General features: G+C 67.6%; 53 protein-coding genes and 1 pseudogene (2 of these 54 only partly in view). 27 read left to right on the top strand and 27 right to left on the bottom strand.

Annotated elements, in window-relative coordinates; translation table 11 throughout:
• Positions 1-105, bottom strand: the beginning of a protein-coding gene (locus CXY81_RS14900; RefSeq protein ID WP_158252079.1) for a DUF4913 domain-containing protein. It extends 231 nt beyond the left edge of the window; only the first 105 of its 336 coding nucleotides appear in the window; the start codon lies at positions 103-105; the stop codon falls past the left edge of the window.
• A 205-nt stretch (positions 106-310) separates the two neighbouring features.
• Between CXY81_RS14900 and CXY81_RS14895 the strand changes: the two genes are divergently transcribed.
• Entirely contained in the window at positions 311-526 is a 216-nt protein-coding gene (locus tag CXY81_RS14895; protein WP_104195317.1) for a twin-arginine translocase TatA/TatE family subunit, read from the top strand.
• 76 nt (positions 527-602) lie between these two features.
• Here the strand turns inward: CXY81_RS14895 and nrfD are convergent, their stop codons facing one another.
• The 8 genes and pseudogenes from nrfD to CXY81_RS17100 form a co-directional block, all read right to left on the bottom strand.
• A complete protein-coding gene (gene nrfD / locus CXY81_RS14890; RefSeq protein WP_104195316.1) occupies positions 603-2,549 on the bottom strand; it encodes an NrfD/PsrC family molybdoenzyme membrane anchor subunit in 1,947 nt (648 codons plus the stop codon).
• Positions 2,546-3,409, bottom strand: coding sequence for a 4Fe-4S dicluster domain-containing protein (locus CXY81_RS14885; RefSeq protein WP_104100449.1), 864 nt, complete (start codon positions 3,407-3,409; stop codon positions 2,546-2,548). Before CXY81_RS14885 ends, nrfD begins: the two co-directional genes overlap by 4 nt.
• A gap of 56 nt (positions 3,410-3,465) precedes the next feature.
• On the bottom strand, positions 3,466-4,047 hold the full coding sequence (locus CXY81_RS14880; protein ID WP_146067712.1) for a hypothetical protein: 582 nt from the start codon (positions 4,045-4,047) through the stop codon (positions 3,466-3,468).
• Positions 4,048-4,091: 44 nt separating this feature from the next.
• The gene (locus CXY81_RS14875) at positions 4,092-4,436 is read right to left on the bottom strand and encodes a cupredoxin domain-containing protein (RefSeq protein ID WP_233194219.1); all 345 of its coding nucleotides are present in this window, start codon (positions 4,434-4,436) and stop codon (positions 4,092-4,094) included.
• Positions 4,437-4,486: 50 nt separating this feature from the next.
• Positions 4,487-6,487 (bottom strand): Sec-dependent nitrous-oxide reductase, encoded by a 2,001-nt coding sequence (nosZ, locus tag CXY81_RS14870; RefSeq protein ID WP_104195315.1) that lies wholly within the window; start codon positions 6,485-6,487, stop codon positions 4,487-4,489.
• A 588-nt stretch (positions 6,488-7,075) separates the two neighbouring features.
• Positions 7,076-7,483 carry a DUF4913 domain-containing protein gene (locus tag CXY81_RS14865; protein ID WP_104169520.1) on the bottom strand — a complete coding sequence of 136 codons (408 nt, stop codon included), beginning with the start codon at positions 7,481-7,483 and terminating at the stop codon, positions 7,076-7,078.
• On the bottom strand, positions 7,476-7,829 hold the full coding sequence (locus tag CXY81_RS17105; protein WP_233194229.1) for a hypothetical protein: 354 nt from the start codon (positions 7,827-7,829) through the stop codon (positions 7,476-7,478). The genes CXY81_RS14865 and CXY81_RS17105 overlap by 8 nt, the downstream gene beginning before the upstream one ends.
• Positions 7,830-7,857: 28 nt before the next feature.
• A pseudogene (locus tag CXY81_RS17100) lies at positions 7,858-8,103 on the bottom strand (TraM recognition domain-containing protein); the annotation flags it as partial.
• 102 nt (positions 8,104-8,205) lie between these two features.
• Between CXY81_RS17100 and CXY81_RS14855 the strand changes: the two are divergent.
• The 5 genes from CXY81_RS14855 (at position 8,206) to CXY81_RS14835 (ending at position 12,495) form a co-directional block, all read left to right on the top strand.
• Entirely contained in the window at positions 8,206-9,333 is a 1,128-nt protein-coding gene (locus CXY81_RS14855; protein WP_104195314.1) for an AI-2E family transporter, read from the top strand.
• 141 nt (positions 9,334-9,474) lie between these two features.
• Positions 9,475-10,281: an HAD-IA family hydrolase gene (locus tag CXY81_RS14850; protein ID WP_104195313.1), complete on the top strand. Its 807-nt coding sequence runs from the start codon at positions 9,475-9,477 to the stop codon at positions 10,279-10,281.
• Positions 10,278-10,697, top strand: a complete 420-nt coding sequence (locus CXY81_RS14845; RefSeq protein WP_104195312.1) for a dihydroxyacetone kinase subunit L — start codon at positions 10,278-10,280, stop codon at positions 10,695-10,697. The genes CXY81_RS14850 and CXY81_RS14845 overlap by 4 nt, the downstream gene beginning before the upstream one ends.
• 314 nt (positions 10,698-11,011) lie before the next feature.
• The gene (gene rpsO / locus CXY81_RS14840) at positions 11,012-11,281 is read left to right on the top strand and encodes a 30S ribosomal protein S15 (RefSeq protein ID WP_104101100.1); all 270 of its coding nucleotides are present in this window, start codon (positions 11,012-11,014) and stop codon (positions 11,279-11,281) included.
• 125 nt (positions 11,282-11,406) lie between these two features.
• On the top strand, positions 11,407-12,495 hold the full coding sequence (locus CXY81_RS14835; protein ID WP_104169525.1) for an LLM class flavin-dependent oxidoreductase: 1,089 nt from the start codon (positions 11,407-11,409) through the stop codon (positions 12,493-12,495).
• Positions 12,496-12,785: 290 nt separating this feature from the next.
• Here CXY81_RS14835 and CXY81_RS14830 read toward each other — a convergent pair whose 3' ends face one another.
• From CXY81_RS14830 to CXY81_RS14820, 3 genes are all read right to left on the bottom strand, one after another.
• Complete coding sequence (locus CXY81_RS14830; RefSeq protein ID WP_104101102.1) at positions 12,786-12,974, bottom strand: DUF1508 domain-containing protein; 189 nt, start codon at positions 12,972-12,974, stop codon at positions 12,786-12,788.
• 88 nt (positions 12,975-13,062) lie between these two features.
• Positions 13,063-13,374, bottom strand: a complete 312-nt coding sequence (locus tag CXY81_RS14825; RefSeq protein ID WP_104195311.1) for an AzlD domain-containing protein — start codon at positions 13,372-13,374, stop codon at positions 13,063-13,065.
• On the bottom strand, positions 13,371-14,132 hold the full coding sequence (locus CXY81_RS14820; RefSeq protein ID WP_104195310.1) for an AzlC family ABC transporter permease: 762 nt from the start codon (positions 14,130-14,132) through the stop codon (positions 13,371-13,373). Before CXY81_RS14820 ends, CXY81_RS14825 begins: the two co-directional genes overlap by 4 nt.
• A 108-nt stretch (positions 14,133-14,240) precedes the next feature.
• Between CXY81_RS14820 and CXY81_RS14815 the strand changes: the two genes are divergently transcribed.
• Together CXY81_RS14815 and CXY81_RS14810 are read left to right on the top strand one after the other, a co-directional pair.
• The gene (locus CXY81_RS14815; protein ID WP_104195309.1) at positions 14,241-15,776 is read left to right on the top strand and encodes an amino acid permease; all 1,536 of its coding nucleotides are present in this window, start codon (positions 14,241-14,243) and stop codon (positions 15,774-15,776) included.
• A gap of 65 nt (positions 15,777-15,841) precedes the next feature.
• Positions 15,842-16,303 (top strand): VanZ family protein, encoded by a 462-nt coding sequence (locus CXY81_RS14810; RefSeq protein WP_104101106.1) that lies wholly within the window; start codon positions 15,842-15,844, stop codon positions 16,301-16,303.
• On the opposite strand, the gene CXY81_RS14805 is transcribed toward CXY81_RS14810, so the two are convergent.
• The 4 genes from CXY81_RS14805 to CXY81_RS14790 are packed head-to-tail and all read right to left on the bottom strand — an operon-like array spanning position 16,291 to position 20,802.
• Entirely contained in the window at positions 16,291-18,012 is a 1,722-nt protein-coding gene (locus tag CXY81_RS14805; protein WP_369828401.1) for an alpha-glucosidase, read from the bottom strand. The two genes, CXY81_RS14810 and CXY81_RS14805, sit on opposite strands and share 13 nt — an antisense overlap.
• Positions 18,009-18,917, bottom strand: coding sequence for a carbohydrate ABC transporter permease (locus CXY81_RS14800; protein WP_104195307.1), 909 nt, complete (start codon positions 18,915-18,917; stop codon positions 18,009-18,011). The genes CXY81_RS14805 and CXY81_RS14800 overlap by 4 nt, the downstream gene beginning before the upstream one ends.
• A gap of 58 nt (positions 18,918-18,975) precedes the next feature.
• Positions 18,976-19,539 (bottom strand): carbohydrate ABC transporter permease, encoded by a 564-nt coding sequence (locus tag CXY81_RS14795; protein WP_174843660.1) that lies wholly within the window; start codon positions 19,537-19,539, stop codon positions 18,976-18,978.
• Positions 19,540-19,542: 3 nt separating this feature from the next.
• A complete protein-coding gene (locus CXY81_RS14790) occupies positions 19,543-20,802 on the bottom strand; it encodes an ABC transporter substrate-binding protein (protein ID WP_233194202.1) in 1,260 nt (419 codons plus the stop codon).
• A 207-nt stretch (positions 20,803-21,009) separates the two neighbouring features.
• Between CXY81_RS14790 and CXY81_RS14785 the strand changes: the two genes are divergently transcribed.
• From CXY81_RS14785 to CXY81_RS14760, 6 genes are all read left to right on the top strand, one after another.
• Positions 21,010-22,182, top strand: a complete 1,173-nt coding sequence (locus tag CXY81_RS14785; RefSeq protein WP_233194201.1) for an ROK family transcriptional regulator — start codon at positions 21,010-21,012, stop codon at positions 22,180-22,182.
• A gap of 44 nt (positions 22,183-22,226) precedes the next feature.
• Positions 22,227-23,333: an LLM class flavin-dependent oxidoreductase gene (locus tag CXY81_RS14780; protein ID WP_104195304.1), complete on the top strand. Its 1,107-nt coding sequence runs from the start codon at positions 22,227-22,229 to the stop codon at positions 23,331-23,333.
• Positions 23,334-23,356: 23 nt separating this feature from the next.
• The gene (locus CXY81_RS14775; protein WP_104195303.1) at positions 23,357-24,331 is read left to right on the top strand and encodes a dihydroorotate dehydrogenase; all 975 of its coding nucleotides are present in this window, start codon (positions 23,357-23,359) and stop codon (positions 24,329-24,331) included.
• Positions 24,331-25,308, top strand: a complete 978-nt coding sequence (locus CXY81_RS14770; RefSeq protein ID WP_199183073.1) for a dihydroorotate oxidase electron transfer subunit — start codon at positions 24,331-24,333, stop codon at positions 25,306-25,308. Before CXY81_RS14775 ends, CXY81_RS14770 begins: the two co-directional genes overlap by 1 nt.
• A 257-nt stretch (positions 25,309-25,565) precedes the next feature.
• Complete coding sequence (locus tag CXY81_RS14765) at positions 25,566-27,839, top strand: polyribonucleotide nucleotidyltransferase (RefSeq protein WP_104195302.1); 2,274 nt, start codon at positions 25,566-25,568, stop codon at positions 27,837-27,839.
• A 217-nt stretch (positions 27,840-28,056) separates the two neighbouring features.
• Positions 28,057-28,392, top strand: a complete 336-nt coding sequence (locus tag CXY81_RS14760) for a metalloregulator ArsR/SmtB family transcription factor (RefSeq protein ID WP_104195301.1) — start codon at positions 28,057-28,059, stop codon at positions 28,390-28,392.
• Between the two features lie 67 nt (positions 28,393-28,459).
• Here CXY81_RS14760 and CXY81_RS14755 read toward each other — a convergent pair whose 3' ends face one another.
• From CXY81_RS14755 to CXY81_RS14720, 8 genes are all read right to left on the bottom strand, one after another.
• Entirely contained in the window at positions 28,460-29,995 is a 1,536-nt protein-coding gene (locus CXY81_RS14755) for an NADH-quinone oxidoreductase subunit C (RefSeq protein WP_104195300.1), read from the bottom strand.
• Entirely contained in the window at positions 29,992-31,566 is a 1,575-nt protein-coding gene (locus CXY81_RS14750; RefSeq protein WP_104195299.1) for a proton-conducting transporter membrane subunit, read from the bottom strand. Before CXY81_RS14750 ends, CXY81_RS14755 begins: the two co-directional genes overlap by 4 nt.
• Positions 31,566-32,222, bottom strand: a complete 657-nt coding sequence (locus tag CXY81_RS14745) for a hypothetical protein (RefSeq protein ID WP_104101117.1) — start codon at positions 32,220-32,222, stop codon at positions 31,566-31,568. The genes CXY81_RS14750 and CXY81_RS14745 overlap by 1 nt, the downstream gene beginning before the upstream one ends.
• 8 nt (positions 32,223-32,230) lie before the next feature.
• Positions 32,231-33,181, bottom strand: a complete 951-nt coding sequence (locus CXY81_RS14740) for a respiratory chain complex I subunit 1 family protein (protein WP_104169537.1) — start codon at positions 33,179-33,181, stop codon at positions 32,231-32,233.
• Positions 33,178-35,196, bottom strand: a complete 2,019-nt coding sequence (locus CXY81_RS14735; protein ID WP_104195298.1) for a proton-conducting transporter membrane subunit — start codon at positions 35,194-35,196, stop codon at positions 33,178-33,180. Before CXY81_RS14735 ends, CXY81_RS14740 begins: the two co-directional genes overlap by 4 nt.
• Positions 35,193-35,678 carry an NADH-quinone oxidoreductase subunit B family protein gene (locus CXY81_RS14730; protein WP_104195297.1) on the bottom strand — a complete coding sequence of 162 codons (486 nt, stop codon included), beginning with the start codon at positions 35,676-35,678 and terminating at the stop codon, positions 35,193-35,195. The genes CXY81_RS14735 and CXY81_RS14730 overlap by 4 nt, the downstream gene beginning before the upstream one ends.
• 75 nt (positions 35,679-35,753) lie before the next feature.
• A complete protein-coding gene (locus CXY81_RS14725) occupies positions 35,754-36,386 on the bottom strand; it encodes an LON peptidase substrate-binding domain-containing protein (RefSeq protein WP_233191416.1) in 633 nt (210 codons plus the stop codon).
• A complete protein-coding gene (locus CXY81_RS14720; protein WP_104169540.1) occupies positions 36,383-36,850 on the bottom strand; it encodes an Lrp/AsnC family transcriptional regulator in 468 nt (155 codons plus the stop codon). Before CXY81_RS14720 ends, CXY81_RS14725 begins: the two co-directional genes overlap by 4 nt.
• Positions 36,851-36,983: 133 nt before the next feature.
• On the opposite strand from CXY81_RS14720, the gene pdhA reads away from it, so the two are divergent.
• The 4 genes from pdhA to CXY81_RS14700 all read left to right on the top strand — a co-directional run bounded on the left by pdhA (position 36,984) and on the right by CXY81_RS14700 (position 41,483).
• Positions 36,984-38,093, top strand: a complete 1,110-nt coding sequence (pdhA, locus tag CXY81_RS14715; RefSeq protein WP_104169541.1) for a pyruvate dehydrogenase (acetyl-transferring) E1 component subunit alpha — start codon at positions 36,984-36,986, stop codon at positions 38,091-38,093.
• Positions 38,093-39,184, top strand: coding sequence for an alpha-ketoacid dehydrogenase subunit beta (locus CXY81_RS14710; RefSeq protein WP_104195296.1), 1,092 nt, complete (start codon positions 38,093-38,095; stop codon positions 39,182-39,184). Before pdhA ends, CXY81_RS14710 begins: the two co-directional genes overlap by 1 nt.
• Positions 39,181-40,635 (top strand): dihydrolipoamide acetyltransferase family protein, encoded by a 1,455-nt coding sequence (locus CXY81_RS14705; protein ID WP_104195295.1) that lies wholly within the window; start codon positions 39,181-39,183, stop codon positions 40,633-40,635. Before CXY81_RS14710 ends, CXY81_RS14705 begins: the two co-directional genes overlap by 4 nt.
• Before the next feature lie 185 nt (positions 40,636-40,820).
• The gene (locus tag CXY81_RS14700; protein WP_158252076.1) at positions 40,821-41,483 is read left to right on the top strand and encodes a VOC family protein; all 663 of its coding nucleotides are present in this window, start codon (positions 40,821-40,823) and stop codon (positions 41,481-41,483) included.
• 176 nt (positions 41,484-41,659) lie between these two features.
• On the opposite strand, the gene CXY81_RS14695 is transcribed toward CXY81_RS14700, so the two are convergent.
• Complete coding sequence (locus CXY81_RS14695; protein ID WP_104195293.1) at positions 41,660-42,301, bottom strand: TetR/AcrR family transcriptional regulator; 642 nt, start codon at positions 42,299-42,301, stop codon at positions 41,660-41,662.
• A 121-nt stretch (positions 42,302-42,422) separates the two neighbouring features.
• On the opposite strand from CXY81_RS14695, the gene CXY81_RS14690 reads away from it, so the two are divergent.
• The 5 genes from CXY81_RS14690 to CXY81_RS14670 are packed head-to-tail and all read left to right on the top strand — an operon-like array spanning position 42,423 to position 48,763.
• Positions 42,423-44,030, top strand: coding sequence for a carboxyl transferase domain-containing protein (locus CXY81_RS14690; RefSeq protein ID WP_104169546.1), 1,608 nt, complete (start codon positions 42,423-42,425; stop codon positions 44,028-44,030).
• A gap of 8 nt (positions 44,031-44,038) precedes the next feature.
• Positions 44,039-46,243 (top strand): biotin carboxylase N-terminal domain-containing protein, encoded by a 2,205-nt coding sequence (locus CXY81_RS14685; RefSeq protein WP_104195292.1) that lies wholly within the window; start codon positions 44,039-44,041, stop codon positions 46,241-46,243.
• Positions 46,240-47,406 (top strand): acyl-CoA dehydrogenase family protein, encoded by a 1,167-nt coding sequence (locus tag CXY81_RS14680; protein ID WP_104195291.1) that lies wholly within the window; start codon positions 46,240-46,242, stop codon positions 47,404-47,406. Before CXY81_RS14685 ends, CXY81_RS14680 begins: the two co-directional genes overlap by 4 nt.
• A gap of 11 nt (positions 47,407-47,417) precedes the next feature.
• Complete coding sequence (locus CXY81_RS14675) at positions 47,418-47,903, top strand: MaoC family dehydratase (RefSeq protein ID WP_104195290.1); 486 nt, start codon at positions 47,418-47,420, stop codon at positions 47,901-47,903.
• Positions 47,900-48,763: a CoA ester lyase gene (locus CXY81_RS14670; protein WP_104195289.1), complete on the top strand. Its 864-nt coding sequence runs from the start codon at positions 47,900-47,902 to the stop codon at positions 48,761-48,763. Before CXY81_RS14675 ends, CXY81_RS14670 begins: the two co-directional genes overlap by 4 nt.
• A gap of 354 nt (positions 48,764-49,117) precedes the next feature.
• Here the strand turns inward: CXY81_RS14670 and CXY81_RS14665 are convergent, their stop codons facing one another.
• Positions 49,118-49,621 (bottom strand): glutathione peroxidase, encoded by a 504-nt coding sequence (locus CXY81_RS14665; protein ID WP_104195288.1) that lies wholly within the window; start codon positions 49,619-49,621, stop codon positions 49,118-49,120.
• Positions 49,622-49,953: 332 nt separating this feature from the next.
• On the opposite strand from CXY81_RS14665, the gene CXY81_RS14660 reads away from it, so the two are divergent.
• Both CXY81_RS14660 and CXY81_RS14655 read left to right on the top strand, forming a co-directional pair.
• Positions 49,954-51,642: a ribonuclease J gene (locus CXY81_RS14660; RefSeq protein ID WP_233191417.1), complete on the top strand. Its 1,689-nt coding sequence runs from the start codon at positions 49,954-49,956 to the stop codon at positions 51,640-51,642.
• A gap of 135 nt (positions 51,643-51,777) precedes the next feature.
• Positions 51,778-53,820, top strand: coding sequence for a transglycosylase domain-containing protein (locus CXY81_RS14655; RefSeq protein WP_158252075.1), 2,043 nt, complete (start codon positions 51,778-51,780; stop codon positions 53,818-53,820).
• 183 nt (positions 53,821-54,003) lie between these two features.
• On the opposite strand, the gene CXY81_RS14645 is transcribed toward CXY81_RS14655, so the two are convergent.
• Entirely contained in the window at positions 54,004-55,623 is a 1,620-nt protein-coding gene (locus CXY81_RS14645; protein ID WP_104170126.1) for a peptide chain release factor 3, read from the bottom strand.
• Between the two features lie 271 nt (positions 55,624-55,894).
• On the opposite strand from CXY81_RS14645, the gene CXY81_RS14640 reads away from it, so the two are divergent.
• Together CXY81_RS14640 and CXY81_RS14635 are read left to right on the top strand one after the other, a co-directional pair.
• Positions 55,895-56,962, top strand: coding sequence for an aldo/keto reductase (locus tag CXY81_RS14640; RefSeq protein WP_104170134.1), 1,068 nt, complete (start codon positions 55,895-55,897; stop codon positions 56,960-56,962).
• Between the two features lie 90 nt (positions 56,963-57,052).
• Positions 57,053-57,249, top strand: partial view of a pitrilysin family protein gene (locus CXY81_RS14635; protein WP_104170125.1) — the beginning only. Its footprint extends 1,159 nt past the window's final position; only the first 197 of its 1,356 coding nucleotides appear in the window; it begins with the start codon at positions 57,053-57,055; its stop codon lies off the right edge, out of view.

Genomic DNA, 57,249 nt, shown 5'->3' with positions numbered 1-57,249 from the left:
TTTGAATCGGGCGACGACTTCGGGATGGAGCCACCATTGGTTGCACCACGGCGAACTGCTGGGTTGTGGCCATGTGCCGGCGACTCCAATGACATCATTGCTCACCCGAATATCGACCTCGTCGTTGTCCTCACTCCTGGTCCGCGACGCAGAGTGCTAACCTACTTAGTAGGTCATCGCTAGTTCGGAGGCGTTCAGCGACGTTTAGCGTCACGATTGAGCGGCCGCGGAGATTTCGGATTGACGTTGTCCTCCTCCCCCTGGACGGGGGCGGTATTGACACCTCTACCGAATTACAGATCGGATCCGCATGTTCAGCAACCTAACCGGATGGCATTCCCTGATCATCCTTGCAATCGTCGTGCTTCTCTTCGGCTCGTCCAAACTTCCCGCCCTTGCTCGCAGCCTTGGGCAGTCGACAAAGATTTTGAAGACCGAAATGCAGAGCACGACCCCCGCCGAATCAGGCCTCGATGCCCCGGTGGCCGCTACACCCGAGTCACCGGAGCCTGCCCCCCGTCTCTGAGACGGGTGCCAAAGGGCATACAAGGAACGCCTGCGATATTGTCGCGGACGTTCCTTTTTTCGTAGCTGGTCCGGGGTCAGCCGGAGGTGATCTTCCCGCCCTCGCTGCCCTGCGTGTCCCGGTTGAGCTGGGTGTCGGTACAGACCCGTCGGACCTTTACAACCTGCACGGTCAACGTCAACCAAATGGCGGCGACGATGGTGAAGATCGATATGACCGTGACCTTTCCCATCGTGACAAAGGGTTTGGGTTCGGCCGGATGGTATGCCGACTGGCCCACCGTGACATTCACGGTTACCGAGTCTGTGATCGGTTGCTCGCCCATAGACGGTGTGTAGTGGGCGAAGAACTCCTGCGGCCCGGCCTCTGACGGCCGGTAGAGGTGATCAGAGTCTCCGCCCAGGGTCAGGACGGCGACGCCCGTGGTATCGGTGGCGATTGTGCCCAGGGGAAGGAGCCGTTCCCCCAGTGCGCTCGTCGTCGTGAGGAATTCGACATCCCCCTGGGACATGGGTCGACCGTCCGGATCGGTGAGGGTCGCGGTGAGCCGCACTAGGCCGGTCGCTTCCACCCCGGTCAGGGCGATGGATGCCGTGTCTGACGTCGTGTCCGCCTGAGCGGGAGCCGCAGCCCCGACTGCCGCCCCACCCATCAGCCCCACGAGCAGGACGACGATACCCACGGATCGGGCCATCCGCCCGTTACCATCGACCTTTTGGCCGGATTCTGCTTTCCGGACAGTCCCATTCGCGGCGTCGATCTCCTCGATCTCGTCGATGGACAACAGGGGCACCACCCGGAAGAGCAGCATGAGCAGCAGCGGAACGGCGGCCGCTGCGGCGAGGGTCATGGCCACTCCGACCCATGTGATTCGAAAGTCGCCGAAGGTTCCGGTCATGTTGTCGAATGTGGCCGGAGCAACGACCATGAGCATCCGTTTCAGCCACATTGCCGGAACGACGAGGGCCGCCGCTGTGACGATGCCCCACACATTCCTGGTCCAGGGCAACGCCATGATCACGATCGGCAGTACGCCCCCGACGATAACGAATAGCCAAAACCAGACGGCCAGGCGGCCGAGCAGGAGCTCGTGAAACACTGCGAGGGTGTCTGGTTCACCGATGTACGCGCCAGGCAGGAGATCCGCAAAGGTCATATAGAGGTAGGTCGCGGAGAAAGTGACCAGCAGCATCCCGAGACGGACGAAGTGTCTTGGGGTGATAAACGCCTCCAGGTGGTAGCCACGACGGAATGACGCGACGACAAGAATGACCAGCGCTACGCCCGAGTAGAGTGCTGCGACGACGAAGTACGGCGCCCAGATGCTTTCATTCCACCAGGGGCGGTTGGTTAGTGTGAAGGCCCATGACAGCACGGAATGCACCGACACCGCCAAGGGAATGATCATGATCGACACCAGTCCAAGTGACCGGTTCAGCACCCTCCGTTGTACAGGGTTACCCACCCAGCCGCGCGATAGGACTCTGTACAAGCCGGCTCTGAACCGGCCGAGCCGGTGCGGGCCCTCACCATGCAGGATGGCCATGTCCGGCACGAGTGGCAACAGGAAGAACACCAGGGATGCGGCGGTATAGGTCATCACGGCGATAAAGTCCCAGAACACTGGGGCCGCGAAGTTTGGTTGGGTCAACAGCTCCCAGACTCGCTCCGGGCGTCCCAGGTGCGGGATGATGAGTGCCGTGCCCACAAGCACAGTTACTACTGCGGTGCCCTCGGCAAGCCGGGTGAGCGGTGCACGCCAGTCGGCGCCGGTGAGGCGCAGGATCGCGGAAACCACCGCTCCGCCGTAACTGACCCCAATGAATGTGATCACGTCGGCGATGTAGATGCCCCAGAACGCCTGATCGTTGTAGCCGGCGACGCCCATCCCAAACACAAGCTGTACGATCCAGGCGACGACACCGGCCAGGACCACAATGCCGAGGGCGGTGATCGCGTACCAGTAGCGGCGGCTGGGGGTCCCGAATGGGCGAAGCGCTGCGGCCCGGACCGGGTTGCTCACGAGAGGTCCTGTCCGTGGCCGCGAATGTAGTAAACCCGCGGGTTGGTCCCGAGTTCCTCCTTGAATCGCACGGCGTCGTTCTCTTTGAGAAATTCGGAGAGTACCTTGACGTCACCGAGGCCATTCACGGCGACGTCGGTGATCAGGTCGCCGACATACATGACACCCATTGGGCAGCCGGTCACGCACGCGGGTAGTTCACCGTACGGCAGTCGGTCTGCGCATAGAACGCACTTGCCGACTGTTCCCTTCTGTTGGGGCACCGGCATTTGCGGCGTCGGAGGGAATGGCATCATGGTGACTGGTTTTGGTTCGTTCCAGTTGAAGTAGCGCGCCTCGTAGGGGCAGGCCGCCATGCAGGCCCGGGAGCCGACGCAGGTGTTCGGGTCGACGAGGACGAGCCCTTCATCAGTGCGGAAGGTGGCGCTCACCGGGCAGACCGACAGGCACGGCGGGTTCTCACACATCATGCACGGCCGTGGCATCGGATAGGTGCCCCCTGTGCTGTCCTCCATCGAATACACCTTTATCCAGGTCTGCTCCTCCGGTAGCTTGTGCCGCTGTTGACAGGCAATTGTGCACGCTTTGCAGCCGTCGCAGCTTCGGAGGTCGATGACCATGCACCACGCGTGCTCCGGTCCTTTTCCCTTCTTTCCATTCGTTCCTCCCTGCCCGGTTGTCGCCTCCGCGTCGTCGTTGAGGAACCCGAGGGCTATGGCACTTCCGCCGGCTGCCGCGATCCCGAGGGTGGCGAGGAGGTTGCGACGGCTGAGAGTGTGCGACTTACCTTCCGTGCCGACGCCGGTTTTTCTCACCCGGTTGTCGCCTGCCTCGACTGGCTCGTCTGCTTTATTAGACATTCGAATGTCCTGCCAAACTGCTTGGTGTTCGTGAGTGGAACGGGTGAGCGCTGCGTTCAGCGCTCGGAGACTCGCCGTGGGATGCGTCGTGGGATTGCCGGGGCGAACGTCACCAGTGCGGCGGCGGCCGCGATCAGCGCGAGAGCCGATCCGGGAATGCCCCACATTGTGAAGTTCATAACCACGGTCGGGCCCACGACCAGTGGGGTGAAAGAGTCGATGGTCATCGGTGCGGAACCATCCAGGTTGTGTCCCATCTGCCAGAGGCGGAACTGCACATCGGCCAGCGCCCCGACAGGTATAAGCCACAATCCGGTGCAGGCGAGACGTCGCCACCAGGCTCTGTCCGCCGCTGTCGCAATGATTACTCCCAGCACAGCGAGCAGGATCACAAACGGCCAGAGCGTCATCTCGGGCATCCCTGTAGCGTCGAAGCGCGGCATCCCGATGTAATGCGAGAGCACCGTGATCTCACTCAGGTCGCCACTGACGCTGTTGCCGTACGCTTTGATGTCGAGGCCGGCTGGGTATTGGGGGGCGAGGAACCTCATTTGCCAGATCGGCAATGTGGCAGCGACGAGTACCAAAGCGATCCCGGTGACACCGGCAACGATCCGCGCGATTCCGATTCGCGTCACCGAACCTCGCCGGAAAAAGCGGGCCAAACCTTCGGTTCCTGCCGTCATGAGACCGTCAGCGTTCCTTCCATTCCGCCTGACCGATGCCCGGGTATCGAGCAGTACACCGCGTATGTGCCCGGTGCTAGGGTGACGTCTGCCTCGACGGTTTTACCGGCATCAGCCATGAGATGCACATGCAACTCATCGATCAAGAGGTCATGCCCTGTCGTTCCCTTGTTCGTGAAGCGGATCGTCGTTTCGCCCGCGACCGCCGTGAGGGCGGCCGGCGTAAAGGAGAACTCCTTGCCGACCACGGCAAGCACCGCGGTGGACGAGCTGGGCGAGGATGTCGCCGACCGGTCAGGCTGGGCCACGCCGGTGCTGCATGCCGTCGCCAGCAGGGCCACGGTCAAGGACAACGATGCAAGGCCCGCGCGTCGCGAGGATGCCGGCCTCATCAGGCGCCCGTCGGTGCTACAAGCAGCCACCCGTACATTTCCATGTGCATGGCAGAGCAGAACTGAGCGCAGTAGAAGGCGAACGATCCCACCCGGTCGGCGGTGAACTCCACGCTCACGGTCTCCCCCGGGTCGAGCGTGGCCTGAAGGTTGTGATTGGGCACTGCGAATGTGTGTGTGGCGTTTTCCGCTGTCTCGATGTTGGTCAGGTGGATGCGCAGCTTCTCACCGACAGTGACCGGGATCTGCTCAGGAGTGAAGTGGCTGCGCATGACAGTCGCGTAGACATCGACGAAGCCGTCCGCGCGCACGATTCGCTCCTGCCCGGAGGCGGTCGCGAACTCCGATTTGGCCATGGTCTCCGGGTTGGTACCCGGAGGGTAGACCGTGAGCGGGTTGAGCCGGTCGACGCTGATAATCTGCGCGTAATGGGGCTCGGATCCGCCGAGGGGCAAACTGCTCAGCACGCGTGGCGGCGTGTGATTAATGTCGAAAAGCTCCAAGTTCACCGGATGCTGCGGACCAAGTTTCTGCACCTGATCGAGCGACCACTTGTTGAGGGCGACCATGTACGTCCCGACCGGCGCTACGGTGTCTCCGCCGGGGATCGCGAGGTGGCCAATGTTGTAGTGCACGGGGATTTTCTCAAGAACGGTAAACGGCTTTTCAGTCACACCGGCATCGGGACCCAGGGTCCACTTGATGATCGCACTGTCAATGAAGAGGCTCGTGTACGCGTTGCCTTTGCCGTCGTACTGCGTATGGAGCGGCCCGGCACCGAGTTCGACATGCGCCGCAGTGACGGCCGTGATCGGGATGATCGGAACGCCGTAGCGGTCCGTGCCCTCGAAGTTTTTGTCCTCGATGGCCTTCTTGATCATCGTGATCGAGTACACCGTCACGGCCGGGTCGAGCTTGCCCGCGATCACGATGTAGTTTCCGTCGGGAGAGACCTCAACTCCATGCGGATTCTTCGGCTCAGGAATGAAGTGCAGGATGCCCTCGCTGATGGCGACCTCCAGCGGGATCACGCGGATGCCGTTCCGCATAATGATCTTGCCTGCCGCGACGACCTTTTCGGCTTTCTTCCAATCAATGACGTGGAGGTAGTCGTATTTGTTCTTGGCCGCCCCGATTTCAATCGGCGGGTTCTTGTGAGACATGCCGACCGAGAGCTCGGCGTTGAATGAATTCAGGAACCCGTAGCCGGCGCTGGCCAGCTTGCCCATGTCCGCGAGATCCTGGTTATAGGGTGGGAGCTCGATCTGAAAGCTTTTTTCGGGCACCAGGTGGCCCGTTGTCTGGTCGATCGCACACCAGCTCGAGAAGCCTCGATAAAGGTCCGCGTAGCTTTCGAGCGGCGCATATCCGTTATCGGTAATCGGCCGGGGAGTGATGGACGACACATGGGCGTACTCGGAATCGGGCGTGACGAACACTCCGCCGTGAGCGCTGCCGATGTTGGGGATGTCGTAGATCTGCTTCGTCTTGTAGTCGGCGAGGTCAACCATACCGATCCGCCCGTTGGCACGGTCGTTGACGTACAGCCAGCGGCCGTCATACCGGCCTTCGGTTTCCGAGAGGGCGGGATGGTGGGTGTCGCCCCAGCTCAGCAGATTGCTCTTGGTCGGATCGGACCCCCGCGGGATGACGCCGTCAACGTCCGTACCAAAGCCATATCCAGAGAATGAATCGCGCGTGAACACGGGAATGATCTTTAGCAGCCGCATCGAAGGGATGCCGATGATCGAGATCTGACCGGAGTGCCCGCCGGACGCGAACATGAAGTACGGATCATACTTGCCGGGTGGCACCACCGACGTCAGAGCCGCACGGGCCTCGGCACCGGTCAGTCCCCGGCTTGAGGCCACAGCCGCGAGTTCCCCGCCGGCTCCTAGATTGTTGCCAAGGTTCGTGCCGGTGATGCCAACGGCCGCGCCAGCGACCACACCACCGCCAACCTTGAGAAAATCTCTTCGTTTCATGGCGGGAATCTTCATGGCATGTTCCTCCTACTTGTCGCAGGTTCACACGGCTCTTCGGCGCGCAAAACAGGCACTAATGGCAGGTCATGCTCGCCCAGCTGAGGATCCCGAACAGGAGGCGGGCCACTACGGGCAGTGGGTCGCGTCAAAATACGCTTGACGCACGTCGTCACGTTTGCCGCGGCGGCTCCCACGATGCGACCGGCGAGACTTGGCCGGGGGCATGGGGTGGACGCACTCCACTTGGAATGCGTTCTAGCCTACCAATTGGATGATGCTCATCGCAGCATACCGGGTCTCGCCCCCGGTTCCGGAATGAAGGCGGCAGTTCTCATACTGTCGCCGTCGGCACAACTGTGGATTTCGTGGGTGAACGGATCGACACCAGTTGGAGCCATAGCGTCCCCTTCTCGGCGCATTGGACTGACGCAAACGATAAAAGGAGGAGCAACACCACGTTTCTGCGCGTCGAGGCTCCGTACTAAGCGTCGCTGACCTGGGGACCGCCGTCGGCACAGCGTCGGTCGAAGCCTCCTGAATCTGACTAGATCCGAAAGCAGAATCGATCGTTTCCGCGCTCAGTTACTTGATCTGCGGATCCCACTACACCTCCACGTCATCGGGCGGCATTGACGCCGGCACGACCGCGGCAGATCTATCTTTGCGGCGGTAGAGGTGTCCTTGATCGGGGTCACAGTCGCGGAACGGCCCGTGTCCTTTGTCGAAGATCACCGTGGCGTGGCGGTCCCAGTGGTTGATCCACCAGGACGACACAGCGCCGGCGTCACCGTCCATGACACTGGCGTCAGCCTGCATGCTGGCCTGCCAGAGGGCCTTGAACCTGGCGACAACCTCCGGGTGCAACCACCATCGGGTGCACCACGGCGTGGGTTTGGTTCCGACGACCTCGACGGTCGCAAGGTGGTCGGTCAACCATTCAAGGCACATCTGGCGGACATCGACCGCGTCTTCCTCTGCGTCGCTCGAGTCGTAGTCATCGTGCTCAGCCATGTGCTGCCACTTCTGCAGTGTTGTCGTCGGGCACCAGTGGCGGTACCGGGTCCATTGCCGTGGGCGGGGTGGTGCGGTTGATGGTGGTGGTGAGTGTTTTGTCGCGGAACCAGGGGACGGTGTTGACCATGACGGGTCGGCATTTGGAGCTGAAGACGATGGCGCGCCATTCGGGGAGGGAGCCGAGGGCGGCGATGTCGAGGGTGTTGACCTTGCGGGTGTTGGTGGAGGTGAATTGGTGGCCGTCTTTGCCGGTGGAGCTGCCGTAGGTGATTTCGTCGTGTTCGCCGATGAGGGCGGCCAGGGAGCGGAGGAAGGGTCTGCCACCCGTCTTTCCCGAACGCATCGATCGCTTGGGCGCGGGATTGGAAGTAGGAGTTGAGGATGATGCCCATCGACCCGTAGAACGAATACACCGAGGGCAGTTCGGGCCAGCGGACGATGTTCGCGCACTCGTCGAGCTCCACCACCAGCGGGACCGGGAACCGGCCGCCGTTTCGCTGCGCGGCGGTTTCGGCGGTTTTGCAGATGGCGCGGATGAGGGCGACGAATTCGACGGAAATTCTGCCCGAAACGCCCCGAAAACCCGGGAAAGAGCGCTCTCCCGGCAGAATCTCCATCGAATTCGTTCGACGCCGGGCCGGGGTTCCGCCCGAATCGGTTAGGAGGCACTCGGCCGGGCAGCCGTTTACCGATGCTGCACAGGTGCCTATGGTGTCAGCATGCGCGTCGACGACCCCTCATCCCCGTCCCTGCAGACCCTACTGACCAGCCGGCTCGGCCGGTGGGCCATCCGCTCCACCCAGATCATCGTCGTGGTCGTGCTGACCGCCGGCGCCGTCTACGCTCTGGTGCAGGTGCAACTCGTGGTGATCCCCGTTCTCGTGGCGCTCATCCTGGCATCGGCGCTGGCACCGCTGGTCGGCTGGCTGCGCACGCGCGGCCTCCCGGTCATTCTCGCGACCTGGATCACCCTGTTGGCAGGGGCACTCATCCTCGGCGGCATCGTCACGCTCATCGTCTTCGCGGTGCGCAACCAGTGGGGTGCGCTGGTGGTGGCGGCCGGCGACGGGCTCGACGAACTACAAGGGCTGCTGGTCGACGGCCCGATCGCGCTCGACTCGGAGCAGTTCAACGCGGTGCGTGATGCGATCGTGGGCTTCGTCACGAGCGCACAGTTCGGCACGGGGGCGCTCGCCGGGGTGTCCGCCGCGGTGGAGCTGGTCACCGGAGCCCTGCTCGTGCTGGTGATCCTGTTCTTTTTCCTCCAGGACGGCGGCCAGATCTGGAACTTCTTCCTACGTTTCCTGCACGGCGAGAGCCTCGAGCGCGCCCACCGGATCGGCGACGTCACCCCGACGGTTCTCGGCCAGTACGTGCGGGGAACGGCGATCATCGCCCTCTTCGACGCCGTTCTGATCGGCGTCGGGCTGGCCATCCTGCAAGTTCCGCTGGCCCTGCCGCTGGCTGTGATCGTGTTCCTCACGGCGTTCATCCCACTGATCGGGGCGACCATCGCGGGCATCCTGGCTGCCCTCGTGGCGTTGGTGGCCAATGGGCCGCTCGTGGCGCTGATCGTTGTGGCCATCGTGATCCTGGTCAACCAGATCGAGGGTGACCTTCTCAACCCGGTGGTGATGGCGGGGGCGTTGAAACTGCATCCGCTGGTGATCCTCGTCGCTTTGACCGTGGGCACCATCCTCGGCGGTATCGCCGGGGCCGTTCTGGCGGTCCCGCTCGTCGCCGTGGGCTGGGCGATGATCAAGGTTTGGGACAGGCCGGATCAGTCGATCACCCAGCGGGCGAAGTTCTCCATCCGGCACCGGCCTCAGCCGGCGAAGCCCGCCTAGGCCGCCCCATTGTCGGCTCGGGGTGGCGAGCCTACGATGGGCGGCATCTGACCGGGGAGGCACAGGTGGCGATTTCACCGCTGAAAGCAGCCGTCGACCGAGCCTTCGCCGCCATCGGCAACGCGAGGAAGGCCTGAGGCGATGCCCGCTCTCATCTTCGACTGCGACGGCGTGCTGGCCGACACCGAACGCGACGGCCACCTGCCGGCCTTTAACCAGACCTTCGAGGAATTCTCGGTGCCCGTGCAGTGGAGCGACTCCGATTACGTCCAGAAGGTGACGATCGGGGGAGGAAAAGAACGGATGCGCAGCATCCTCACCCCGGAGGTGGCCGGAGTGCTCGGTCTGCCGGCGGACGACCCCGCGGCCCTCGACTCGGCCGTCGCCGGCTGGCACCGGCGCAAGAGCGCGATCTACACCGAGCGGGTGGCGAGCGGCGCGTTGACGGCCCGCCCGGGCATCCGTCGACTCGTCGCACAAGCCGCGGGCGCCGGCTGGATCCTCGCCGTGGCCTCCACCTCGGCCGAGGAATCCGTGCGCGCCGTGCTCACGCAAACACTCGGGCCCGAGCTGGCCGCGCAGTTCCGGGTCTTCGCCGGCGACATCGTGAACCGGAAGAAGCCGGCCCCGGACATCTACCTGCATGCCCTACGGGAACTCGGGATCGACGCCGCCGACGCCGTGGTCGTCGAGGACAGTGCGAACGGCCTCCGGTCGGCGCTCGCCGCGGGCCTCCGCACCGTGATCACGATCAGCGGTTACACCGCGGACGAAGATTTCACCGGGGCGGCCCTGGTGGTGTCGTCGCTCGGGGACCCCGGCGGCCCCACCACCGTGACGCTGCGCGACCCGCTGGGTCTGGAGCCGGAATTCTTCGTCGACCTGGCCGATTTCGCCACCATCCTCAGCGCCCCCGACCGCTCGGCCCCCGATCTGGAGAGCCGATGACCCGCTCAGCCCTGTTCGACACCGAATTCGTGGCGATGCTTTGGGCCGCCACCGAGGGGATCAAGGCCCGCGGCAAGTCCGACCTGGGAGACAAGACCCTGCTCGACGCCCTCATGCCGGCCACGGATACGCTCGAAGCCGAGGTGGCCGCCGGCCGTGACCCGGAAACCCTCCTCGCCCGGATGTCCCTGGTTGCGCGGGCGAGCGCGGACGCCACGAGCACGCTGCAGGCCCGTCGCGGCCGGGCCAGCTACACCGGAGAACGTAGCATCGGTTCGCCCGATCCCGGAGCCCGAAGCAGTTCGTGCCGGACATGCACCAGGGGATCGCCGCCGCGAACCTCGACACGCGTGGATGGGCGTGGGCATCCATGGCGAACCGGGACGACGCCGCGCGAAGCTGACCACCGCGAATGAGATGACCGACGAGATGCGCGACGCGGTCGTCGGGGACCGGCCGGACGTGTCGGGGACCGGGTGGCCCTGATGATCAACGGCCTCGGCGGCACCCGATCAGTGAGCTCTACATCCGGTTCGGGAGGGCGCACGAGCAGCTGGTCAGCGCCCCGGCCGAGATCGCAGCCCGCATCTTCTGGCCGTTGCTCCTGCTGCTCCAGCCGACCTCTCGGACTCTGCTAAACTCGGACGGTTGCCGTTTGACGGCCGCGGATCAAGAGAGCCCAGGCATTCGGCCCCGGGCACCGCGCAGTGAGAGAAAGGGGATCCCATCTATGGCACTCGAAGCTAATGCAAAGAAGGCGATCATCGAAAAGTACGCTACCCACCCAGGCGACACCGGGTCCCCCGAAGTTCAGATTGCAATGCTCACGCAGCGCATCCTGGACCTCACGGAGCACCTGAAAGAGCACAAGCACGACCACCACTCGCGTCGTGGTCTGCTCCTCATGGTTGGTCAGCGCCGTCGTCTGCTCGGTTACCTGTCGGATGTCGACATCACTCGGTACCGCACGCTGATCGGCAGCCTCGGACTGCGCCGCTAAGGCACTTTTCGAAGACACCGCGATCTTCTTACAAGCGGGCCGTCACCTTCCGGGTGGCGGCCCGTTAGCGTGTCCGGGGCGGGGAACCGGGAATATCTCCGGGCCCGGCGCGGTTTCCCCCACCGATGTCTACCTCCGCGCTGAGCCTCTCCGTGCTCGATCTGATCCCCGTCCGCACCTCGCAAAGCTCCGCTGAGGCGATCGCGGCAGCCGTGCACCTCGCCCAGAGCGCGGACCGGCTCGGCTACACCCGATACTGGGTCGCGGAGCACCACAACATGCAGGCGGTCGCGTCGACGAACCCGCCCGTGCTGATCGGTATCCTCGCGGCGCAGACCGAACGCATCCGGGTCGGCTCCGGGGGCGTCATGCTGCCCAACCACTCTCCGCTCGTGATCGCCGAGCAGTTCGGCATCCTCGAGGCGGCCTTCCCCGGGCGCATTGACCTCGGGCTGGGCCGTGCGCCCGGCAGCGACCCGATGATCACCGCACTGCTGCGCTCGAGCGGAGCAGTGAGCGAGGTCGACGCGTTTCCGCGCAACATCGCCGACATCGCGGCGCTGCTGCACCCCGACGGGGCCTCGCTCAGCCTCACCTCCGGTCAGGACTACACCCTGCACGCGACTCCCGCCGCCACCGGGATGCCCGAAATCTGGCTGCTTGGCTCCAGCGACTACTCGGCCCGGCTCGCCGCCCGGCAGGGCATGCCCTACGTGTTCGCCAACCACTTCGCCGGCGACGGCACCACAGCGGCCCTCGAGCTGTACCGACGCGGGTTCACCCCCAGCGAGACCCTCGACGCCCCCCGCACCATCCTCACCCTGAACGTGTCGGTCGCCGAGACCCGGGTCGAGGCCCTCGCCCTCGCCCTGCCGCAGATGCAGCAGATGGCGCGCCTGAGATCGGGCCTGCCGCTCGGCCCGCTCGCGACGGTCGAAGAGGCCGCCGCCGCACCGATGGCGCCGGCGCTGCTCCAGATGATCGAACGGATGGCCGCGGCCTGGATCATCGACGAGCCCGGCGCCGCGGCCGCGCGCATCCGTGCCCTCGCGGCGAAGTTCGGGGTCGACGAGGTCATGCTGCAGCCGATCGCCTCCGCTCACACGGGCGCCGACGCGGCGACCTCACCCGGGCGTGCGCGCACGCTGGAACTGCTCGCCGCCGAGCTTTTCACCGGAGAGCAACTCGCGGCCGAGGAACTCGCGGCGGTCTAGACGAGTGAACCCCCACAGCCGTGGGCGGGATGGCGTCGAGGGCTGGGGGTTCGGGGGCGGTTGCCGCGGTGCAGTGACTCCGTCCAGAACGAATTCGACGGAGATTGTGGCCGTATCGGCCCCGAATACTCCGATAAAGCCGTTTTACGGCAGAATCTCCGTCGAATTGGTTCGACGCCGCACACGGTGCTCCGCCGGATGACCAGCGTCCACACGGTGCAGTCAGCTTCGACTCTCCGGGAGCCACAGGACCAATCGACGGTGACTCACTCGGCAGAACCGAGATCCGTTCAGGCGTCCGGCTCCGTCATGTCGACCACGTGCGACTTGACGTGGGCCTTCAGTGCCTCGATGCCCTTGAGGGCCTCCGCCTTGGAGTGATAGCTTTCGGAGGTCGCGATCACTTCGCCGTTGTTGGCCTTCAGCCGAAACTGGTATCCGCCGGATCGTTCCGCGTAGAGCTCATATTTCCCGGACATCACACACTCTTTTCTTCATCATCGAAAAACGTCGACGGACGCATTGCCGTTGGAAAAACCCTACCGCCCCCGTTGGCGCGCGAGACCCTCAACCGAGACCGAGCAGCCGGAGCCCGGCGGCCGCTGCCGCGCCCGCGATGACCACCGCCAGGAACGGGGCCTTGAACCAGAGCGCAATCGCCGCTACGACGAGCGCCCCGAGCCGGGCGTCGACGACGAGGTCCTGGCCGGTGGCCACGGTGTTCGCGACCGTCAGGGAAGTCAGCAGGCCGATCGTGAGGACGCCGGCGACGCGGGCGATGCGCGCGTTGGTGACCCACTTCTGCGGCACGAGATAGCCGAGCAGCTTCGTGATGAACGCCGCCGCGCAGGCCACGAGGATCCAGAACCAGACGCTCATCGGGGAGCCTGCGCATCCGTCGAACCGGGTGCATCGGGTGGACCGGGATAGGGGTCGACGTCGGGCTCGAGACCCTCGCCCGCCGGCCCGTGCCGAAAACCGAACCAGCCGATGGCACCGGCGACGACAGCCGCCACGAGGATGGGCACGCCCGGCGAAACGAGCGGCACGGTCAGTACGGTGGCCAGCGCGCAGACCGCGGCGATCGCCCCGGCCTCCTTCGACCGCAGCCGCGGCCAGAGCAGCCCGAGGAACGCCGCGACCGCCGCGCCGTCGAGGCCCCACTGTTTCGGGTCGCCCACGGCGTCGCCCGCGAGCGCCCCGATCAGGGTGAATACGTTCCACAACACGAAGATGCCGAGACCAGCGACCCAGAACCCCCGCTTCTGCTCGACGAGCACGGTCTGCCCGGTGCTCGTGGCAAGCGATTCGTCGATGGTGACCTGGGCGGCGGCGAAGCGGCGCCAGCCACGAGGGTGCAGCAGGGCGTTCAACTGCATCCCGTAGACCGCGTTACGGATGCCGAGGAGCGCCGCCGCGCCGGCGGCTGCCGCACCGCTGCCGCCGCCGGCGATCACCCCGATGAACGCGAACTGGGAGCCCCCGGAGAACAGGAGCAGACTCAGCGCCGAGGTCTGCCAGATGTCGAGCCCCGACGACACCGACAGGGCGCCGAACGAGATGCCGTAGAGGCCGGTGGCCACCGCGATCGACAGGCCGACCCTGGCCCCGGGGGAGTGGCAGAGGGTGGTGGGCACCGCTCAATGCTAGGGGGTGCGGCCCCCGGGTCTGCGGGGTCCGGGGTCGGGGAAGCCCGGCGGGGGCCTAGCATTGACCAATACCCAACGGAACGGAAGCACCCAGTTATGAGCGTCTGGCGCACCAAGAGCATTGAGGCCTCCATGGCCGACTCCCTCGAGAAGGGGCACAGCCTCAAGCGCACGCTGGGCACCTGGGACCTCATGATCATGGGCGTCGCGGTTGCCGTCGGTGCCGGGATCTTCTCGGTCGGTGCGAAGGCGGCCGGCAGCTACGCCGGGCCATCCGTCACCCTGGCGTTCCTCCTCGCCGCGGTCACCTGCGCGCTCGCCATCATGTGTTACGCGGAGTTCGCCTCGGCGGTTCCCGTGGCCGGCTCGGCGTACACCTTCACCTATGCGACCCTCGGCGAGCTGCTCGCCTGGATCATCGGCTGGGACCTGATCCTCGAGATGCTGACCGCCGCGGCCGTGATCGCCAAATATTGGGGCATCTACCTGAGTGAGGTCTTCGAACTCTGGAACTGGGATGTCCCGGCCACGATCGCGGTCTTCGGACTGCAGGTCAGCTGGGGCGCGTTCGTGATCGTCGCAATCTTCACCACCCTCCTGGTGCTGGGCACCAAGCTGTCTGCTCGCGTCGCCAGCATCTTCACCATCCTCAAGGTGGCGATCGTGGTGTTCGTGATCGTCGTGGGTGCCTTCTTCATCAATCCGAAGAACTACACGCCGTTCATCCCCGAGGCCGTGCCCTCCGCGGGCGGCGACGGCGACGTCTGGATGCAATCCCTTTTCTCGTTCATGACCGGTGCCCAGCCGGCCCAGTACGGACTGTTCGGTCTGCTCGCCGGCGCCTCGTTGGTCTTCTTCGCGTTCATCGGCTTCGACGTGGTCGCCACCAGCGCCGAAGAGGTCAAGAACCCGCAAACGACCCTGCCGCGCGGCATCTTCGCCGGTCTGGCCATCGTCACGGTGCTGTACCTCGGCGTCAGCCTCGTGCTCACCGGCATGGTGCCGTACACCGTTCTCGCCGACGACCCCAATGCCTCACTCGCGACGGCGTTCATCTCGGTCGGCGCCGGCTGGGCTGCCCAGGTCATCTCGGTCGGCATTCTGGTGGGGCTCACCACCGTGATCATGGTGCTGCTCCTCGGCCTCTCCCGCGTGCTCTTCGCCATGAGCCGCGACGGCCTGCTGCCGCGCGGCCTGAGTGTCACCTCGTCCAAGCGCGGCACCCCCGCCCGGGTGCAGATCATCTCCGGCGCCGCGGTCGCCCTGATCGCCGGGTTCACCGACGTGGGCGTGCTCGAGGAAATGATCAACATCGGCACGCTATCGGCCTTCGTGCTGGTCAGCATCGCCGTGGTCGTTCTGCGCAAGAAGCGCCCCGACCTGCCCCGGGCCTTCAAGGTGCCCTTCTCGCCCTTCCTGCCGATCCTGTCGGCCGCGCTCTGCTTCTGGCTGATGCTCAACCTCACGACGCTCACCTGGGTGCGCTTCGCGGTCTGGCTCGCGATCGGCATCGCGGTGTATTTCCTCTACGGCCGCCGTCACTCCGTCGTCGGTATCGAGGCCAAGCGCGTCTTCGACGAAACCCTCCGCGACGAGGTCCTCGCCGAGGAGAAGGCAGCGCTGGGCAAGTAGCGCGCTTTCGCGGTCGGGGGCCGTCACTGGGGTGACCCCCAGCATCCATCGGGAAGGATGGAGCCATGCTGCACCGCCATCCCGTCCTGTCCCTGGTCACGCTCGCCTATCTGGCGTTCGTGGGCTGGGTGACGCTCGGGCCGCAGCCGCTCGACAGTGGGAACAACGAGCTGCTGCTCCGGGCGCTCCGATTCTTCAACCGGCACGACTCCACCGACTGGATCACCTACGGGCGGGTCGAATTCGCGGCCAACATCGCCATGTTCATCCCGATCGGCGTGTTTCTGCTGCTCCTGCTCGGACGCCGGTTCTGGTGGCTGGCGATCGTCGTGGCCGTCCTACTCACCGGCTCAATCGAGTTCACGCAGCAGTTCCTGCCGACCCGGGTCCCGGATGTGCGCGATCTGGTCGCGAACGGGAGCGGCGCCGTGCTCGGTGTCATCGTCGGCCTCGTCCTTACAGCGTTCAAACTGGTGCGCCGTGAGGAGCCCCGGTCGAGGCGGGTTGCGCCGACCTACAGCCGGTAGAGGCGCGCCTCCCAGGGGCGCAGCACCGGGTTCGAGGACGGTGCGGCGGCATCCGTTGTGGCCGGATAGTTGGCCAGAATCAGATCGGCGCCGGAGACGTCCATCGGAAGCAGGTCGGTGAATGGGGCATCGGATGCGTTCGCGACGACGAGCAGCGTCTCGTCACCCCGGCTGCGAGTGAAGGCGTAGAGCGCGTCGTGGTCGGGTTCGAGCAGGGTGAAATCGCCGAGGGCGACCACCTCGCTCTCATGCCGCAGCGCAATCAGGCGCTGGTAGAAGCGGAACACACTCCGCTCGCTCGCGAGGTCGGCGGCCACGTTCACCGTGACGCTGTTCGGGTTCACGGCCAGCCACGGCGTGCCGGCGCTGAAACCGGCCTGCGGCGAGGCATCCCACTGCATGGGCGTGCGCGCGTTGTCGCGGCCCATGGTCTGCACTCCGGCGAGCACGGTGCCGGGGTCCAGGTCGAACTCTTCCACGGCCTCGCGGTAGTGATTGAGGGATTCGAGGTCACGGTAGTCGTCGATGGAGTCGAACCGCACGTTGGTCATGCCGATCTCCTCGCCCTGGTAGATGTAGGGCGTTCCGCGGTGCAGGTGCAACACCAGGGCCCACAGAGTCGCCGACTCGTAGCGCAAGGAGGTGTCGTTGCCGAAGCGCGACACCAATCGGGGCTGGTCGTGGTTGTTCAGGTAGAGGCTGTTCCAGCCGGTCTCGGCCAGACCCTCCTGCCAGCGTGACAGGCTCTTCTTCAGCGCCGTCAGGCTGCGAGGCAGCACCTCGAACTTGTGCTCGCCCTGGTCGAGGCCCACATGCTCGAACTGGAAGATCATGTCAACCTCGCGCCGGGCCGGGTCGGTGAACAGCAGGGCGTCGTCGGTGCTCACGCCCGGCATCTCGCCGACGGTGAGGTGCCGCCCTCCGCGGCCGTCGAAGACCTCGCGGTGCATCTCCTGCAGAAACTCATGGATCTGCGCCCCCATCGGCGAGCCGCCGCCGGTGGCCGGGGCCGGTCCGTCGATCAGCTCGACCTGCTTGGCGATGAAGTTGATCACGTCCATCCGGAAGCCGTCGACGCCGCGGTCCAGCCACCAGTTCATCATCGCGTAGACGGCCTCGCGCACCTCGGGGTTCTCCCAGTTGAGGTCGGGCTGCTGCTTGGCGAACAGGTGCAGGTAGTACTCATCGGTGGCGGGATCGAGCGTCCAGGCCGGGCCGCTGAAGGCGCTGCCCCAGCCGTTCGGCGGGCCGCCGTCGGCCTGGGGCTTGCGCCACCAGTACCAGTCGCGCTTCGGGTTCGTCAGCGACGAGCGTGATTCCTGGAACCAGGCGTGCTCGTCGCTGGTGTGGTTCACCACCAGGTCCATCACGATCTTGATGCCGCGCTCGTGGGCCTCGACCAGCAGCAGGTCGAACTCCGCCAGGCTGCCGAAGACCGGTTCGATGTCCTGGTAGTCGCTGATGTCGTAGCCGTTGTCATGTTGCGGCGACGGGTAGACCGGAGAGAGCCAGACCGCGTCAACGCCGAGCTCGGCGAGATAGTCGAGCTTCGAACGGATGCCGCCGAGGTCACCGATCCCGTCGCCGTCCGAGTCCGCGAAGCTGCGCGGATACACCTGGTAGACGACGGCGCTGGTCCACCAGGAGGCGCCGGTCGCGGGGGTGGTCGCGGGGGCGGTCATCCCGGACGTTGGTGCGGGTGTCGTCATTTGATCGATCCTCTCATCACGCCGGAGATAACCCAGCGCTGGGCAAAAATGTACACAATCAGCAGCGGGGCCATGGCCATCAGGTATGAGGCGAACGCGGCCGAGTAGTTGGTGTTGAACTGGCCCTGGAACACGAATTGGGAGAGTTGCAGGGTGCGTGCCGCCGGGTCGGAGAGCACGACGAGAGGCAGGATGAAGTCATTCCACGCCCAGACACAGGTGAGGATGCCGACGGTCGCGTTCATCGGGGTCAACAAGGGCAAGATGATCTGCCAGTAAACCCGCCAGGTGGTCGCCCCGTCGGTGTAGGCCGCCTCCTCCAGCTCGATCGGGATCGATTTGATGAACGCGACGTAAATGAAGACGTTGAGCGAGAGCCCGAACACCGCGTAGAGCAAGATCAACCCGACCTGGTTGTCCAGACCGAACAGGGCCGTCTCTTTCACGACTGGGAGCATGATGATCGGGAACGGGATGAAAATGGCGGACAGCAGGTAGAAGTAGACGCCCGTGAAGAACGGCTTGTGCAGGTTGCGGGCGATCGCGTACGCCACGAGCGAGTTCGTCAGCAGGGTGAGGATGACGGCGCCGACGGTGATCAGGGCCGTGTTCATCAGCGCCTGCGGGAATTTGGTCAGCGTCCAGGCGTCGGCGAAGTTCTCCCAGTGGACGCTGGTGGGGAGCGCGAACCCGGTGCCGCCGAGCTGGTCGGGGGTCTTCAGCGCGGTGATCACGGCGAAGTAGAGCGGCACCAGCACGGTGATCGCGCAGACCGCAATCAGCACGGTGGCCCACCAGTTGATCCGGGTGCGGTTGTCTTTGATGCGCCGGACACCGCGCGGGTCACGGGCCGCCCGGGGGGATGCGGGTTCGACCGTGGCGGGGGAGTCGATGGTGATAGCCATTAGAAGTCGGCCTCCGTGCGCTGAAGAACTCGGAACTGCAGGAACGAGACGAGCATGATCACGATGACGAACAGCACCGCGTTGGCGGGATGGCCGTCCACGCCCAGTCCGGGTTGGTGAGGATGTTGTCACGGAACACCGGGACGTTCGACAGGATCCGGGGGAGCGAATTGGCGAAGAAATACTGGAAGACGTACCCGACGACCAGGATCGCCAGCACGTAGGGGATGAAGAAGATGCCGCGAAAGGTGGACTGGAACGCGATCTTCGCGTTGAGTCCGACCGCGATGGCCAGCGAGATCACGTTGGTGAGGATGGTGGCGACGATGGCGAAGCCGAAGGTGAAGCCATAGGCCTTCAGTACCCGGTCGTCCTGGAACAGGGCGATGAAGTTGCCGAACCCGACGAAGTCCCACGAGCCGAAGCCTGCGTAGTTGGTGAAGGAGAAGAAGATGCCGATGAGTACCGGGACGGTGTGCAGCAGCGCGAAGACGGCGACCGCGGGGACGACCATCCAGTAGAAGGCGCGCGGGGTGGCGCCGACGCGTCGCCGCGCCGTGCTCGGCCGCGACGCTCGGGGCGTCTGCTCCGGCCGGGGCCGGGTCAGGACGGAAGTAGCCATCAGTTAGTCTCCGCTTCGTGTCGAGGTGGTGCGTGACGCGACCTTGCGCCATTCGTTGTCGAGGGTGGCCAGCGCTTTCGCGCTGTTCTCGTCGGTCAGGAACTGCTGAACGATGGGCCCGAGCGGGATGCTCGCCGGGATCTGGTGATCGACGAAACCGGTGATCCGGCCGGCCTGGAAGTACGGTTGCAGTTCCGCCAGGGCCGGGTTGGTGCTCTCGGCCGCGTCCCGGGCCGTCGAGAACATGTTCTGTGAGGCTGCGAAGGAGTTCTGCACCTCCTCCTGGAAGAGGAAGTCCACGAAAAGTCGGGCTTCGGCGAGGCGCGGTGTGTCGCGGCCGATGGCAATGGCCACGTCGACACCGGAGACGAGCTCGATGTCGGCCGGGTCATCCGTCACAGGGTAGGGGAAACCGCCGACGCTGATGTCGGGGTTGTTGGCCAGGATCGGGCTGAGGGCCCAGATCCCCTGCATCAGCATGGCCGATTCGCCGTTCGCGAAAGCCAGGTTGCCGTCTTCGTACGTGCGGCCGAGGTAGCCGTCCAGCGCGTAGGAATACAGCGTCTGCAGCTTCTCGAACGTCTCGTCGTAGTTCTTCGCGAACGAGACGGCCGAGTCGGGACCCACCTCCTCACCCTCCGCGCGGAGATCGGGGAAGAAATCGTCGCCGCCGAGTTGGGCGCCGATACCGTTCAGGGAGGATTGCACCGTCCATGCGTCGGCCGCGGTGCCGTAGAACGGGGCGATACCGGCCGCCTGGAGCGTGTCGCAGGCGGCGATCAGCTCGTCCCAGGTGGTGGGGATCTCGATGCCCTGCGCGGCGAAGATGTCACGGTTGTAGAGAACGCCGTTGCCGTTGTTCGCGAAGCCGAGGGCATTCACCTCGTTCTCGTAGGAGCCGAGGGCCCCGACGATGTCCTGAACGGCCGGGTTGATCCGGTCGAGAACGGGGTCGTCACTGAAGTCGTGGAAGACACCGGCCCGCGCCAGCTGGCCGAAGTTCCCTGATCCGTTCAGACTGATCACATCGGGCACCTTGTTCTTGACCAGCAGGGTGCGGATGGCGGTGTCCGCATCGGGGACGGCGTTCTGGGTCACCCGGATGTCGGGGTTCTCTGCCTCGAAATCGGCGATGATGCCGTCGAAGTCCGCGATGGCCTCGGACTTGAACTGGAAGAAGTCGAGGGTGACGACGTCGCTCTGACCCGGGGCGCAGCCGCTGAGGGCGCCGAGCCCGAGCGTACCGGCCAGGAGGAGTGCCACGGGTCGCCGGAGCGTCCGCAACCTCCTCGACCGGTGGCGTCGCCGGGCGGGTGTCTGGTACGTCGTTGTATCCGTCATTGCGGGGCTCCTTAGGCCGTCATGTCGCTGCATGAATCTTTCTACGGCAAAAAGAATAGGACGACAATTGCCGCTCTCGCGGGATGAAAAGTCTGCTAGGGCCAGAGCATTCATGCCACTATGGAATAAATGGCACCTCAGGGAGCGGATATGACCACGGATGCGGCGTCGACAGTGAGCGAGACCTCCCGGGAACTCGCGCGAGCCGTGCTCATCCACGGCCCGATCTCCCGCAGCGACCTCGGCCGTCGCCTGGGACTGTCACCGGCCAGCCTGACGCGGTTGAGCAAGCCGTTTCTCGATTGTGGCCTGTTCGTCGAGGGCAGCGAAGACCGCGACGGAACCGTCGGGCGCCCGGCCCGGCCCTTGGACGTCCGGGTGGATGCCAGTCGGTTCGTCGGGGTGAAACTCACCGGCGACGACGTCTTCGCGGTGCTCACCGACCTGCGGGCCAACGAGGTGGGCTCGGCCCGGCGGGTGCTCGCCGATCACACTGTCGAGCACGTTGTGGCCCGAATCGACGAGGTCGTGCGCGAGCTCGGCGGCCCGGATGGGCTGTCGGCGCTCGGCGTCTGCGTGGGTGGGCATGTCACCGACGCCCGGGTCGTGACCCGGGCGCCGTTCCTGGGCTGGCACGACGTGGACCTGGCCACGCGGCTCGAGCGACTGCTCGGAATTCCGGTCACGATCGAGAACGATGTCGTCGCGCTCACCTCCGCCGAGCAGTGGTTCGGAGCGGTCCGGGGTGCCCCGACCTTCGCGGTTCTGACCATCGGCGTCGGCGTCGGTTACGGACTGGTCGTCAACGACCAGGTGATCGTGACGGCCGACAGCGGCCTGGGCCTCGGTGGGCACATCCCGCTCGACCCGAACGGGCCGCTCTGCCCGGAAGGACACCGCGGCTGCTCGCAGGCAATGCTCACGAGCCAGAGCGTTTCTGCCCAGGTCAGCGTGGCCCTCGGCCGCGAGGTCGACTACGACGAGGTGCTCCGGCTCGCGGTGGAGGGGAACCGGGCTGCGGCATCCGTCGTCACCGCCACCGGTCGCGGACTGGGCCGATTGATCGCGGTGATCGCCAATATCGGGATGCTCGACACGATCGTGCTCTCCGGCGAGGGGATGCCACTGTGGGCGCTGGCATCCGAGGAGGTCATCGCCGCTGCCCGCGCCGACCGCGACCCGGATGCGACACCGCTGACGATCGTCGTTGACGACAGCGGGGTCTCCTCCTGGGCCCGCGGGGCCGCGGCTGTTGCCATCCAGCGCTCGCTCGGCCGATTGGCCGCTGCCGCCAGCGAATAGAATCGTCCATGCGCGCTGCGCGCCGCGCGAGTGGGAGGCTGCACATGGAATTCGGGATCTTCACCGTCGGTGACCTCACGGTCAACCCCACGACGGGCCACACCCCCACCGAGCACGAGCGCATCACGGCCATGGTCGCCATCGCCGAGAAGGCCGAAGAGGTCGGCCTCGACGTCTTCGCCGCCGGCGAGCACCACAACCCGCCCTTCGTGCCCTCGTCGCCGACGACGCTGCTCGGCTACATCGCCGCGAAGACCGAGCGCATCATCCTCTCCACGGCCACGACATTGATCACGACGAACGACCCGGTCAAGATCGCCGAAGACTTCGCCATGCTCCAGCACCTCTCCGGTGGGCGGGTCGACCTGATGCTCGGTCGCGGCAACACCGGCCCGGTCTACCCGTGGTTCGGCCAGGACGTGCGCCAGGGCATCCCGCTGGCGCTGGAGAACTACGCGCTGCTGCGCCGGTTGTGGCGCGAGGACGTCGTGGACTGGGAGGGCCAGTTCCGCACCCCGCTGCAGGGGTTCCAGTCGACGCCGCGCCCGCTCGACGGGGTGCCGCCGTTCGTCTGGCACGCCAGCATCCGCAGCCCGGAGATCGCCGAGCAGGCCGCGTTCTACGGTGACGGCTTCTTCGCCAACAACATCTTTTGGCCCAGGGAGCACTACCTCAAGCTGATCGGGCTCTACCGGGCCCGGTTCGAGCACTACGGCCACGGTCGAGCCGACCAGGCCATTGTGGGCCTCGGCGGGCAGGTCTATATGCGCACGAACTCGCAGGACGCCGTCGACGAATTCCGGCCCTACTTCGACAACGCCCCGGTCTACGGCCACGGCCCGAGCCTCGAGGAGTTCACCGAGCAGACGCCGCTGACCGTCGGCAGCCCGCAGCAGATCATCGACCGCTACGCCGGCATGCGCGACTACTTCGGCGACTACCAGCGTCAGCTCTTCCTGATCGACCACGCCGGACTGCCGTTGAAAACCGTGCTCGATCAGCTCGACATCCTCGGCGGCGAGGTGGTGCCCGTGCTCCGCACGGAGCTGGCCGTGAACCGGCCCGCCCACGTTCCCGACGCACCCACGCACGCCTCGCTGAAGGCCGACGCCGCGATAAGTCGGCTCGCGGCATCCGTCGCCCGCCCGTGACCTCTCCCGCGGAAGCAGACACCATGACCATCGCGCCGCCTCAGCCATCAATGGATGCGCGCCGCGCCTTCTTCGACGCCCGTCCCGCCGCCTCCGTGGCGGTCGACCTCTCCGTGCGAATCGGCAGCCTCACCCTCGCCAACCCGGTCATGCCGGCCTCGGGCTGCTTCGGGCCTTCGCTCGGACGCTTGATCCCGGTCGCCGAGCTTGGCGCCGTGGTCACCAAGACCGTGTTCGGCACCCCGCGCGGCGGCAACGCGGCGCACCGGCTGACCGAGTTCCGGGCCGGGATGGTCAACAGTGTCGGCATCCCGAGCCGCGGGGCCGCCGGCTACCTGGCGTCGCAACACCCGCTCTACCTGGCGCTCGGCGTGCCCGTGATCGTCAGCGTCGGCGGGCACCGTTCGGGCGAGTACGCCCCCGTCGTGCGGGGCCTGCGGGGCGCGGGCGACGCCTACGAGCTCAACGTGTCCTGTCCGAACCTCGACCGCCACGGCACCGACATCGGCTCCGATCCCGACGCCATCGGGAAGGTCGTGCATGCTGTGCGCCTGGAGACCGACAAGCCCCTGATCGTCAAGCTGCCGGTGCTCGTCTCTTCGATCGCGGACTGTGCCCAGGCCGCTGAGGCGGCCGGCGCCGACGCCGTCTGCGTGGCCAACTCGATCCCGGCGCTGCCGCTCACGGCTGCTACGCGGAGCCCCATTCTCGGCAACGTGATTGGCGGTCTGTCCGGCCCGAATATCCGCCCGATCGTGCTGCGGTTGGTCTGGCTGGCCTCCCGAGCGGTCGACATCCCGGTGATCGCCTGCGGCGGGATCGAAATCGCCGACGACGCCCTCGACTACTTCTCGGTCGGCGCCCGCGCCGTGCAGGTCGGCACGGCCAGCTTCGGACGCCCGTTCGCCATGGTCGAAATCGTTCGCGCCCTGCAGGAGCGCTGCGAGGGCGTCGCCGCGGCCGACATCACCGAACTGATCGAATTGTGGAGGGCCTGATGACCGTTACGACCGCCCTCGGGGCCCTCGCCGCCCTGCGCCGCCAGCAGGCGTTCGCCGCGGCCGACGAGGCCGCGCTGGACGGCCTCATCGCGGTGCGCCCGCCCGAACGGATGCCTCGGCCCGACCCGGTCTGGGACGACGCCCGCGTTCTCGTGCACGAGGTCGTGGGAGAGCGGTACCGCCGGCTCGTACTGGCCACCGACACCATTGCGACGACCGCCCTCGCCGGACAGTTCCTGATGATCACCGTGCCCCCCACAGGCGGGGAGCGCATCCTGCTCCCACGCCCGATGGCCATCCACCGCCGCCACCCCGACCAGGGCACCGTGGAGGTCATCTACGGCTCGGCCGGCCGCGGCACCACCGCGCTCACCGACGTACTCGTGGGCGAGAGCCTCCTGGTCACCGGCCCGCTGGGCCGCGGCTTCGAGTTCCCGGATGCCGCCCTCCCGACTGAGACTGGTCCAGAGGCGCCCCGCACGGCCCTGATGATCGGCCGCGGTGTCGGCGTCTGCGCCATCATGGGCTCGGTCGAAGACGCCGCCCGGCTCGGCATCGCCGCCACGGTCGTGCTCAGCGGGAGGTCGCCGGCCAACCTGATCGGCCTGGCCGACTGCGCCGAGCTGGGCGCCACGGCCATCCCCGTCACCGACGACGACGGCTCGAGCGCGCTGCCGGCGCTCGGCGAACGGCTGCGCGGGCTTTTCGCCTGGGCCCCGCCCGACGTCATCCTGGCCTGCGGCGCCGGAGTTCTCGCCCGCCTCGCCGCCGATCTCGGCGCCGAGTGGGGCGCGCCGGTGCAGGTCTCGCTGGAGGCTCACATGGCCTGCGGCCTCGGCTACTGCCACGGATGCGCCGCGCCCGTCGCCACGGATCCCGCCGTCGAGGGGCCGCTGGTCTGCGTCGACGGCCCGGTGTTCGACGCCGTGCTGCCGGACCGGGCCGCGGCCGGGCGCGGGAAACCAGCAGGCTGAACGTCTTCTGTTAGGCTTGAGGAGGTTAATCCTCAGATTGGCCACGCAGAATCACGCTCAGTACGGAGCAGACCGGCAGCGCGCTGGTCCTCGGTGGTGGTTTCCCAACTTGCCGGCAACATCCGCAGTTGGTGAATTTCTACTGGTGGCCAGCTCTCGCACCCTTCTTCTCTGCGTCCAGCTCGCGCGCCATACGGGCAAACGAGTCTTCATCGCCAGAATGGCGAGAAGCAAAAACCAAAGGAGAGAACCCCCATATGGAGGGTCCAGAAATCACGTTCGCCGAAACCGTTATCGATAACGGCAAGTACGGCACACGCACCATCCGTTTCGAAACCGGGCGTCTCGCCCAGCAGGCGCAGGGCTCTGCCGCCGCCTACATCGACGAAGAGACCATGCTTCTCTCCGCCACGAGCGCCAGCAGGCAGCCGAAGGAAAACTTCGACTTCTTCCCCCTCACCATTGACGTCGAAGAGCGCATGTACGCCGCCGGACGCATCCCGGGCAGCTTCTTCCGTCGCGAAGGTCGCCCGTCGACCGAGGCCATCCTCACCTGCCGTCTGATCGACCGGCCGCTGCGCCCGTCCTTCGTCGACGGACTCCGCAACGAGATCCAGGTTGTCGTCACCGTTCTGGCCATCGCGCCGGACGAGTACTACGACGTGCTCGCGATCAACGCGGCCTCGATGTCGACCCAGCTTGCCGGCCTCCCCTTCTCGGGCCCGATCGGTGGCGTTCGCGTCGCCCTCATCCCCGACGAGAACGGCTCCGGCCAGTGGGTTGCCTTCCCGAAGCACTCGCAGATCGTCGACGCCGTGTTCAGCATGGTCGTCGCCGGTCGCGTGGTGACCGACGCCAACGGCGCGCAGGACGTCGCGATCATGATGATCGAGGCCGAAGCCACCGACAACGCCTGGGACCTCATCAAGGGCGGCGCCATCAAGCCGAACGAAGAGGTCATCGCCGAGGGCATCGAAGCCTCGAAGCCCTTCATCAAGCAGCTCATCGAGGCGCAGCAGAAGGTTGCCGCCTCGGCCGCCAAGCCGACCGGCGCCTACCCGGTGTTCCCGTCCTACCAGCCGGCCACCTACGACGCCGTCGCCGCTCTCGCGTACGACCAGTTGAAGGCCGTCTACCAGATTGCCGACAAGATCGAGCGCCAGAATGCGGATGACGCGCTCAAGGCATCTGTCAAGGAGGCCATCGCGGCCAAGGTCGCCGCCGGCGAACTCGACGCCAGCGCGAACAACCAGGTTTCCGCCGCGTACAAGTCGGTCACCAAGCTCGTCGTGCGCTCGCGCGTTCTCAACGAGGGCATCCGCATCGACGGCCGTGGGCTCGCGGACATCCGCCCGCTCGACGCCGAGGTGGCCATCATCCCGCGCGTGCACGGTTCCGCGATCTTCCAGCGCGGCGAGACCCAGATTCTGGGTGTCACCACGCTGAACATGCTCAAGCTCGAGCAGACGATCGACTCCTTGAGCCCGGTCACCAAGAAGCGCTACATGCACAACTACAATTTCCCGCCCTACTCGACCGGTGAAACCGGCCGCGTCGGAACGCCGAAGCGCCGCGAGATCGGCCACGGAGCGCTCGCTGAGCGTGCCCTGGTCCCCGTGCTGCCGACGCGCGAGGAATTCCCCTACGCCATCCGTCAGGTCTCCGAGGCGCTCAGCTCCAACGGATCCACCTCGATGGGTTCCGTCTGTGCCTCGACCCTGTCACTGCTCAACGCCGGTGTGCCGCTGCGCGCACCTGTCGCCGGCATCGCCATGGGCCTCATCTCCGACACCGTTGACGGCAAGACCCGCTACGCGGCTCTCACCGACATCCTCGGCGCCGAAGATGCCCTCGGCGACATGGACTTCAAGGTCGCCGGCACGAGCGAGTTCGTCACCGCGATCCAGCTCGACACGAAGCTCGACGGCATCCCGGCATCCGTTCTCGCCGGCGCGCTCACCCAGGCCAAGGACGCTCGCGCGACCATCCTGGCCGTGCTGAACGCCGCCATCGACCGTCCCGACGAGATGGCACCGACCGCGCCCCGCGTGATCAGCGTCCAGATCCCGGTCGACAAGATCGGCGAGCTGATCGGCCCGAAGGGCAAGATGATCAACTCGATCCAGGACCAGACCGGTGCCGACATCTCCATCGAGGAAGACGGCACGGTGTACATCGGCGCCGTTGACGGACCGTCGGCCGAGGCCGCTCGCGCCATGGTCAACGCCGTCGCGAACCCGACCAACCCGGAGATCGGCGAGCAGTTCCTCGGAACCGTCGTCAAGATCGCCGCGTTCGGCGCATTCGTCTCCCTGCTCCCCGGCAAGGACGGCCTGCTGCACATCAGTGAGGTGCGCAAGCTCGCCGGTGGCAAGCGGGTTGAGAACGTCGAAGACGTGCTCGGCGTGGGCCAGAAGGTCCTCGTGGAGATCACCAAGATTGACGACCGTGGCAAGCTCTCGCTCGCCCCGGTCCTCGACGAGTCGGCTGAGGCCGGCACCGAGGACGCACCGGTTCCGACCGAGGCGTAGTCCGCTAGGTCTACCGACAACCTCTCGCCAGGTTAGTCGGCTAGACGGAAAGCCCGTCCTGCTCCGGCAGGGCGGGCTTTTTGCATCCCGCGGTGGTCGAGCGCCCGCCCCGATGTCTCGCGTGTTCCCGATCCGGCGGCCGATCCCGTCCCCCGCGGCTCAAGACCAGCACCTATTTGAAAGTATTACAGGTTAGCGATATGATCAGACTGTGTCGATGACCGGACTACCCATGGCCCAATTGAAGTCTGACCTCTTCAAGGCTCTCGGGCATCCGTTGCGGGTGCAGGTTCTGGAGCAGTTGGCCGGCGGGGAACGCTCGGTCGGCAGCCTCGCCGAGGTGCTCGGCGCCGAACTGTCGAACCTGTCCCAGCAGCTGGGGGTCCTGCGCCGCGCCGGCGTTGTCGCCACCCGACGAGAGGGCAACACCATCTTTTACGGTCTGCGGGACCCGGGTGTCGCCGAGCTCCTGGCCATCTCCAAACGGATGCTGGTGTCCAGCCTTGAAGACTCCCACGCCCTGCTCCGCACCATCGAGCAGGACTCGCAGTAGCCCGAGCCCTAGGCCCTGCTCCGTCCCGGACGAATTGGTTCGACACCGGGCTATAGCGGACGCGCCGCTAGAGGTCGTTGCCGGCGTAGGACTGGTTGAAGCTCTTGTTCACGAGGGGGAAGTCCGGCACGATCGTCTCGGACAGGGCCACCGGCAGCGCAGGCCAGTTGAAGTAGGACGGGTCGACGACCTTCAGCCGCGTGATGGCGCCGTCTGGCCCCAGTTCGACCCGGTGGCAGATGGTTCCGCGCCAGCCCTCGACGAGGGCAAGGCCGCTCGCCGCACCCGTCGTCGCCGCATCCGTCGTCGCCGCCACCGGAGACGACGCCGCGGCCGCACCACCATGGTGCGCGCCGAGCCGGGCGATGAGGTCGATCGCCACCGCAATGGACACCTCGAACTCGCCCGCGCGCACCCGGTAGCGGCTGAGCACGTCGCCGCCGGTGTCGGTGACCACGTGGAAGTGCTCACCCAGATCGACGAAGGGATGGTCGCGGCGGGCGTCGGCGTCGACACCGGATGCCCGCGCCACATAGCCCAGCGTGCCCATGGCCTCGGCCTGGCTGGTGGGCAGCGGGGCCGTGCCGGTGAACCGGTCCCGCACGATCGCGTGCCCGAGGGTGATCGCGATGATCTCCTGAACGTCGGCGGCGACGCCGCGGAGGGCGGCGGAATCCGGCAGGGCGAGAACGCGTACCCCGCCCACCGACAGCGCCCCGCGCAGGAAGCGGTGGCCGGTGACGGTCTTGTTGATGCGCAGTAGTGTTTCGCGAAGCCGCTGAGTGTGCGAGTTCACGACACCGAACCCCACGTCGTTGGCCAGCGAACCGAGGTCGGAGACGTGGTTGTAGAGGCGTTCGAGTTCGAGCAGCAGGGCGCGCAGCAGACGGTCGGGCTCGGAGATCTCGATGCCGGAGGCCGCCTCGATCGCCATCGTGTAGGCCAGCGTGTGGCCGATGACGGTGTCGCCGGCGATCTGCTCGGCCATATCGATGCCGTCCGCAGGCAGACGACCCTCGAAGAGCCGCTCGACGCCGCGGTGCATGTACCACTGGCGGGCTTCCATCCGCACGATGGTCTCGCCGACCACGGAGAAGCGGAAGTGGCCGGGGTCGATGATGCCGGCGTGGATGGGGCCGACGGCGATCTCGTAGACCCCGGGGCCCTCGACCTCCACGAACGGGAACGACTCGACGTCGGGTTCGAATTCGGGGGTGGCCGTGGCGTCCTTCCGCATCGGGTACCAGCCGCGGGGCCAGTGGCCGTGGCGCACCAACCGGTGGGGCTGAGGGTGGTTCGCCGGCCGCACGCCGAACAGGTCGCGGATGCCGCGCTCGAAGTTGCCGGCCGGGAACGAGAGGTCGGCCAGACTCGGAATCCAGGCGTCGTCATAGGGGACGGGCACGACGAGGTCGATCTGGCGCCGGGGGAAGACGGCGACGAAGGAGTAGACCACGCGCAGCCGGTCGCCGTCGTCGTGGCACGCGACCAGCGCGAGCCGGTTTCCATCGGTCAGCAAGGCGGCGGCTTCGCCCCGGAGTTCGTCGCGCGTGAGCGTGCGCACCTCGGCGGTGGCGGCTCGCACCGGATTCGGGGTCGTCATTGGATTCCTCCCAGAACCTCGGCCGCACGCGTCAGGAGTGTGCCGACCGGCTCCGCTATGAAGGCCACCACCGCGGTGGTGCCCAGGGCGAGGATGAGCGGAAGCATCGGCCCGTGCCCCGACCGGTCCGGCACGAGGGGGTCGTCCGGGTGCGGCTCGGCGTCCGCCAGGGTGACGGTTGCGCTCGGAACGGAGACCGGGACGGCTCCGGTGACGGATGCCGCGGCCCCCGCAGCCGGGACGGCCGCAGCCGGGACGACCAGGACGGCCGTGGCCGCAGGCGCCCCGATCGTCATGGCCACCGTCAACCGGGTGAGGCTGGCGAAGATGACGAGCAGCAGTACCAGGGCGATGCCGACCACCACGCCCAGGCCGGTGGAAAAGCCGGCCACGATGATGCCGACCTCGGAAAAGAAGATGCTGAACGGGGGGAACCCGATCAGAGCGGCCATGGCGATCAGCCAGGGCACGGCCAGCCCCGGCCGCCGCACGAGCAGGGCGCGCACGTCGTCGATCTTCGGAGTGCCCTCGACCTCGAGGATGCGGCCCGAGATCACGAACAGGGTGGCCTTGGTCAGCCCGTGGCCGAGCACGTACAGCAGCACGGCCGGCAGGGCCGCCGGGCCGATGGCCGCGCCGACGGCCATCATGCCCATGTGCTCGATACTGGAGTAGGCCAGCATCCGTTTGAAGTCGCGCTGGCGGATCAGAAGCGCCGCCGCCACGAAGAGGGAGAGCAGCCCGCCGACGCTGAGCATGATGCGCAGGAAGTCCGGCCCGATCACGGCGTCGGTGATGGTCTGGATACGCAGGATGGCGTAGAGGGCGACCGCGAGCAGGACGCCGGACATGAGCCCGGAGACGGGTGCGGGCGCCTGGCTGTGCGCGTCGGGCAGCCAGCTGTGCATGGGGGCGAGCCCGGCCTTGGTGGCGAAGCCGAGCACGGCGAGGGCGCCGCCGGCTCGGATCAGCGCGGGGTCGAGTGGCAGGCCGGCCTGGCTGAGCACGAGCCAGGACAGGGTTGCCTCGCCCGTGCCGCGCGAGGCGGCGTAGATGAGCACGATGCCGAGCAGGGCGATGGCCACGCCGACGGAGCCGAGGATGACGTACTTCCAGGCGGCTTCCAGCGATCGGGGGGTGCGGTGGTGGCCGACCAGGAAGGCCGTGGCGATGGTGGTGGCCTCGACCGCGGCCCACATCAGGCCGATGTTGTCGGCGAGCACCGCGAGGCTCATTGCGGCCAGGAAGATCGAGATCAGGGCGTCGTAGGAGCCGGCGAACCGCGCGGGCTCGGCCGTGGCGTGGCCGAGCCCGCCCCAGGTGGAGACAAGCCCGACGGCGCCGACCACGGTGAGCATGTAGGCGCTGAGCGCGTCGGCGCGGAGCAGCCCGCCGCCCAGTGTGGGAACTTCGTCCGCGAGCACGACGCTCACCAGGAGCAGGCCCGAGATGAGCACGGCGACGCTGGAGGCGACGGGGCTGAGCCGGCGTAGTGCGGGGGAGGGCACGCCGAGGCTCAGTACGGCGAGGAGGGCCGGAATGACCAGAGGGGTCCAGAGGGCGAATGACATCAGTCGTGCAACTTTCTGAGCTGATCGATCTCGGTGTTGCCGAACTTGGTGCGCATACGGCCGGCGAAGACGTAGAGGATGACGACGACCAGCAGCACGTCGAGGGAGATGCCGAGCTCGAGGAATAGCGGCACACCGCCCGAGGTCAGGAACGCGACGGTGGCGATGCCGTTGTCGAGCACGAGGAAGCCGATCAGCTGTGATCCGGCCTGCCGGCGGGTGACCAGCAGCAGGAAACCGATCAGCACCATGGCCAGGCCGATCGGAGCCGCGTGGGCCGAGATGCTGATGTCGCCGGCGAGCACCCGACTGGCCACGACGTAGCTGAGGATGGTCAGAAGCGCCACGGTCAGCAGGGCCGCCGTCGGGTTGAGGCGCGGCGCCTCATCCGTTCGCGTGGTGGCGTGGGTCTCGCGGGCGAGCACCCACGGCAGGCCCATACCCTTGACCAGAAGCACGAGCAGCGAGACGAGGATCACCTCGACCTCGCCCTCCTCCAGGCCGATCACGGCGACCAGCGCGGCCAGCGCGAAGCCCTGCACGCTGAGCAGCCGGATCGACGCCAGCAGCGAGTGCCGCCAGACCATCAGGGCGCTGGTGAGCAGCAGGGTGCCGGTGCAGAGACCGATCAGCTGCGGGTAAATGGTGGTGAACACGGATGCTCCTAAGCGACCAGGTAGGAAGCGGTGACAGCCAGCAGGCCGAGGGCGAACGACCCCGCCAGCAGCTCGGGCACGCGGAACAGCCGCGCCTTGGCCAGGAAGACCTCACCCACGCTGAGCACAACGCCCAGCAGCAGGATTTTCACGGTGACGGTGCCCACGCCGACTATCACGCCGAGCACCGAGAAGTCGGTCATGATTCCCCATGGCACGATCAGGTTGCTGAGCAGGCCGAGCAGGGCGGCCAGCTTGAGCCAGGAGCCGAGTTCGAGCCAGACCAGGTCGCGGCCGGAGGCCTCGAGCACCATGGCCTCGTGCAGCATGGTCACTTCGAGGTGGGTCGACGGGTTGTCGACCGGCAGACGGCTGGTCTCGGCCATGATGGCGATGGCCAGGGCGACCATGGCCAGCAGGCTGACCGGGGAGATGATCACGGCCGGATTCAGGAGCCGGGTCTCCACGATCAGCGAGAGGGTGGAGGTGCCGGCCGGGATGGAGAGCGCGTAGACCGCGAGCAGCAGGGTCGGCTCGACCAGAGCGGCGACGGTCATGTGACGGCTGGAACCCATTCCGCCGAACGCGGTGCCGGCGTCGAGGCCGACCAGGGCCAGGGCCACCACGCCGACCAGCATGATGGAGACGATCACGAACAGGTCGCTGGGGATGAGCGGCAGCGGCAGGGTGCCGACCAGCGGCAGCAGTGCGCAGAGCAGCAGGCTGGAGACCAGGAGGGTGACCGGACCGGCCGCGAGCATCCAGCTGCTGTCGGCGGCGCGCACCGGGTTCTTCGCCAGGAGCTTGCGCACATCGCGCCACGGCTGCCAGATGCCGGAACCGGCCCGGCCTTCGAGGAGGGCCCGCACCTGGCGGATCACGCCGATCAGGAGGGGGGCGAGGAACACGAACAGCACCAGCTGAACCAGGGCGATGATGATCGCCGCGGAGCCGGTCACAGGGACACCACGATCAGAACGGAAAGCAGGGCGACGAAGGAATAGGACAGGTAGCGATGGATACTGCCGTTCTGCGCGCGCCGGGCCAGAATGCCGAACCGTTGCATGAGGTTCAGCACCGGGCGGTAGAGCCGGGTCTCGACCACGTCGGACACGGTCTGTTCCACGTGGACGCGTTCCACCAGGTAGCGGGATTCACCCACGTGGGTGACCTCCACGTCGCGGGTGGGCCGGAGCACGTCGTCGAAGACGCGCACCAGCGGCTCGGCATACGAGGTGGCCGTGTACTGCATCCGCGGCCGCAGCCGTGACCCGCCGCCGGCCCAGGGGAGCGGCGAGGTACGGGTGGGGTGGCGCCGGGCGGAAATGAACAGCGTGATCAGCACGGGCGCGAGCAGCAGGCCGGCCAGCACGATGAAGGTGGTGGGGTCGAGTACGGCGTCGATGCCGCGGGCGTCCAGGCCGGCGAGGCCGATGGTGCGCACGTCGGGGGTGAACGCCGGGCCCACGGCCGAGCCGATGGCCACGGCGAGCGGGCCCGGTAGCAGGCCGAGCCCGACCACGAGGAGGGCGCCGAGCACGAGCGGGATGCGCATGATGACGGGCACCTCGTCGGCCAGTGCGGCCTTCCGGGAGCGCGGGCGGGCCAGGAAGGCGATCCCGTAGGCCTTGACGAAGGTGAGCAGGGCCAGCCCGGCGGTCAGGGCGATCACGGCGACCGCGAGTGGCATGGCCACGGAGGCCGCGACGGAGACGACCTCCCCGTCGACCCGTGAACCGTGGATCAGAGCCTGCAGCAGCATCCACTCGGCGACGAACCCGCTCGTGACGGGCAGGGCCGCGGCGCCCATGGCGGCCCCGCCGAACGCGGCGGCGGTCCAGGGCATCCGGCTGCCGAGGCCGCCGAGCCGGTCGAGATTCATCTCGCCGGCCGCGCGGGCCACGGCGCCGGCCCCGAGGAACAGGGTGGACTTGAACGCGGCGTGGCTGAGCATCAGCAGCAGGGCGGCGACAAGGGCCGCGTCGGCCGCGGCAGCTGCGTTGTCGGCGCGCAGCAAAACGGATGCCCCGAGCCCCAGGAACACCAGCCCCATGTTCTCGGTCGTGGAGTAGGCCAGCAGCACCTTGAGGTTGCTCGCCACGGAGGCCTGCAGAATCCCGTAGAGCGCGGACACCCCGCCGAGCACCATGATCAGCACTCCCCACCAGGCCGGGCCGTTCGGCAGCAGCCGTACGACGACGAGGAGTGCGCCGTAGACGCCGATGTTGACCATCGCGCCGCTCATCGCTGCGGCGACGTGGCCGGGGGCCTCGGGCAGCACCCGCGGAACCCAGACGTGCAGGGGCACGAGCTCAGCCTTGCCGCCGAAGCCGAGCAGCAGCAGCAGGAAGGCCACGCTCGCCTGCCAGGTGAAGGGATCGATGGTGGCGAGGTCGGCGAACCCGGTGCCGCCGGCCAGGCCGGCGAGCATGGCGAAGCCGGCCAGCACGAAGAAGAAGCTCAGCTGCGACATCGCCGAGTACCAGACCAGGGCGGAGGCGACCGTGCCGCGGGTGGCGTGGTGGGCCAGCAGTAGCGCCGTGGAGCCGAGCGTCATGATCTCTAAGAACAGCAGGAACGACACCACGTCGGTTGCGGCCGGCACGAGCTGCATGCCGGAGAGGAACACGGCCATCGACAGCCACGAGGTGCGCGAGGCCGAGGCCACGCGGGCCGAGCCGATCCCGAACAGGGAGGCGAGCACGCCGACGACGGAGACGACCACCATGACCAGTCCGCCGAGGCGGTCGGGGGAGAGCACGAGCGGGTCCATCGGCAGGGCGGTGGGGATGCTCAGCGACCCGGTGCCGCCGGAGAGCGCGATCGCACCGGTGACGACGCCGGCCACGGCGAGCAGGGTGCAGAAAAATCCGCTGACCCGCGAGCGCCATGAAGTGGGTGTGAGCAGGGCCGCGGCGACGGCGACCACGAGCAGCAGGGTCTGGCCGAGCATGCCGGCTTCGAGGGCGGTCATCGACCGGTCATCCGGCGCAGTGCTTCGACGATGACGGCCGGCTCGGGCGGGTTGCCCGGCACGGACAGGTCGACGTGCACGAAGTCCGACACCGGCCCGGCCACGCCGTAACCCTCGGCGAAGACGCCGCCGGTGAAGGCGCAGTCGCCGACCGCGATCACGAAGCGGGGGGTCGGCGTGGCGTCAATGGTGCGGCGCATCGGCTCGATCAGGTTGCGGGTCACGGCACCCGTGATCACGAGCACGTCGGCGTGACGCGGCGACGCGACCAGACGGATGCCGTAGCGTTCGACGTCGTAGACCGGGCCGAACGCGCTCTGCACCTCCATCGCGCAGTCGTTGCAGCTGCCGGCGTTGATGAAGCGCACCTGCACGCTGCCGCCGAAGACCTCGGCGCCGGGGAACAGGGCCGGGGCCGGTGGGGCCGATTCGGCGATGCGGCCACTGGTTCGGATGAGGTTCAGGAGTCGTTTGACGCTCAACTCAGGCTCCGTGTGGCACGATACATCATTACTTCTTTATATACCTATATGATGAATTTATCAAATAGATTGGGGTTATTCTTCGGGCCAGGGCGCGCTGAGGGAGTCCACGGCTTCCTGGGTGTACTCGATCACCGCCGTGAGGAGCTGCTCCATCGAGGTGGACCGCAGCAGTTCGATCTGGTCCAGCGGGCCCAGCGGGGCGATGCCGGCGATCTGCCAGGCGGCCGCCGTCGGATCCCGGGACAGCTCCACCGTCGAGGGCCAGAGCTGGTCGGCGAATTCGCTTGCGAGGGCCAGGGCGCGTCGCACGGCCTGCTCGGCCCGGTCCCGCAGTGGCAGCAGGTCGTCGTCCCAGTCCAGCTCGGCAAGGTCGCGCACCGTGGCCTGGGGGTGCGGGTCTTCGGTCAGCCAGTCGATGACCTCGACCCGGCGTTCGCCCTGGGCGGTCACCCCGACGAATCCCTCGGAGGCCTCGAGTTCGGTGATCTGGGCCACGGTCCCGTAGTGGAACCGCCGCTCGCCGCCGCCGACCTCCTGGCCGCGTTCGATCAGCACCACGCCGAACTCGGCCGGCTCCTCCTTGAGGATGCGCGACAGCATGACCAGGTAGCGGTCCTCGAACACCCGCAGCTGCAGCGGCATATAGGGGAACAGCACCGACCCGAGCGGGAACATCGGCAGGGACGTCACCGGCAGCGCGGTCATGGGCGGGTGCGCTCCAGCAGTGGGGTGATCCGGTAGGGGATCAGCTCGCCCATGGCCAGGGACGTCTCGGTGCGATCGACACCCTCGCAGGCGAGGATGGTGCCGTCGATGCGGAACAGGTCGTCGGCATCCGCACACACCACGCGCACCAGGATGTCGGTCGCCCCGCTCATGCCGTGCGCCTGCACGATTTCCGGAATGCGGGCGAGCTCGGCCACGATCTGGGCGAGGCGTTTCTGCTGCACGTGCACCTCGATGAAGGCCGTCAGCGGATAGCCCAGCGCGACCGGGTTGATGCGGCGGTCGAAGGAGAGGAACGCGTTCGACTCCTCAAGCCTGGCCATGCGCGCCTGCACCGTGTTGCGGGAGAGGCGCAGCTGCTGGGCGAGCGCCACGAACGTGCTGCGCGGTTCGGCGCACAGAGCGCGGAGCAACTGTAAGTCGACTTTGTCCAGACTGTGCATACTGCTCGACGGTAGCAGGCAGGGTGCCCCATGAATAGGGCAAATTGCTCAAAATTCATTGTCATGGTTGTGCTCCGTGTCGCGGAATCGTACGCTCTCAACAACTTCGGCAACGACGCTGGGAGCGCATCTGATGCACACTGTCCACACTGGGGAGACCCCCGACATTCTTCTGCAGCTGCTGAGCCCCGAGGGGAAGCGGCTGGCCGACGCCGATCTGGATCCCTGGGTCGCGGAGGTGACCGGGGCCGACCTCGCGGCGCTTTACCAGGACATGGTGGTGGTGCGCCGCATCGACGCCGAGGCCACGGCGCTGCAGCGTCAGGGAGAGCTGGGGCTCTGGCCGCCGTTGCTCGGCCAGGAGGCCGCGCAGATCGGCTCGGGCCGCGCGCTCCGCGCCGACGACTTCGTCTTCTCCAGCTACCGTGAGAACGCCGTCGCCTGGTGCCGGGGCGTAGCGCCCACCGACATCCTCCGGGTGTGGCGCGGCACCGCGCAATCCGGCTGGGACCCGCTGGTGTACCGAATGGCGACGCCCAGCATCATCATCGGGGCGCAGACCCTGCACGCCACGGGCTGGGCGATGGGAGCCGTGTTCGACGGCGCGGACTCGGTGGCCGTGGCCTACTTCGGCGACGGCGCGACCAGCGAGGGCGACGTCAGCGAGGCGCTCGTGTTCGCGGCGAGCTTTCAGGCGCCGGTGGTCTTCTTCTGCCAGAACAACCACTGGGCCATCTCCGAGCCGGTCGGACTGCAGACCCGCTTCGGCATCGCCGGCCGGGCCCCCGGGTTCGGCATTCCCAGCCTCCGAATCGACGGCAACGACATCCTGGCCGTGATGGCCGCGACCCGGCTGGCCCTGAACCGGGCCCGCACCGGGGGAGGCCCCACCTTCATCGAAGCCGTCACCTACCGGATGGGCCCGCACACGACCGCGGATGACCCCACTCGCTACCGGCCGGCAGCCGAACTCGAGGAGTGGGCGAAGAAAGACCCGATCCTGCGACTGCGACGGCTGCTCGACTCTCTCGGCCTGTTCACCCCCGAGCTGGAGTCCGAGACCCAGGCACTGGCCGACGCCACGGCCGCCGAGCTGCGCGCCGGCTGCATCGGCCTGCCTGACCCGGAGCCGTTGACCGTGCTCGCCAACGTCTACGCCACCCCGCACGCCGGGGTCGACCGCCAGCGTGCGGAGTACGCGGCCTACCTGGCGAGCTTCGAGCCGACCGGAGGGAAGGTCTGATGTCAATCGAAACCATCCGGAGTGCTCCGGCTACACGCGCGAACGGCTCGACGCCGGTGCCTGCGCCGGTGCCTGTGACGCCGGTGTCGCCGATCGAGGCGGCGCTGACGGACACGAAGACCCTGACCCTGGCCAAGGCGATCAACGCCGGGCTGCGCCAGTCCATGCTCGACGACCCGAAGGTGGTGCTCCTCGGCGAGGATATCGGCGCCCTCGGCGGCGTGTTCCGGGTGACCAGCGACCTGCTCGCCGAGTTCGGGCCGAACCGGGTCGTCGACACCCCACTGGCCGAGTCCGCCATCATCGGCACCGCGGTGGGGCTGGCGTACCGCGGCTACCGCCCGGTCTGCGAGATCCAGTTCGACGGCTTCATCTTCCCCGGATTCGACCAGATCGTCAGCCAGGTGGCCCGGTTCCACTACCGCACCCAGGGGGCCCTGCGCATGCCCATCACCATCCGGGTGCCGTTCGGCGGCGGCATCGGCGCCGCCGAGCACCACTCCGAATCGCCCGAGGCCTACTTCACGCACACCTCGGGCCTGCGCGTGATCGCGGTCTCGAACCCGCAGGACGCCTACAGCCTGATCCGCCAGGCGATCGCCTCCGACGACCCGGTCCTCTTCTTCGAGCCCAAACGCCGCTACCACGTTGCCGGCCCGGTGACCCCGCAACTCGGCGAGCCCTTCGAGAGTGCCCGGGTCGTGGCCGCCGGCACCGACGTCACGCTGATTGCCTACGGAGCGCTGGTGACCACGGCGACGGATGCCGCGCTCGCCGCCTCCGACGAGGGCATCTCGGTCGAGGTCATCGACCTGCGCTCGCTCTCGCCCATCGACTACGTCGTCGTCGAGGCATCCGTTCGCAAAACCGGCCGGCTCGTCGTCACTCACGAGGCCGCCCGCTCGGGCGGGCTGGGTGGCGAGATCATCGCCGAGGTCACCGAGCGCTGCTTCGACTACCTCGAGGCCGCACCGGTGCGGGTCACCGGCTTCGACATCCCGTACCCGGCGGCGAAGTTGGAGAGCCACCACCTGCCCGACCTCGACCGCATGCTCGATGGCGTCGACCGAGTGCTGGGACGACGACGATGATCAAGGTTTTCAGGTTGCCCGACCTTGGCGAGGGGTTGACCGAATCGGAGATCGTTGCCTGGCGGGTCGCGCCCGGCGACACGGTGACGCTCAACCAGCTCATCGCCGAGGTCGAGACGGCCAAGGCCGTCGTCGAGTTGCCGTCGCCCTTCGCGGGCGTGGTCGCCGAACTCCACCAGCAGCCCGGCACCACCGTGCACGTGGGTGACCCGATCGTCTCCTTCGAGGTCGCCGGCGCCGAGCCTCCCTCAGTTCCTTCAACCGCTTCTCCCGCCGATGCGGCTCCTGCGGCTCCTGCGGATCCTGCGGCTCCTGCTGGTCCTGCGGCTCCTGCTGGCGAGCCCGAACGGCTGGCCGTGCTCGTGGGGTACGGCGCAGCGGTCGAGCGTGGCGGGCGGCCGCAACGACGGGCCCGCGCGGGGGTCTCTACTCCGACGCCGGCCTCAACGTCGGCCGCGGCCTCGACGTCGGCGCCGGCCTCAACGTCGGCCGCGTCACCCGCGGCTCGGGAGGTGCCGGCTACCGGGGAGCGCCCGCGGTCCACGCCGCCGGTGCGCGCGCTGGCTCGCACACTGGGCGTCGACCTGACCCAGGTGACCGGGACCGGTCCGACGGGCTTCATCATCCGGGAGGACGTGGCGGCGTACGCCGCCCCCGCAGCCCTCGGCGTCTGCCACACACCGAACGAACCGGGACTCGAGCTCGGGCGCGCCGAACCGGATGACCGGCCCCCGGCATCCGTGCCCCGTGCCCGGGAAACCCGCAGCCCGATCCGGAGTGTGCGCAAGCAGACCGCCGCCGCCATGGTGCAGAGCGCCTTCACCGCGCCGCACGCCACGGAGTTCCTGACCGTGGATGTGACGCCGACGATCGAGCTGATCGACGCGCTGAAACGCGACCGGGGGTTCGCCGACGCGCGCATCGGCGTCCTTGCCGTGGTCGCGAAGGCGCTCTGCCTCGCCGTCGCCCGCACGCCCGAGGTCAACACCCGCTGGGACGAGGCGGCCGGCGAGATCGTGCAGTTCCACTACGTGAACCTCGGCATCGCCGCCGCCACGCCGCGCGGGCTGATCGTGCCCAACATCCCGGATGCCGACCGGCTGGCTCTCGCCGACCTCGCCGCCGCGCTCGCCGCGCTGACCAGCGCCGCCCGGGCGGGAGCGACCAGCCCGGCCGCCCTGCACGGCGGCACGATCTCGATCACCAACATTGGCTCGTTCGGCATCGATGCGGGCACGCCGATCCTGCCTCCGGGGGAGGCCGTGATCCTCGCGCTGGGAGCGATTGCGCCGCGGCCGTGGGAGTATCGCGGCGAGGTCGCGCTGCGGCAGGTGGTCACTCTCAGCGTCGCCTTCGACCACCGTCTCGTCGACGGAGAGCAGGCGGCCCAGTTCCTGACCGATGTCGCCGGCATCCTCGCCAACCCCGCGCGCGCCCTCGCCCTCCTCTAGGATTCAGTGGTCAGCCTCTAACGAATTCGCCGGAGATTTTGCTCCCACAGCCCGAAATGCGGGTCAAGACGGGCATTTTTCCAAAAATCTCCGTCGAATTGGTTCGCAGCCTGCGGGAGCCGGCCGGCGAGGGATGCCCCCGAGCGCGCCTTGACGGGGCTCGGACCGCGCAGCAGAGTGGGGGGATGAAATCACCGGGCACCCTCCTCACCCCTCTCGACACCGAGTCCGTGCTCGCCGGCGGAGCCTTCGTCCACCTCGACGGCGCCCTGCACGGCTCGTTCACGACCCGGGACTTCGCCTCGGCTGTGCGCCTGGTCGACCAGGTTGCCGAGGCGGCGGATGCGATGAATCACCACCCCGACGTGCGGCTCGGCTACGGCCGCGTCGGCTTCTGCCTTTCGTCCCACGACGCCGGCGGCGTGACCGACCGCGACCTGCGGCTTGCGCTGCGCATCCAGGAACTCGCGGATGCGCAGGGCGCCGACCGTGCGCCGGTGCGGCCGGCCCGCTATGACGTGGCGATCGACTGTACCGACGCCGGAGCGATCCGGCCGTTCTGGCGGGTGGGTCTCGGCTACGTGGAGGTCGACAGCGAGGGCGAGATCGAACTCGTCGATCCACACGGCCAGGGCCCGCGGGTCTGGTTCCAGACGATGGATATCGCGCGCACCGAGCGCAACCGCATCCACCTCGACGTGTATCTGCCCACGATCGACGCCGAGTCCCGGGTGCAGGACGTCATCGCCGCCGGCGGCGATCTCCTCACCGACGAGCACGCCCCCGACTGGTGGGTCCTGGCCGACCCTGAGGGCAACGAGCTCTGCGTCTGCACCACCGTCTCCTGAGCCGTCTCCTGAGCCGGCGACTGAGCCCGCGACTAATTCGTCTGATGGCTCGTCGACGGGTCGTGGACTGAGCCGCTGAAGCCCCGGCTACCCGCCGAGATCGACACTTCCGGTCGAGGTCGACAGACACACCGGTCGACCTTGACCGCAACGGTCGACGTCGACGGATGCCCGGCTCACGCGGGCGCGAGCCCCTCGCCTGCGAGCCCCACGCCCGCGAGCCCCCCGGCCCCGAGCGCCGCGAGCGCCATCTCCTCGAGCAGCGGCCGCACCTTGCCGCTCGGCGACGCCGGCAGCGTGTGCGGGGTCGAGTTCAGTAGTCCGAACGTCGCCTGGGCACGGATGCGCAGCAGCTGCGCATCAACCTCGGGGTGCACTTGCCCGAGCACGCGCACCCACACCTCCACGTAGGTGCGCTGCAGGGCGCGCACCTGGTGCCGGTCCGGGGCGGCGAGGCTGTCCAGGTCCCGGTCCTGCACGCGGATGACGTTCGGATGCGAGAGGGCGAAGTCCGTGTGGAAGCGCACCAGCGCGTGGAGTGCGCCCGCGGCATCCGGAGCGCCCGCGACCACGGCCTGCCCGCCCGCCACCAGCGTCTCGCTGACCTCCACCAGCAGCGCGGCCAGCACGGCCGGCTTGCCGCTGAAGTGCCGGTAAACGGCCGGTCCGCTCACGCCGACGGCCGCGCCGAGGTCCTCGATCGAGACCCCGTTGTAGCCCGACCGGGCGAACAGCGTGGCGGCGGCCCCGAGCAGTGCCTGCCGCCGGTCGGCCTTGGCCTGGCTCCGAGCCGTCGGCGAGGACGGGAGGACTCCCATTCGGTGCTCCGTTCACGCGGAAACTCTGGACAACTCAGTTATGAACCGCTAACCTGACTTTCGGTTAGTGCACGCTAACTGTACCGGCTGAACACTCAAGCGGGAAAGCGGGAAGTCGTCGATGGAGACACTCGCGAGTCTGATCGACTCGACCAGTCCGGCCTTCGACGCGAACGCCACCGCCCACCGCGAGCTCGTCGCCGACCTGCGCCGCCGCCTCGCCGTCGTCGCCCTCGGCGGTCCCGAGGCCTCCCGCCAGCGCCACCTCGCCCGTGGCAAACTGCTGCCGCGCGAACGCATCGACCGGCTGCTGGATGCCGGCAGCCCCTTCCTCGAGATCGCGCCCCTGGCCGCCACCGGACTCTACGGCGACGACAGCCCCGGTGCCGGCCTGATCGCCGGGATCGGGCTGATCCACGGCCGCCACGTGCTCGTCATCTCCAACGACGCCACCGTCAAGGGCGGAACCTACTACCCGATGACGGTCAAGAAGCACCTCCGGGCGCAGGAGATCGCATTCGAGAACCGGCTCCCGTGCGTCTACCTGGTCGATTCGGGCGGGGCCTTTCTGCCGCTGCAGGACGAGGTCTTCCCCGACCGTGACCACTTCGGCCGCATCTTCTACAACCAGGCCCGGATGTCGGCGGCCAAGATCCCGCAGATCGCCGCCGTGCTGGGATCCTGCACCGCGGGCGGCGCCTACGTGCCGGCGATGAGCGACGAAACCGTGATCGTGCGGAACCAGGGAACCATCTTCCTCGGCGGCCCGCCGCTGGTGAAGGCCGCGATCGGCGAAATCGTCACGGCCGAGGAGCTCGGCGGCGGTGACCTGCATGCCCGCACCTCCGGGGTGACCGACCACCTCGCCGAGGACGACGAGCACGCACTCCAGATCGTGCGCGACATCGTTCGTTACCTGCCCGCGCCTCCGCCGCCGGCCTGGCCGCGGCTGCCGGCCGTCGACCCCGTTGCCGACCCGGCCGAGCTCTACGGCGCGGTGCCGACCGACCCGCAGGGCCGCTACGACGTGCACGAGGTGATCATGCGTCTGGTTGACGGCAGCGAGTTCCATGAGTTCAAAAAGGAGTACGGTACGACCCTGGTCACCGGCTTCGCGCATCTGCATGGCCATCCGGTCGGCATCATCGCCAACAACGGTGTGCTGTTCTCCGAATCCGCCCTCAAAGGGGCACACTTCATCGAGCTGTGCGACCAGCGCGGCATCCCGCTGCTGTTCCTGCAGAACATCTCCGGTTTCATGGTCGGCCGCGACTATGAGGCCGGCGGCATCGCCAAGAACGGCGCGAAAATGGTCACCGCCGTCGCCACCGCGCGCGTGCCCAAGCTCACGGTCGTGATCGGCGGGTCGTTCGGCGCCGGCAACTATTCCATGTGCGGCCGCGCCTACTCGCCCCGCTTCCTCTGGATGTGGCCGAACAGCCGCATCTCCGTGATGGGCGGCCCGCAGGCCGCATCCGTTCTCGTCACCGTCAAACGCGAGCAGCGGGAGAAGGCCGGCCAGCCCTGGTCGACGGATGCCGCGGAGGAGGTCACCGCGGCCGTCACCGCCCAATACGAGCGGCAGGGCAGCCCCTACTATTCGACCGCCCGGCTCTGGGACGACGGGGTGATCGACCCGGCCGACACCCGCACCGTGCTGGGCCTGGCCCTCGACGTTGTTTCCGGGCCACCTCTGCCCGAGACCGCTTTCGGCCTCTTCCGGATGTGAGGCGCACCATGACACCGAACGCACCGACACCGAACGCACCGACACCGAACGCACCGACACCGCACTTGACACCCTTCGAGACCGTGCTGGTCGCCAACCGCGGCGAGATCGCCTGCCGCATCATCCGCACCCTGCGCACGATGGGCATCCGTTCGGTGGCCGTCTACAGCGACGCCGACCGTGATGCGCTGCACGTGAGCCTCGCGGATGCCGCGGTGCGCCTCGGCCCGGCCGCGCCCCAGGCGAGCTACCTGAACATCGACGCGATCCTGGCGGCCGCGGCGGCCACCGGCGCCGACGCCGTGCATCCCGGCTACGGATTCCTCAGTGAGAACGAGGCCTTCGCCCGCGCCTGCGCCTCCGCCGGCCTCGTCTTCGTCGGACCGGGTCTGAACGCCCTTGTCGTGATGGGCGACAAGATCCGCGGCAAGAACCATGTCGCCGACAGCGGTGTGCCCGTCATTCCCGGGTTCTCCCGGCCCGGCCAGACCGACGACCAGCTCATCGCCGCCGCGGAGCAGGTGGGCTACCCGCTCCTGATCAAACCGTCCGCGGGCGGCGGCGGCAAGGGGATGCTGCGGGTCGACGCCGCGGGCGAGCTCGCCGCGGCGCTCGTCACGGCCCGGCGCGTGGCGCAGGGCGCGTTCGGCGACGACACGCTGCTGCTCGAGCGCTTCATCGACAGTCCCCGCCACATCGAGGTGCAGGTGCTCGCCGACGCTTCGGGCGCCGTGATCCATCTCGGTGAGCGCGAGTGCTCCCTGCAGCGCCGCCACCAGAAGGTGATCGAGGAGGCTCCGTCGCCGCTGCTCGACCCGGCCACGAGGGCACGCATCGGAGAGGCAGCCTGCCAGGCCGCCCGGAGCGTCGGCTACACCGGCGCCGGCACGGTGGAGTTCCTGGTCTCCGATGCGGCCCCGGACCAGTTCTTCTTCATGGAGATGAACACCCGGCTGCAGGTGGAGCACCCGGTGACCGAGCTGGTCACCGGCCTCGATCTGGTCGAGTGGCAGCTGCGCATCGCCGCGGGGGAACCGCTGCCGCTCACCCAGGCGGAGGTGGTGCTCACCGGGCACGCGATCGAGGCGCGCCTCTACGCCGAGAACCCGGCGCGCGGTTTTCTCCCCAGCCAGGGCACCGTGCGCAGCCTGTCCGAACCGGTCGGCGAGGGCATCCGGGTCGACAGCTCGCTGCGTCCGGGCCTGCCGATCTCGGGGGTCTACGACCCGATGCTCGCCAAGGTGATCGCCTGGGGTGCTGACCGCGCCGAGGCCCTCGCCCGCCTCGACCGGGCGCTCGCCGACACCGTGGTGCTCGGGGTGCACACCAACGTGGAGTTCCTCCGGTTGCTGCTGCGCGACCCCGACGTGTGCGCCGGCCGCCTCGACACCGGCCTGATCGAGCGCAGCCTGCCCGGTCTCGGACTCCGGGGGATGCCCGGGCAACCGCTGCCCGACCACCTGCCGGCCGCCGCGGCCCTGTTCCTGCACGCGCGCGCCACCGCCACCGCCCGCACTGCCACCGCCACCGCCCGCACTGCCGCCGCGGGCACCGGCACGACGAGCGCCGCCGCCGGCCTGTGGGCACAGCCGAGCGGCTGGCGGCTCGGCCCGGCCCGGCCGGTGCACTACAGCCTGCGGGTCAGCGCCACCGAAACCGTCGACGTTGCCGTGCTGACCGGCCCGGACGGCCTGAGCGTGGCCGTCGACGAACGGATGCCCGTTCCCGGCCGACTCGCGCCCGTCACCGGCCGCGCCGACACCTTCGCCTGTGAACTGTGCGGCCGCCTTGAGGTGCTGCAGCTCGTGTCCGACGGCCCGCGCCTCTGGCTCGGCCAGAGCGGTTTCGGCACCGAGCTGGTGCACCGCTCCCGGGCCGAGCAGCTCGCCGACCGCCTCGCCGGCCTCGACCGGGCCGGGGGAGAGGCCGGGGCGGCCCGGCCGGAGGTGCGCTCGCCGATGCCCGGGACCGTGGTTGCCGTGCACCTCGCCACGGGCGACCTGATCGTCGCCGGCCAGCGCATCCTCACCGTGGAGGCCATGAAAATGGAGCACCATCTGCTGGCCGAAACGGATGGCCGGCTCACCATCGGCGTGCATCCGGGTGACCTCGTGCGCCTCGACCAGATCGTCGCCACAGTCACCGCCACCGCCGTGACCACCGGGACGGAAGCCACACCACCAGCCACGCCAGTCAAGGGAGACCCAACGTGAAACAGGAACTGACCGAGCAGCAGCAGCAGCTCAGCGACACCGTGCGCGACTTCGCCGACATGGTCGTAGCGCCGGCCGCCTACGAGTACGACACCAAGCGCAGCCTGCCCTATGACATCATCGCCCAGATGGGGGAGTTGGGCCTGTTCGGCCTGCCATTCCCGAAGGAGTACGGCGGCCAGGGCCAGGACTACTTCGCGCTCTGCCTCGCGGTCGAGCAGCTTGCCCGGGTCGACCAGTCCATCGCCGTCACCCTCGAGGCCGGCGTGGGGCTCGGCATCATGCCCGTCTACCGGCGCGGAACCGAGGCGCAGAAGCAGGAGTGGGTGCCGCTGCTGACCAGCGGGCGCGCGCTCGCCGCGTTCGGGCTGACCGAGGCGGATGCCGGCTCCGACGCCGCCGGCACGAAGACCACGGCCGAGCTCTCCGGCAGTGAATGGGTGATCAACGGCACGAAGCAGTTCATCACCAACTCCGGCTCCGAGATCACCCGGCTGGTCACCGTGACAGCCGTCACCGGCGAGTCCGAGCGCCCCGACGGCTCGGTGAAGAAGGAGCTCACGGCCATCCTCGTGCCCACCCCGACCCCGGGGTTCACGGCGCTGCCGGCTTACGACAAGGTGGGCTGGCACACCTCCGACACGCATCCGCTGCTCTTCGAGAACGTGCGCGTGCCCGAGGCCAACCTGCTCGGCGAACGCGGCCGCGGCTTCGCCAACTTCGTGCAGACCCTCGACGAGGGGCGCATCGCCTTCGCCGCGCTGTGCACGGGCGCGGCGCAGGGCTGCCTCGAGGAGGCCATCCGTTACGCCAACACCCGCAATGTGTTCGGCCGGTCGATCGGCTCCAACCAGCACATCGCGTTCAAGATCGCACGGATGCAGGCTCGCGTGCACACGGCCCGCCTCGCCTACTACGACGCGGCCAGGAAAATGGTTCACGGACACCCCTTCAAAATGGAGGCCTCGATTGCCAAAATGGTGGGAAGCGAAGCCGCCATGGACAACGCTCGCGACGCGACCCAGATTTTTGGCGGCTACGGGTTCCTGAACGAGAACCCGGTGGCGAGGCACTACCGCGATTCGAAGGTGCTCGAGCTCGGTGAAGGCACTACCGAGGTACAGCTGATGGTCATCTCGCGGGCGCTTGGGTTCACCGGTTAGGCAGGAGGAAAATGAACGACGAACGACGCACGATCGAGCAGCGCGGGCTGTATTACGAGGAATTCGACCTCGAGGCCCGCTACCGGCACAGCCCCGGTCGCACGGTGACCGAGGCCGACAACGTGCTCTTCAGCACGCTGACCATGAACTCGCAGGCACTGCACCTCGACGCGGCGTGGGCGGCCACCCAGCCGTTCGGGCAGCGCCTGGTCAACTCGATGTTCACGTTGGCGACGCTGGTGGGCAGTTCGGTCGCGCAGCTGACGCAGGGCACGATCGTGGCGAACCTCGGCTTCGGGGAGGTGACGTTCCCGCATCCGCTCTTCCACGGCGACACCCTCTACTCCGACACGATCGTCACCGCCCGCCGGCTGTCGGCGTCCCGGCCGGGCCAGGGGCTGGTCACGCTCCGGCACACCGGTCGTAACCAGGAGGGCGACGTGGTGGCCACGGCCGAGCGCACGGTGCTGGTCTGGTGCCGGGCGTCCGTCCAATGAGCTTCGACCTTGGACCCGCGCTGCTGTTCTGCCCGGCCGACCGCCCCGACCGGTATCGCAAGGCGGCGGAGCGGGCGGATGCCGTGATCCTCGACCTGGAGGATGCGCTCCTGCCCGGCAACCGGGCACGCGCTCGCGGCCTGCTGGTCAGCCATCCGCTCGACCCCGAACGCACCGTCGTGCGCGTCAACCCGGCCGACACGCCCGACTTCCAGCTTGACCTCGCCGCCCTCGACGACACCCTGTACCGCTACGTGATGCTGCCGAAGACCGTGAGCGCCACCCACCTCGCCGCTCTCGCCCGGTTCGAGGTGATCGCGCTCTGCGAGACCGCCGCGGGGGTGCTCGCCGCCCCCTCGATTGCGGCCGAGCCCAATGTGGTGGCGCTGATGTGGGGCGCCGACGACCTGGTGGCCTCGCTCGGTGGCAGCTCGAGCCGGTTCCCCGACGGCAGCTACCGCGCCATCGCCCGCCACGCTCGGTCCGCTGTGCTCCTGGCGGCCGGGGCCAACGACAAGGCGGCCGTGGACGGCGTGTTCCTGGCCATCCCCGACCTCGAGGGTCTGCAGGCCGAGGTGGTGGATGCGGTCGCGAGCGGATTTCGCGCCACCGCCTGCATCCACCCCAGCCAGGTACCCGTCATCCGGGCCGCCTACCGGCCCACGCCTGCCGAGGTCACGGCGGCGTGGCAGATCCTGGAGGCGGCCGCGGGAGAGGGGGGCGTGTTCGCCTACCAGGGGCGCATGATCGACGCGCCCCTGCTGCGCCACGCCGAGGCGGTGCTGCGGCGGGCGGCGGCCGTCCCGCCGGAACCGGGATTTCCGACGGGATCGGCTCCGGCCGACTCGGTGGAGCACTAGCTGCCTCTGTTCGGCGTCGAACCAATTCGACGGAGATTTTGGCGATAAACGGATACTGCAGCGGTTTACAACCGTTTTGGAGCAGAATCTCCGTCGAATTCGTTCACGGCGCAGCGCGGGGCGGGGCGACCGCTGATTGCCCGAACCGCGTAAGCCCTGCGGAATACCCGAGGCCCCTTGTGGCTTAATCAGGAGATACGTCTGGCCACGCCGGGCATCCGTGCCGGTTCCGCACTGTTCCGGGGCGGCAGGTTCACGCGGGCGACGGATGTCCTGAGTTGACCACACGCGCGGGCACGGCCGGGGCCGACCCACCCCAGGGGAGCCAGGGGCTCCAACCGGTTCGCTGGGCTCCTAGGCGGCGTTGGCCGCGAGGGTCTTCTCGATCGCCTGCACGATCTCGTCGGACTCCGGCTCGACCGTCGACGCGAAGCGGTTGACGATCTCACCCTCGGGACTCACCAAGAACTTCTCGAAGTTCCACTTGATCAGACCGGGCAGCAGGCCCGACTTGAACTTGGTCAGCTGAGCGTAGAGCGGGTGCTGGTGCCTGCCGCGCACGTCGACCTTCACGCTCAGCGGGAAGGTGACGCCGTAGTTCATCTGGCAGAACGACTCGATGTCCGCCTCGGCCCCTGGCTCCTGTCCCATGAACTGGTTGCAGGGAAGGCCGAGCACGACGAGTCCCTCGTCCTGGTACTTCTGGTAGAGCGCTTCGAGACCGGCGTACTGCGGGGTGAACCCACATTTCGAGGCGACGTTCACGACCAGGACGGCCTTGCCGCCGAACTGGCCGAAGGTCGTTTCCGTGCCGTCGATGAGGGTGAGTGGGGTCGAATAGAGCTCTGAGGCAGACATGTGTCCGACGCTACCGGTGCTGCCTTCGAGAAGGCTGGGCAGGGGAGCGGTGAAGGGGCTGACCAGGCTGCGATAGAATGGGGCGTCATGAGCATCATCCGTGCCCTCTCGACTGCCGTGTCGATGACTTCACGGACCTGACGCCACCGCCTTCGGACTCAGCCTCAACTCCGACCCGATCGGACATTAGCGTCCGCCCCGGGCGAGGCCGCCCGAATCCAGACTTTGCACGATCTGTTCACCAGAACATCCGTTCACCAGGACCCGACCACGGTCCACTACGCGAGATACGCCCGCGACGCGCGCGTTTTCACACTGAGAAATGAGTTTTTTTGACCAAGCACCCGCTCGACCTGTCCACGCCGCCGCAGCTGCCCAGGCGCGGCCTCCGCGTCACCCCGCTCGGCGGTCTCGGCGAGATCGGCCGCAACATGACGGTCTTCGAACACAAGGGCAAGCTCCTGATCGTGGACTGCGGCGTTCTCTTCCCCGAGGAGACCCAGCCCGGCATCAACGTGATCCTGCCCGACTTCTCGTCGCTGCGCGACCGCCTCCAGGACATCGAGGCCATCGTGCTCACCCACGGCCACGAAGACCACATCGGCGGCGTGCCGTACCTGCTGCGCGAGCGCAAGGACATCCCCGTCATCGGATCGCAGCTGACCCTGGCCTTCGTCACAGCGAAGCTCGAAGAGCACCGCATCACGCCGCGCCTGATCGAGGTCAAGGAGGGTCAGCGCCGCAAGGCCGGCCCGTTCGACCTCGAGTTCCTCGCCGTGAACCACTCGATCCCCGACGGACTCGCCGTCGCGATCCGCACCGAGGCCGGCCTCGTGCTCGTCACCGGCGACTTCAAGATGGACCAGTTCCCCCTCGACAACCGCCTCACCGACCTCCCCGGTTTCGCCCGGCTCGGAGAAGAGGGCGTCGACCTGTTTCTGACCGACTCGACCAACGCCGAGGTTCCCGGGTTCACGGTGACCGAGGAAGACATCCGCCCGGCCATCGACGCCGTCTTCCGTACCGCTCCTCGCCGGATCATCGTCTCCAGCTTCGCCAGTCACGTGCACCGCATCCAGCAGGTCATCGACGCCGCCGCCCGCCACAACCGCAAGGTGGCCTTCGTCGGCCGCTCGATGGTGCGCAACATGGGCATCGCCGAGAAACTGGGCTTCCTTCAGGTGCCCAAGGGCCTCCTGGTTGACGTCAAGGCCTTCGACCGGATGAAGGACGACAAGGTCGTCCTCATCTGCACCGGTTCGCAGGGTGAGCCCATGGCCGCGCTGGCCCGCATGGCCAACCGCGAGCACACCATCAAGATCGGTGAGGGCGACACCGTTCTGCTGGCCAGTTCGCTGATCCCCGGAAACGAGAACTCGATCTACCGGGTCATCAACGGCCTCACCCGCTGGGGTGCCAACGTCGTGCACAAGGGCAATGCCAAGGTGCACGTCTCCGGCCATGCGTCGGCCGGCGAACTCGTCTATGTCTACAACATCGTCAAACCCAAGAACGTCATCCCGTACCACGGCGAATGGCGCCACCTCAAGTCCAATGCCGATCTGGCCATCCGCACGGGCGTCCCCGAGGACCAGGTCCTCGTCGTCGAAGACGGCGTGGTCGTCGACCTCGTCGACGGTGTCGCGAAAGTCACCGGCCGCGTGGCTGCCGAGCTCGTCTTCGTGCACGGTATGACGGTCGGCGGCGGCGGCTCCGAGGAGGCTCTCGCCGACCGCGTGCAGCTCTCCAACGACGGCGCCGTCACGATCCTCGGCATCCTCGACACCCGAACCGGGCTTCTCACCGAGCCGGTCGAGTTCATCGCCCGCGGCTTCGTGCAGGACAACGAGTGGATCCAGGGCGCGACCAAGTCCATCGATGACGCCCTGCGCGCCGCGAACAAGGTCAAGATCGTCAACGGCGCAGAGCTCGAAGACATCTTCACGCAGAGTCTGACCCGCTGGATGCAGCGCAAGTACCGCCGCATCCCGGTCATCACCTCGGTCGTCGTCGACGCCTGATTGTAGCCGCCGGGCCACCGGGCCGTTCGGCTCGGTGGCCCTCCCGCTTCCTTCGCAACCAGAAACGACTCGGCGCTCATGACCCCTGAATTGTCCGGTAGGAAAAACGCCCGTCGGTCCCGACGGCGTTCGCGTGTGCTGATCGCGCTCAGTGTCGTCGTGGCCCTGCTGGCGACGACGGCGATCGTGGTCGTGGTCAATCTGCCCGACGACCTGTCAATCGGCCGGTTGTCGCAGAAGAGCAACATCTACGCCACCGCGAGTGACGGTTCGCCCTATCTGCTTGCCTCCTTCTATGACCAGAACCGGGTCGAAGTGAGTTCGGATGCGATCAGCCAGTACGTGAAGGATGCGGCGACCTCCGGCGAGGACCCGGGATTCTACGAGCACGGCGGCGTGAACATCTGGGGCAGCCTCACCGGCGCCGTCACCACGCTGTTCACCGGCGACGTCCGCGGCGGATCCTCGATCACCCAGCAGTACGTGAAAAATGTGCTCGTGCAGCAGTGCGAGGCCCTTTCCGACGACGCCGAGCGCATGACCTGCTACGACGCGGCCACGGAGACCAGCCCGTGGCGCAAACTCAAGGAAATGAGCCTCGCCGTCGGTCTGGAGAAGAAGTCCTCCAAGGACGACATCCTGCGGCAGTACCTGAACATCACCGGCTTCGGTGGATCCGTCTACGGCATCGAGGCGGCCGCCAACTACTACTTCAACACGACCGCGGCCGCGCTGACGCTGCCGCAGGCCGCGAGCCTCGTCGCGATCGTGAACAACCCGGTCAAGTTCCAGCTCGACGAACCCGACAGCACGACCAACGGCGCCGCCAACGGGTACGCGGCCAACAAAGAACGCCGTGACTACATCCTCGACGAGATGCAGGAGAACGAGAAGATCAGCACGGCCGACCACGACGCCGCGATCAGCTCTCCGATCGAACCGATCATCACCGAACCGAGCACGGGGTGCCGCACCGCGGGCGGAAGCGCCTACTTCTGCGACCTGGTACTCCAGACCCTCCGGAACGATCCGGCCTTCGGGGCGGATGCCGATGCCCGCCTGGCCAACTTCCGGCTCGGCGGCTACAACGTGTACACGACCCTCGACCCCGACCTGCAGAGCGCGGCAGAGAGCACCATGGCCGAGAACGTGCCCAAGACCTTCGAGGACTGGGATGTCGGCGGCGTGATCACGAGCGTGGGCGTCGGTACAGGGCGGGTGCTGGCCATGACCCAGAACAAGGACTATAGCCAGGACCCGGCCGACACCGGAGCGAACTTCACCGGCATCAACTACAACACCGATCTCGACCAGGGCGGCTCCAACGGATTCCAGACCGGGTCGACCTACAAGGTTTTCACCCTCGCCGAATGGCTCACTCAGGGTAATTCGCTCGCCGACTCGGTCAGCGCCTGGGAACGCGACGAGTGGGGAACCTTCGAGGACAGTTGCAACGGTCCCCAGGACTACGGCGAGAGCTTTGCGCCCGGCAACGACTCCTCCTCGGATGACGATTCCTCCTATTCCGCCCTGGAATCGACCATCGACTCGATCAATACCGGCTTCATCGGAATGGCCAAGGAACTCGACCTCTGCGGCATCCGCAAGACGGCCGAAGCCTTCGGCGTGCACCGCGCCGATGGTGGCGCGCTGAAACAGGGCGCGTCCGCGGTGCTGGGCACCAACGAGATCGCGCCGCTGACGATGGCCGCCGCCTACGCGGGGATCGCCAACAATGGCGTCACCTGCACGCCGATCGTGATCGACCGGATCACCGGCCCCGATGGAGCCGAACTTCCCGCCCCGCAGTCGAATTGCACGCAGTCCGTCACCCCCGAGGTCGCCGCGGCCATGAGCTACGCGATGGAGCGCGTGATGACCAGAGGCTCGGGTAGCCCGTCGTACTACGACACCGACCCGCAGGTGCCGATGATCGGCAAGACCGGCACCACCGATGAGAACAGGGACACCTGGATGGCCGGTGCGAGCACGAAGGTCGCCACCATCGTGGGCGTCATGAACGTGTCCGGGGTCGGCGAAGACCAGCGGGAGACATATTTCGAGAGCGGGCAGGCGGCCACGGCCCGGCACCGGATGTGGCCCGAGATGATGGGCGTCGCCAACGAAAAGTACGGCGGAGACGAGTTCACGGAGCCGCCGCGCGACCTGACCCGCTGACCCCATGCCCGACGGCATCCGCCTGACCGCTGCCCTCGTGCTGGCCGCTGCCCTCGCGGCGTCAAACCAATTCGACGGAGATTCTGGCCTGAATCCGGTTTTCCGGCCGGTTTGGGCCGGTTTTCGGCAGAATCTCCGTCGAATTCGTTCGGGCTGCTGGCCTGCGAATCAGGACCGACTCGCCTAGTACGCGGCGGGAACCTCGTTGCTGCCCGTGGCGAGGTCTTCCAGCATCAGCTCGGGGTGGTCGCGCACGGTGTTGCGCAGCCGCCACGGAGTGCTGAACAGGGCGAGCAGCGTGCCGTCGGAGCGCATCAGCACCTCGACCTGGCGGTCGTGGCCGAGGATCTCGGCGCTCGCGCGGTCGGTGCGCCGGGCCAGCTGGTAGGGCAGAGCCTCGGTGCGAATGGCGGCGCCGAAGTCGTGCGTCATCCGTTCCTCCACAACCTCGAACTGCATCGGCCCGACCGCGCCGAGCACCGGCGCCTGGTCGCCGCGCAGCTCCGACCGCAGCACCTGAATGACACCCTCGTGGTCAAGCTGGTCTATGCCGCGACGGAACTGCTTGTGCTTGCTGGAGTCCGCCGACCGCACCACCCGGAAGTGCTCGGGCGCGAACATCGGTAGCGGCGGGTATTCCACCGGTTCGATCTCGAAGATCGAGTCACCCACCCGCAGGGCGGAGGCATTGACCAGGCCGACGATGTCGCCGGGCCAGGCCTCGTCGGCCACCTCCCGCTCGCGCCCGAACAGGTGCTGCGCGTACTTGGTGGCGAACGGCCGCCCGCTGGCCGCGTGGGTCACGATCATCCCGCGCCGGAACTGACCCGAACAGACCCGCACGAACGCGACGTGGTCGCGGTGCGAGGCGTTCATACCGGACTGCACCTTGAACACGAAACCGGAGAAGGCGCTGTCCACGGGGCGGTGGCCACCGGATGCGTCCTCCCGGGCTTCCGCGGCCGGCGCGAAGTCCACGAGGGTGTCCAGAATGTGCTGCACGCCGAAGTTGAGCACGGCCGCGGCGAACAGCACCGGGGTGGTCTCGTTCGCGAGGAAGCGGGCCTCATCGTGGTCCTGGCTCTCCTCGGCGAGCAGCTCGGACTCCTCGGTGGCGGTGACCCAGGCTGCGCCCTCCTCGGCGGCCGCCACGGCCACACTCAAGCGCTCGGGTTCGGCGGCTTTCGTTCCGCCGGCGGTGCGGTGAAAGCGGATGAATTCGTGCGAGGACCGGTCGATCACGCCGCGGAAGTCACCGGCGATCCCGACGGGCCAGGTCAGGGGAGTGGGCAGGAGTCCCGTGCGCTCCCGGATCTCGTCCATCAAGTCCAGCGCCTCGGCACCGGGACGGTCCCACTTGTTGATGACCGTGATCACCGGTAGGCCGCGCTGCTTGCACACCTCGAAGAGCTTCATGGTCTGCACCTCGAGACCCTTGCTGGCGTCGACGAGCATGACTGCGGCGTCGACGGCGGAGAGCACGCGGAAGGTATCCTCGGAGAAGTCGGCGTGCCCGGGGGTGTCCACCAGATTGATCACGGCGTCGCGGTACTCGAACTGGATCGCCGCGCTGGTCACGGAGATGCCGCGGGCCTGCTCCATCGCCATCCAGTCGGAGACGGTGCCGCGCCGGCCGGCCTTGCCGTGTGTGGCGCCGGCCGTGGTGATGGCCCGCGCGTGCAGCAGCAGGGCCTCGGTGAGCGTCGACTTCCCCGCGTCGGGGTGCGAAATCACGGCGAACGTGCGTCGCCTGCGCGCTTCTTTCAGTACCTCGGGCGTGGACACGCCGGCGAGCTGCGTCATGGATCCTTCTTTCGCGGATGATTCGGGCAGGCGGGGGGCGTTGCCTGGGCGGCCGCTACTCAGGAATCGGTTCCCCAATTCTAACTTCACACTCTGGGAACTGGTTCTCCGCTTCCGGCGGCGGGGTTCAGGCCCGATGCGCGCACGGTTTGGTAACGGTCCAGGCGTGTCCTGTGCAACGTTCGGCCCCGGGGATAACCTCGGCTCAACCGAAGGGAGACAACGGATGCCGCGTCCGAGCATGCATGGTTCCCGCCGTACGACCACCAGCATGCCCGCTCATCCGACCGGACAGGGCCCGGCTCCGATCTCGACGTCCATCCCGACCGCCCCGCAGGCGGTTTTTCCGCCCCCGCCCCCGCTCGCGATCCCGGATCTGTACGTCCCGCAGGCCGCCCCCGCGACCGGGGCGTCCCCCCTGGCGCTCCGCCGCACGATTGCCGACACCGACCTCACCGTGCACCCGCTGGCACTCGGCACGAGCGTGTTCGGGTGGACGGCAGACGGCGCCACGAGCCACCGCATCCTCGACCGCCACCGCGACCTGGCCGGCAACTTCCTCGACACGGCCGACAGCTACACCTCCGGCCGCAGCGAGGTGATCATCGGGTCCTGGCTGCGCTCGCGCCGAACGCGCGACAGCACCGTCATCGCCACCAAGATCGGAAAGAACCTCGACAACCCCGGGCTCTCCTCCCGCAGCATCATCGGCGCCGTGCACGCCTCCCTCGACCGGCTGGGGACGGATTACATCGACCTGCTGCACTTCCACTTCGACGACCCGACCGTGCCGCTGGAAGAGAGCCTCGGCGCCGTCGATGTGCTCATGCGCCGCGGCCAGGTGCGCTACCTCGCCGCCTCCAACTTCTCCGCCGAACGCCTGATGGAGGCCCGGGTGCTCGCGGCGAACGGCCTGCCCCGCTTCGTTGCCCTGCAAACGCAGTACAGCCTCCTGCACCGCACCGCATTCGAATCCTCCCTCGCCCTCGTCACCCGCGCCCAGGGAATGGCGGTGCTCCCCTATTTCGCGCTCGCCCACGGATTTCTGGCCGGCCGGTACCGGTCGAAGGCCGATCTGGAGAAGACCACTCGCAGCTCCCGCGGCGCCCAATACCGCAACCGCAGCGGATTCCGCGTGCTCGCGGTGCTGGACCGCATCGCCGAGGAGCACGAGGCGCCGCCGGCGGCGATCGCGATCGCGTGGCTGCTCGCACGGGGGCCGGTCGTGGCGCCGGTGGCCAGTGCCAGCCAGCCCGAACAGGTCGACGCCCTCGTGACGGCGGCCGACATCCGTCTGACCCGCAGCGACATGGTGGACCTCGACCGGATCTCGGCCTGACGCACCGGTGCCGGCCGAACACCGGTGCCGGCCGAATACCGGTGCCGGCACCCGGGCCGCGCCGGCGCCGTGACATAAGGTGGACTAGTCATGAACGGTGCCGTCGAATTCTCTCTGGATCTGCCCGAACTCTCGTTCCGCGCGGCAGGTGATTCCCTGGTGCGCCGCAGCGTGCTGCCGAGCGGTGTGCGCATCGTGTCGGAACACGTTCCCGGCAGCCGCAGCCTGACCATCGGCTACTGGGTCGCGGTCGGCTCCCGCGACGAGGAGCCCGGCCACTTCGGGTC

Origin of the sequence: Cryobacterium sp. M25 (assembly GCF_002929635.1) — a bacterium.
In the GTDB taxonomy this organism is placed as follows: Bacteria; Actinomycetota; Actinomycetes; order Actinomycetales; family Microbacteriaceae; genus Cryobacterium; species Cryobacterium sandaracinum.
This window is presented reverse-complemented; position numbering and strand designations above follow the sequence as displayed.

Coding starts and splice junctions, on each gene's coding strand:
- CXY81_RS14895 (WP_104195317.1), top strand. CDS start 311: ATGTTCAGCAACCTAACCGGATGGCATTCCCTGATCATCCTTGCAATC.
- CXY81_RS14885 (WP_104100449.1), bottom strand. CDS start 3,409: ATGTCTAATAAAGCAGACGAGCCAGTCGAGGCAGGCGACAACCGGGTG.
- nosZ (WP_104195315.1), bottom strand. CDS start 6,487: ATGAAGATTCCCGCCATGAAACGAAGAGATTTTCTCAAGGTTGGCGGT.
- CXY81_RS14865 (WP_104169520.1), bottom strand. CDS start 7,483: ATGGCTGAGCACGATGACTACGACTCGAGCGACGCAGAGGAAGACGCG.
- CXY81_RS17105 (WP_233194229.1), bottom strand. CDS start 7,829: ATGCGTTCGGGAAAGACGGGTGGCAGACCCTTCCTCCGCTCCCTGGCC.
- CXY81_RS14855 (WP_104195314.1), top strand. CDS start 8,206: ATGCGCGTCGACGACCCCTCATCCCCGTCCCTGCAGACCCTACTGACC.
- CXY81_RS14850 (WP_104195313.1), top strand. CDS start 9,475: ATGCCCGCTCTCATCTTCGACTGCGACGGCGTGCTGGCCGACACCGAA.
- CXY81_RS14845 (WP_104195312.1), top strand. CDS start 10,278: ATGACCCGCTCAGCCCTGTTCGACACCGAATTCGTGGCGATGCTTTGG.
- rpsO (WP_104101100.1), top strand. CDS start 11,012: ATGGCACTCGAAGCTAATGCAAAGAAGGCGATCATCGAAAAGTACGCT.
- CXY81_RS14835 (WP_104169525.1), top strand. CDS start 11,407: ATGTCTACCTCCGCGCTGAGCCTCTCCGTGCTCGATCTGATCCCCGTC.
- CXY81_RS14830 (WP_104101102.1), bottom strand. CDS start 12,974: ATGTCCGGGAAATATGAGCTCTACGCGGAACGATCCGGCGGATACCAG.
- CXY81_RS14825 (WP_104195311.1), bottom strand. CDS start 13,374: ATGAGCGTCTGGTTCTGGATCCTCGTGGCCTGCGCGGCGGCGTTCATC.
- CXY81_RS14815 (WP_104195309.1), top strand. CDS start 14,241: ATGAGCGTCTGGCGCACCAAGAGCATTGAGGCCTCCATGGCCGACTCC.
- CXY81_RS14810 (WP_104101106.1), top strand. CDS start 15,842: ATGCTGCACCGCCATCCCGTCCTGTCCCTGGTCACGCTCGCCTATCTG.
- CXY81_RS14805 (WP_369828401.1), bottom strand. CDS start 18,012: ATGACGACACCCGCACCAACGTCCGGGATGACCGCCCCCGCGACCACC.
- CXY81_RS14800 (WP_104195307.1), bottom strand. CDS start 18,917: ATGGCTATCACCATCGACTCCCCCGCCACGGTCGAACCCGCATCCCCC.
- CXY81_RS14795 (WP_174843660.1), bottom strand. CDS start 19,539: ATGGCTACTTCCGTCCTGACCCGGCCCCGGCCGGAGCAGACGCCCCGA.
- CXY81_RS14785 (WP_233194201.1), top strand. CDS start 21,010: ATGGCACCTCAGGGAGCGGATATGACCACGGATGCGGCGTCGACAGTG.
- CXY81_RS14780 (WP_104195304.1), top strand. CDS start 22,227: ATGGAATTCGGGATCTTCACCGTCGGTGACCTCACGGTCAACCCCACG.
- CXY81_RS14775 (WP_104195303.1), top strand. CDS start 23,357: ATGACCATCGCGCCGCCTCAGCCATCAATGGATGCGCGCCGCGCCTTC.
- CXY81_RS14770 (WP_199183073.1), top strand. CDS start 24,331: ATGACCGTTACGACCGCCCTCGGGGCCCTCGCCGCCCTGCGCCGCCAG.
- CXY81_RS14765 (WP_104195302.1), top strand. CDS start 25,566: ATGGAGGGTCCAGAAATCACGTTCGCCGAAACCGTTATCGATAACGGC.
- CXY81_RS14760 (WP_104195301.1), top strand. CDS start 28,057: ATGACCGGACTACCCATGGCCCAATTGAAGTCTGACCTCTTCAAGGCT.
- CXY81_RS14755 (WP_104195300.1), bottom strand. CDS start 29,995: ATGACGACCCCGAATCCGGTGCGAGCCGCCACCGCCGAGGTGCGCACG.
- CXY81_RS14750 (WP_104195299.1), bottom strand. CDS start 31,566: ATGTCATTCGCCCTCTGGACCCCTCTGGTCATTCCGGCCCTCCTCGCC.
- CXY81_RS14735 (WP_104195298.1), bottom strand. CDS start 35,196: ATGACCGCCCTCGAAGCCGGCATGCTCGGCCAGACCCTGCTGCTCGTG.
- CXY81_RS14725 (WP_233191416.1), bottom strand. CDS start 36,386: ATGACCGCGCTGCCGGTGACGTCCCTGCCGATGTTCCCGCTCGGGTCG.
- CXY81_RS14720 (WP_104169540.1), bottom strand. CDS start 36,850: ATGCACAGTCTGGACAAAGTCGACTTACAGTTGCTCCGCGCTCTGTGC.
- pdhA (WP_104169541.1), top strand. CDS start 36,984: ATGCACACTGTCCACACTGGGGAGACCCCCGACATTCTTCTGCAGCTG.
- CXY81_RS14710 (WP_104195296.1), top strand. CDS start 38,093: ATGTCAATCGAAACCATCCGGAGTGCTCCGGCTACACGCGCGAACGGC.
- CXY81_RS14705 (WP_104195295.1), top strand. CDS start 39,181: ATGATCAAGGTTTTCAGGTTGCCCGACCTTGGCGAGGGGTTGACCGAA.
- CXY81_RS14700 (WP_158252076.1), top strand. CDS start 40,821: ATGAAATCACCGGGCACCCTCCTCACCCCTCTCGACACCGAGTCCGTG.
- CXY81_RS14695 (WP_104195293.1), bottom strand. CDS start 42,301: ATGGGAGTCCTCCCGTCCTCGCCGACGGCTCGGAGCCAGGCCAAGGCC.
- CXY81_RS14690 (WP_104169546.1), top strand. CDS start 42,423: ATGGAGACACTCGCGAGTCTGATCGACTCGACCAGTCCGGCCTTCGAC.
- CXY81_RS14685 (WP_104195292.1), top strand. CDS start 44,039: ATGACACCGAACGCACCGACACCGAACGCACCGACACCGAACGCACCG.
- CXY81_RS14675 (WP_104195290.1), top strand. CDS start 47,418: ATGAACGACGAACGACGCACGATCGAGCAGCGCGGGCTGTATTACGAG.
- CXY81_RS14670 (WP_104195289.1), top strand. CDS start 47,900: ATGAGCTTCGACCTTGGACCCGCGCTGCTGTTCTGCCCGGCCGACCGC.
- CXY81_RS14665 (WP_104195288.1), bottom strand. CDS start 49,621: ATGTCTGCCTCAGAGCTCTATTCGACCCCACTCACCCTCATCGACGGC.
- CXY81_RS14645 (WP_104170126.1), bottom strand. CDS start 55,623: ATGACGCAGCTCGCCGGCGTGTCCACGCCCGAGGTACTGAAAGAAGCG.
- CXY81_RS14640 (WP_104170134.1), top strand. CDS start 55,895: ATGCCCGCTCATCCGACCGGACAGGGCCCGGCTCCGATCTCGACGTCC.